This window comes from Aquilutibacter rugosus, from assembly GCF_036541335.1.
In the GTDB taxonomy this organism is placed as follows: Bacteria; Pseudomonadota; Gammaproteobacteria; order Xanthomonadales; family Xanthomonadaceae; genus Aquilutibacter; species Aquilutibacter rugosus.
In genome coordinates this window covers 530,172-586,014 of the sequence record NZ_JAZHBO010000001.1, presented here as the reverse complement: position 1 = coordinate 586,014, position 55,843 = coordinate 530,172, and the positions used below count along the sequence as shown (strand labels likewise).

Here is a 55,843-nt window from a genome sequence, read left to right as displayed (position 1 = left end):
GCCCGTATTGCCATGCGGGCGCTTTTTGCCGTAGCGTGTAGGGCATCTGTCTGTACTGAAATTCGGAGTCACGTCCCCATGAACCTCAACAAGTCCACCGGCGCCCTGCTCGCCCTGGCTATTGCTGCTGCCATCGGCGGCACCGCCCTACTCGCTGCGCCTGCACTTGCTGCCAAGCAGGAAGCAGCCGCCAAACTCTATCCCGCCGCTACACGCGCGGAACCCAATACCAAGACCATGGCGGTGACCGCGGGTAACGCCAAAAAGATCAACGAGATCATCAAGATCTACGCCGATCCGAGTAAAAACGCCGAGGTTCTGGCGCTGACCGACAGCGTGCTGAACGATTCCAAATCCAATGCCTTTGACAAGGCCTATGCGGCGCAAATCGCCGGCGTGGTCGCAACCAATGCCAAAAACTACGCCAAGGCGATCTCGTACTATCAGACCGCACTGACGGCCAATGCACTGAGCAACGACAATCACTACGCGGCCATGTTCAATCTGGCCGTTGCGCAATCCAACGCCAAGGATTTCGCGGGCGCTGCAGCAACGGCGCGCAAGTTCCTGACCGAGACCAACAGCAAGGATCCGAACGCGCTGTACATCCTCGGTACGTCTTTGTACGAGCAAGGCCAATACGCCGAGGCTGCGACGCAAGTGAAGTCCGCCATCGACTCGAGCACGACGCCGAACGAAAGCTGGAAACAGCTGTATATGCTGGCGATGAGCAAGTCGGGCAATCTGACCGGTGCACTGGCCGAAGCCAAGGCTCTGGCCGACAGGAACCCGACCAACAAAGTCGCACAGACCAACTACATCGCCCTGCTCCAGCAGAACAAGCAAGATGCCGAAGCGCTGGCTGTCATGAACCGCATGCGTGCCGCCAACCTGCTCACCACGGATGCCGACTACCGCAACCTGTTCCTTGCCATGGCCCCGGTTGAAGGCGCCGAGCAACAAGTCATCGACATCATCACCGAAGGCTTAAAAAAGAACATTCTGACTGCGGATTACAACGTTTACGCGGCACTGGCGCAGTCGTACTACTTCCTCGGTCAGGAGGGCAAAGCCATCGAAAACTTCGAGAAGGCCGGTCCGCTGTCGAGCAAGGGCACCACCTATCTCAACCTTGCGCGTCTGTACTGGAATCAGGGTCGTAATGTCGACGCGAAGGCTGCTGCTGCCAAGGCCGAAGCCAAGGGCGGCTTGAGCGCTGCCGACATGAAGACGCTCAAAGAAATCAAAGCGCTGCCCGACAAGGGCGGCAAGACCGTCATCATCAAAAAGAAGTAATACCCAGATACCACAAAAAAAAATAACTTCAAGTATTGGAAGTCACTATTTTTTGCGGTATATATTGAAGGTTCCCGCTGGTCATTCAGGTGGCCAGCGGGTTTATTCCCCTGACAGTCCGTATTTTTTCCAAAGTGCGGGCCTAGACCATAGACCCACGGCGCCTTATGCAAGAGCTTGAAATCCGTAACTACAAACGCCTGGACGAGAAGGACGACAACGCCATCAGTTGGCCGCGCGTCGCCGGCATCACTGCCGCGATCGCTGTGCACGCTGCCGCGTTGCTGTTCATGCTCGCGCCCATGGCGCCGCCGCCGGTGGCCCAGGCTGACGAAGATGTCACCGTAGTGAACATCATCAAGCCACCACCGCCGCCGCCGCCACCGCCGCCGCCGGAACCGATCAAGGAAGTGATCAAGCTCAAAGAGCAACCCAAGATCACTCCCAAGCCGCAACCGACGCCGCCGCCACCGCAGCCGCCGGTCGTGTTTGACGATCCGTCGCCGATGTCGACTCCGGCCCCGCCGCCGGCACCGCCGTCTGCTCCGGTCGCTCCGCAACCTCCGCGTGCACCGGCAACCCCGCCCAAGCCGTCCGAAAAGCCGCGTCAGGCAGGTATTGACCCGTCGTCGTATGGCCTGAACCAACCGGAATATCCACGTGCCGAGTTGAACTCCGGTATCGGCGGTACGGTCACCATTCTGGTTACGATCGATGCTAACGGTAACGTGGTTAGTGCTCGCGTCGGCAAGTCCTCGGGCAACCGTAATCTCGACCGCGCCGCACTCGATGCCGCCAAGCGTTCCAAGTACAACGCCGGCGTCAACGGAGACGGTCAGCGTGTCGGTGCGACGGTCTCCGTCGACTATGAATTCGCTCCGGAGTAAATCGGACTTCGGAGCCGGATAGGCGGGTTCGCCCGCCACGGCAACACCCTTAATCAGCAACACCCCAGTTTTTCATTTTCAACGACATTTAAAAGGTAAGCGTTATGCTGCAGGAAACCACCGCCGCTGCAACCGGAGGCACCAACAATGCCGAAGCTTTTCAACAAATGGGTTTTTCCCACTTGCTGCAAAACTTTGACACCGTAGGTTGGATCGTCTTCATCACCCTGGCACTCATGTCCATCATGTCTATCTACTCGATCGCCATGAACTTCATGCGCAACATGCGCCTGTCGTCGGTTTCGGACAAGGTTGTCAACACCTTCTGGGAAACCCCTAACCTTCAAGATTCCATGCGCTACATGGAAGAACAACCGGCTTCGGAACCGTTCTCCAAGATCGCTCTCGATGCTGCCCAAGCTGCTTCGCACCACACCACCACCGGTGAAGGCAGCAACGCACTGGCCGGCTCGCTGTCGCGTTCGGAATTTGTTGACCGCGCTCTGCGTCAAGCCGTTACCCGCGAATCCTCCAAGCTCGAAAACGGCATGACCGTTCTGGCAACCACCGGTGCAACCGCTCCGTTCGTGGGTCTGCTGGGTACGGTGTGGGGTATTTACCACGCCCTGATCCGCATCGGTAGCTCGGGTAACGCCGGTATCGAAGCCGTCGCCGGCCCGGTAGGTGAAGCACTGATCATGACCGCTATCGGTCTGTTCGTCGCCATCCCGGCCGTTCTGGCCTACAACTTCTTCAACCGTCGTAACAAGATCACGAACGCCAAGTTCGATACCTTTGCACACGACCTGCACGACTTCTTCGCTACCGGCGCTCGCGTCCGCTAAGCCCTAAGCAGTCCTGCAGCCGCTCCCGGCGGGCCCTTCCTGGTGGTGGGGCCCTGCCTTCGGAGCCAAAGCAACCAATACGTCAGTATACGATTTCGGAGCAACACAACATGGCAATGAGTTCAGGTGGAGATAGCGGCGGCGCAATGGCCGACATCAACGTCACGCCGCTGGTCGACGTGATGTTGGTACTGCTGATCATCTTCATGATCACCACGCCGCTCATGCAGCATAAAGTCCAGGTCAAGTTGCCTGAAGCCAATTTGGATAAGAAAGACACCAATATGGCTGTGCCTCCGATCACGATTGCTGTAACAGACAACGGTGGCATCTTCCTGAATGATGCACCGACTACCCGTGATCAGCTCGAAACGTTCCTTGCTACTGAGGCGCAAAAGACGCCGCAGCCGCAAATCAACGTCCGCGGCGACAAGACCACCAAGTACCGCGCTATCCAGGAAGTCGTGCAACTGGCACAGACTCAGGGTATGCGTAAGGTGGGCTTCGTAGCCATCGCTGACCGTGGCCGCTAATAGGAGCATTTTGAACCATGGCTTTTGCAAGTAACTCCGGCGGCGGCGAAATGGCGGAAATCAACGTGACGCCGCTCGTCGACGTCATGCTGGTCCTGCTGATCATCTTCATGGTGACGGCACCGATCACGTCGTACCCGATCGATATCAACCTGCCGCAACCGACCAACAATCCGCCACCGGAAACCAAGACGCCGCCGCCGCCGATTACGCTGCGCGTCGATGCGACCGGTCAGGTGTTCTGGAATGACGCCCCTACGGCTGTCAACCAGTTGAGCAATCTGATGAAGGCCGAGATTGCCAAGGATCCGACCAACCAGCCGCTGCTCGAAATTGACGTCAGCCCTGACGCACAATACGACACACTGGCCAAGATCCTGGCAATTGCCAAGAACGCCAACATGGAAAAGATCGGGTTCGTCCAACCGATCCAGTGATTGCGTTCGCGGTCTCGCAGCACCATTTGCAGTACCGCATTACCTGTCGAGAAACGCCGCCCAGTTGGGCGGCGTTTTTTATGGTTGGAGCGCAGGTTTTGGCTTAAGTCAGGGCTGTGAGGTAGGACGCAATAGTGGACTCCAGCCCCGCATAGAGACTCTCGGCAACTAGTGCGTGGCCGATCGAGACCTCGGCGACTTGCGGCACATTGCGCAGGAACAGAACTAGGTTAGCCGCTGACAGATCGTGACCGGCATTGACGCCCAGACCGGCCGCTTGAGCGCGTGCCGCCGCCGCTGCAAAGTGATCCAGACTGGCGGATAGGCCAGCATCGTCGGCCATCTTGCAGTCATTGTCAGAGAACTGGACCTGATGGTACGCCTCGGCATAGGGGCCGGTGTAGAGCTCGATCCGATCGGCGCCGACGGCTGCAGCCAGCGAGAAGTCGGTGGTCTCGGCATCGGCGAAGCAACTGATCCTGCTGCCAACGTCTTTGAACGAGGGAATAACAGCACGCAACGTGTCGGCATCTGCGGCGAAATCAAAGCCATGGTCTGAGGTGATCTGGCCATCGCCATCGGGCACAAAGGTGACTTGTGCCGGGCGGGTCTGCTGGCACAGGGCGAGCAGGCCAGGGTATCCGGGTCGGGGTGGGGCGAAGGGGTTGCCTTCGATATTGAACTCGACCCCGACTTGGGCGCAGAGCTCGGCCAGACGGTACACGTCGTCGGCGCGGATGTGGCGGGCGTCAGGGCGGGGGTGAACCGTAATGCCGTGGGCGCCGTATTGCAGGCAGCGTCGGGCAAACTCTACCGGATCGGGCAGAGAGCCACCGCGGGAGTTGCGCAGAACGGCGATTTTGTTGACGTTGACGCTCAGAACGGTCATAGCAGGGGAGACATCAGACGGGCCACGGCTTCGGGCAGTTTGGCGGAGAAGAAGCCGCGATGCCGATCGTCGCGGACTAGGGGGGCCGATTTCATCTCGTATTCGAACAACTCGGCGAACTCATCGCCGATGGCTCGGTCCTGGATGAGCACCATGGCCTCAAAGTTCAGGCGGAAACTGCGCTGATCGAAGTTGGCACTGCCGACCATAAAGGTCTCGTCATCGCAGAGGATGGCCTTGCTGTGAAGCATGCGGGGGCCGTATTCGTGGATTTTGACGCCGGCCTCAAGCAGCTCATCAAAATAGGAACGGGCGGCATGGGTGACCAGCTTGCTGTCGGAGACCTTTGGCAACATCACACGGACATCGAGCCCGCTATAGGCGGCCGAAGTCAGGGCCATGCGCGCCGCCTCGCCGGGAACAAAGTAGGGCGTCATCAGCCACACGCGCGACTTGGCATTGTTGATCATAGTGACGAACGTGCGGTGGATGGCCTCGACATTGGAGTCCGGACCCGAGGCGACGATCTGCGCCAGTACCGGGCCGGTGACCGGCGTCGGATGCGCAATCGGCAGGGGCTTGGTGTCCGTTGCGTAGGCCCAGTCCTCCATAAACAGCAGCTGCAGTGAGCGGACGATATTGCCTTCGAGACGGACGTGCAGATCGCGAAAGGCCCTGTCGCTCAGACGCTCGTCCTCGTCATCGGTGACATTGATGCCCCCGCAAAAGCCGATGGTGTCGTCGATCACTACGATCTTGCGGTGAGTCCGCAGATTCATCCACGACTTTTGCCAGAACCGGAACCAGCGCGTGGGATGGAACCACGCCACCTCGCCGCCCGCCTCAATCAGCGGTACCAGCACCTTGCGTTTCAGCTTGGAAGACCCGACCGCATCGATCAGCAACCGCACCTTGACCCCCTCGCGCGCCTTGGTGATGAGTGCCTGCAAGATCGAATTACCGGTCTTGTCGCCGAGAAAAATGTAGTACTCGATATGGATGTGATCGCGGGCCCCGGCAATCGCTTCGAGCAGAGCAGGGTACTTATTGCCGCCATCTACCAGCAACTTGACCGAGCGAGCCGTGGTCGGGGCTAGGCCTGTCGAGGCTTGGATCATGCGCGAGAGTTCAACCGCATCGCGATCCTTGTCCTTGAATGCATCAATCTTGCGGAAGTTGGCACTGGAGCGCAAACGTCGCAGACGTTGCCGATGCACCCGCATGGGACCGATCAGGTAGTAGATGAGAAAGCCGACATACGGCAGCAGCGACAGCGAAATGATCCAGCTCAAGGTGGCGGCCGGGTCGCGCTTTTGCAGCACAATCCACGCACCGAGGATCAGCACATAGGCCAACCAAAAGCCAATCAGAAGCAGCTTGAGATACGGCAGCCCGGTCAGGAATTCAATCATGCCTAATCATAAAACATCGGCGGCAGACGTGAATTGCGCATTCACGCATTGACCTAATCTTCACACTGCAGAATTTAGAATGCAAAGTTGATCAAGTACATGAAGTAAAACGCTACCTATCTCATGTTTGCCCAAGACCAAACCAACGGTGATGTGTCCGCCGGAGCCATCGTAATGATCGATGACTCGCGCGATGACGCCGACCTTGCTCGCATGGCCTTTGAACAGGCGGGCTTGGAGCAGCAATTTCTGGTCATGACCGATCCGGTCGAAGCGGTGCAAGTGCTGGGTCAGGATTCCGATTTGCGCAGCGCCTTGCGGTTGATTCTGCTGGATTTCAACATGCCGCGCATGAACGGTCTCGATGTACTCCGCGCCCTGCGTGCCGACTCCCACTTCGCCAATCTGCCGGTCGTGATTATGTCCACCAGCGATGAGCCGCTCGAACGCGTCGCCTCCGATGCCCTAAAAGTCAGCGCGCATTTCCAGAAGCCGGCCGTGTTTACCGATTTTGTGCGCCTAGCCGGCGACATCCGCAGCCGCTATCTGGCCGTCGCGTAAGCCCAAGGCCACAGCACCACAAGCGAGTCCATAAAGAAGGCGGCTGATCGTAATGATCGCCGCCTTTTCAGTGCATGCAAGCTACACGAGCAGAGTTAGTCGCGATGATATTTCTCGGCGGCCTCGACCTCGTTGCGCGAACCCAGGAACACCGGCACGCGCTGGTGCAGGTTGGCCGGAGTGACGTCGAGCATGCGTTGACGACCCGTGCTGGCGGCACCGCCGGCTTGTTCGACCAGTAGTGCCATCGGGTTGGCCTCGTACATCAGACGCAATTTGCCGCCCTTGTCGGCGCACTTTTCATCGAGCGGATACGAGAAGATGCCGCCGCGAGTCAGAATACGATGCACATCGGCCACCATCGAGGCGACCCAACGCATGTTGAAGTCCTTTTCGCGCGGACCGGTCTTGCCCTTGAGCAGATCGCCGACGTAGTTCTGCATCTGCGGTTCCCAGAAGCGCTGATTGGACATGTTCACTGCGAACTCGCGCGTGTCCTCAGGGATGGTGACATTCGGCGTGGTCAGCACAAACGAACCGACTTCGCGATCGAGAGTAAACGCATGCGTGCCGTGCCCAACGGTCAGTACCAGCATGGTGCTGGGTCCGTAGGTGCAATAGCCGGCGGCGACTTGCGCAGTGCCCGGTTGCAGAAAGTCCTCGTCACGCAGTTCGCCGCTGCCCTGATACGGCAACACGCTGAAAATCGTGCCGACCGAAATGTTTACGTCAATGTTCGAAGAGCCGTCGAGCGGATCGAACAGCAGCAGGTATTTGGCATCGTCATCGCGATCGTGCTTGGGCACGGGCACTGCATGATCCATTTCCTCGGAGGCCATGCCGGCCAAGTGACCGCCCCAGGCATTGGCATCCATCAGGATCTCGTTGGAGATCACGTCGAGCTTCTTTTGCGCCTCGCCCTGGATGTTGCCGGTACCGGCATCGCCCAACACGCCGCCCAACGCGCCCTTGCCGACCGCAATGCTGATGGCCTTACAGGCCTGCGCGACCACCGTGATGCACAGACGCAGTTCGGCATCGATCTGGCCCTGATGCTGCGCCTCGAGCAGAAAGCGGGTGAGTGACACATGGGACGAACGCGGGGAATAGTCGGTCACGGCGGGCACTTCCGTTAGTCAGAAAACGCTATTGTCTCAAATTGCCGAATAATTGGCAGTGTGAAGTTCAACTACGGCCAGCGAAAAATTATCCACGTTGACATGGACGCGTTCTATGCGTCGGTCGAACAGCGTGACGATGAGACCCTGCGCGATCGGCCGGTCGTCGTGGCTTGGCGTGGTGCGCGCTCGGTGGTTTGCGCTGCTTCGTACGAGGCCAGACGGTTCGGCGTGCGGTCGGCCATGCCCGCCATCACCGCCGAGCGCCTCTGTCCGCAGGCGGTGTTTGTTCCGCCGGATTTCCACCGATATAAAGCAGCCTCACAACGCATCCACGAGATCTTTGCGCAATTCACCGATCGCATCGAACCCCTGTCATTAGACGAAGCGTATCTCGACGTCACCGAATCCGCGCCCACCTTAGACGCCGTCGCAGAGCTCGCCGCGCAAATCCGCGGCCTCATCTTTGAAGATCAGTTCCTGACGGCATCCGCAGGCATCGCGCCGAACAAGTTGCTGGCCAAGATCGGCAGCGACTGGAACAAACCCAACGGTCAGTTCGTGATGCCGCCCGAGCAGGTGCTCGACTTGCTGGCACCTTTGCCGGTCGGACGCCTGCCGGGTGTGGGCAAAGTGATGGAAGGCCGGCTCGTCACCGTAGGCCTGCGAACGGCGGCGGACTTGCGCGCCTTCGGTCAGGAACTGCTGCTGGCACAGTTCGGCGACTGGGGTCGGCGGTTGTGGCAATTGGCGCATGGCCTTGATGACCGACCCGTCAATACCGATCGCAGCCATGTGCAAGTCAGCGCCGAGGACACCTTCGCGACTGATTTGCCGCTCGATTCTACGGAGCCGCACATTCGTCGCCTGGCCGAACGGGTTTGGCGTGCCTATGAGCGCGAGTGTCTGCGCTCGGTGCCGCGCCGTCATGCTCGCACGGTGGTACTCAAACTGAAGACGGCCGAGTTTCGTACGCTCACCCGATCCATCACGCCGCCGCAGATGCCGCGCGATGCCATTGAACTGGCCGAGCTCGCGCTCGATCTGCGCGATCGGGTAGAGGCGCCAGGTGAGTTGTACCGCTTAGTCGGCGTGGGCCTGGCCGGCCTGCGTTAGCCCGAAGGCCTCGTAAGGGACTTAGACGTCGCCGTCGTGGAGCCAGCCTTCGCCGGTGCCTTGCTGATACACCTTATCCGTGTCGAGCACGTTGCCGGCCGGAATCGAATCCAACTGCGACAGGTTCTGATAGATCGGCGTAAAGTCGGGGCGGGTCGCTTCCATCAGTTGCTCGTACGAGTCGATCACAAAGTACGTCTTCTGGTAGGTATCAATGCGATAGCGGGTCCGCATGATGCGTTCCAGATCAAAGCCGATGCGATTGGGCGCCGCACTCTCCAGCGAGTAAATCGACTCGCCCTTGGAGGAGACGATGCCGCTGCCGTAAATACGCAGACCATCGGGCTGACGGATCAGGCCGAATTCAACGGTGTACCAGTACAGACGCGTCAGATTGCTGAGTGCATCCGATCCCAGCGATAGCGCCCTGGCCTCATCCACATGGGCCACGCCGTCAATCACGGTAGTGGCGGCCTCGCGGGCGCGCTCGGCAATGCCATGCGCCTTGACGCCACCACGGCCGTAAGCCGCCATGTAATCGGCAAACACGGGATTCATCAGTAGGGGAACGTGCCCAAACAGATCGTGGAAGAGATCGGGCTCGCTCAGATAATCCAGCTGGTCCGGACGACGAATCCACCACGTCACGGGGAAGCGGCGATTGGCGAGGTGCTCGAAAAAGGTGAGTTCGGGCAACAGGCCTTCGACACCGATCAGCTCCCAGCCCGTGGCCGAGCGCAAGGACTTGTTGATCTCCTCGAACTTGGGAATCGCCTGCGACGACATGCCCATTTCGCGTTGATTGCGTTGGAACTCATCGCTGGCACGACCGACGAGCAGCTCCTGCTGACGCGCAAACAGGGTGCGCCACACCTCGTGATCGGTCGCGGAATAGGTGTCCCACGGCTGCTCAATCACGTTGGTGGTGTACACCGGCACGTAGCCTTTGTCGGTCAGTTGCGACTCGACTCGGGTCGGGGTTTGGATGTTCATACGAGTTCCTCGGCGCCGAGAGGACGCCCACACTCTTACTGTAGCGCGAAGGCCACGCCATGATTGTGCAATATTCGGCCCGTCATGCGCTCTAGGCGCACGTGGGGAGCGTATGATTAGGCATTAGCGCACATTCTCACCAATTAACTTGGGTTTAACGCAATGTCGATCACATCGCTAGACCGCCTGGACCTGCAGCTGCTGGCCCTACTGCAGCAGGATGCCAAGCGCACCAATGCCGAACTGGCTGAGCAGGTGCACCTGAGTCCGTCGGCCACCTTGCGGCGCATCCAGCGTCTGGAGCGGGATGGCATCATCGAGGGCTATCGCGCCCATATCAATCGGCAGGGCATGGGGCTGGGGCTGATGTCATTTGTCCGCGTGCAGCTCAGACAACACGACAGCGGCGCCATCGAGCAGTTCATTGCCTTTGTCAGTCAATGGCCCGAGGTGATCAGCGCCTACGCTCTGACCGGCGACATGGACTACTTGCTGCAGATTGCCGTGCGCGATCTCGATCACTTCAGCGCCTTTCTGCTCGACCGGCTGCTCAACAATGCGGCCGTGGCGGACGTGAACACCAGTTTTGTCCTGCGCACGGTCAAGCGCTTCAGCGGCTTTGCACTACCTGCAGGCTAGCGTCCGAGCGGTTTTCGCGTCGAGATCGTTTACTAGGTGAATCGGCGAAAAATCACCGTTTCGAAGCGGCCTCGATCGCTTTGCGGATAGCGGGCAGGGCAGCCTGTGCCGCCTTCTCACCGGCCATGATGGCCTTGCCGCGGGACTCGAAATCGGCCGCGCCAATCGTGCCGACAGCCGGACGAATCACCACATTGGCCCGCGCCAGCTCCTGCTGACCAAGCTTACGGCCCATGATCGTGATCGACTGATTGACCACACCCACCAGGCTGCTGGGCGTCTGACCCTTGATCGGGGCCGATCCGATATCCACGGCGATTACCACATCGGCACCCAGGGAACGCGCCGCATCGACGGGTACGGGCGAGACCACCCCGCCATCGACATAGGACACGCCTTTGATTTTGACCGGCTCGAACACGCCCGGAATACTGCACGAAGCGCGCACCGCCTGCCCCAGATTGCCCCGTGAGAACGAGACGCGCTCGCCATTGTCCAGGCGCGTAGCCACGGCGATAAAAGGCTTGGGCAACTGCTGGAACGTGCGGTTGCGAACCTGCGCATTGACGTAATTCTGCAGCGCCTGACCCTTGATCAGACCGCCCGAGAACAGGCTGATATCGCGGATGCTCGACTCATTGAGCTCCACCGCGGCGGCTTGCAGCTGATACGGCGACATGCCGCTGGCGTACAGCGCGCCGACGAGCGAACCCGCCGAAGTGCCTGCCACGAACACCGGCCTGATTCCATTGGCCTCCAGGATTTTGAGCACGCCAATGTGCGCAAAGCCGCGCGCCGCCCCACCGCCCAGAGCAATACCAACCTTGACCGGCTTGCGAAACGGGGCCGGAGGTGTGGGTTTGACTTGCTCCTCGCAGGAGGCCAACAGCGCTGCGCAGCACAGAGCAATCAGTGCCTGCGGAAATCGAAAACGGACCATCAGCCCATTATCTCGGATCGGATCCCGGGAATCGAATCGGGGCCTGCGGATCGTCGGGCTCGGATTCATCTTCGAAGGCATAACGGCGACGTGGCGGCCGCGGATCGCTATTGCGCAACAGCACGCCGGCCAGCACACCGCCGATGGCGCCGCCTAAGTGCGACTGCCAGGACACGCCGGCTTCCTGCGGCAACACCGTCAGCAACATCCCGCCGTAGAACAGGAAGGCAATCAGGGCCGCCGCAATGGACGGGCGATCGCGCCGGATCAGGCCGATCGTCATCACCAGGAACAGAAGGCCGTGCGCCACCCCCGAGGCGCCTAGGTGATGCGTCCCCGGTGTACCCAGCAGCCATGCGCCCAGCCCGCTGCCCAGCCACATCAGCGGCAGACCGCGCAGTGTGGCCCGCGGATAGACCATCAGCGTCAGCGGCAGCAGAATGCACAGCGCAATGCAGTTCGCCATCACGTGCTCCACCGAGCCGTGCAGCAAGGGCGCCGTCAGCAGGCCGAGCAGACTTTGAGTCGAATGCGGCGCCACGGTCCACGCCGCCAGGTTCAAATGCGGCTGCACACCGAAGTAGATCGCCAGTAACAGCAGCACTGTGGCGAGCGTGACATTGATGGCACGGCGGAACTTGCGGCGGTCGGCAGCACGTTGCGTGGGGGTGTCGGCGAAGGGGCCGGGTTCGTGAACTTGCATCATTGCTATGGCTATGGGGGCAGGGAACAGCCGTGACAAGGGTAAAATGATGGGTTCGACCCGCTCCGAGCCGCGCCATGACCGACGCCATCCCTACCGTTCGCCTTAAGAATGCCTATAAATCCACCCATCCGTGGATTTTCCAGCGTCTGGTCGAGAAACCCGCCGAGCGCATTCGCCCCGGCACCATCGTCGATGTGTTGAACGTAGATGGCGGCTGGCTGGGCCGCGGCTTCTACAACGGCCATTCGCGCATCGCGATTCGCATTCTCGAATCCGATCGTCACGTGCCCGTGGACGAGGCCTGGTTCCGCGCCAAGATTGCGGGTGCTATCAGTCTGCGTCGTGATGTGTTGCGTCTCGACGACGTCACCGATGCGTGGCGCGTCGTCCATAGCGAAGGCGATGGTATCAGCGGCCTGGTCGTCGATCGCTACGGCGATCTCGTCGTCGTGGAATTCTTCAGTGCCGGCGCCTGGCGTCACCGCGACTGGATCTTTGCTGCGCTCAGCGAGCACTTCCCCGGTTGCCGTTTCTACAGCTTTGCCGAAGAACACGTGCAGAAGCAGGAGTCGTTCGACTACCGCACCTCCGATCCGGTGCCGCCGGCGATCATCACGGAGTACGGCGTCAAGTTCCGTGCCGACCCTGCCGGCGCGCATAAGACCGGCTTCTTTGCCGATCAGCGCGAGAACCGCGAGTGGCTGTCACGCCATGTCGAAGGCAAGCGCGTCCTCGATCTGTGCTGTAACACCGGTGGGTTTGCCGTGTACGCAGCCACCAAGGGTGGCGCTGCCGATGTCCATGGTGTGGATATTGATCAGGATGTGATTCGCATCGCCAAGGGCAACGCCAAGCTCAACGGCGCGCAAGTGCGCTTTACGCAGGCGGATATTTTCCCGTTCCTGCGCGAGGCGGCGGACCGTGGTGATTTCTACGATGTGGTCATTCTCGACCCGGCCAAGATGACGCGTGATCGCGATCAGGTCATTCCGGCGCTGAAAAAGTATCTGGACATGAACAAACTTGCGCTGTCGGTGCTCAAGCCCGGCGGTCTGTTTGCAACGTTTTCGTGCACCGGCCTCGTCTCCGAAGATCAGTTCCTCGACATGCTGCGCCGCGCTGCCTTCTACTCGGGTCGTACGGTGCAGATTCTCAAGGTGACAGGCGCAGGTCCCGATCACCCGTGGCTCGCACAAGTCAACGAATCGCGTTACCTCAAAGCGGTCTTTGCGCGCGTTCTCGATTAATTAGTAATCGCATTGAGTGAGACACCGCCGCGTTAAAGTGGCGGGATGAACCTTCAACTCCTTGTCGTTGCGTTACTCGTCGTCTCCGTCCTGGTGCTGATTGCCCAGGTCGTACTGCTGTTGCGTAAACCGTCGCTGGCGCCGTTTGCCGAGCTCAGTGAGCGTCTGCAGGCGCAGCTGCGCAATGACCAACGTGATGGCCGCACCGAACTCAACGATCAGTTGATCCGCTTCGGTACGCAGCAGGTCGAGAGCATTGAATTACTGCGGCGTAGCTTGAGTGATGTGCGGACCGAGCTGCAGAATTCGCAGCAACATCTGCAGCAGAACCTCAATGCCACGCTAACCCAACTGCGCGACACCAACGTGCAGTCCTTGAACGAGGTGCGCAACGGACTGACCCAGTCGCTGACCAGTCTGCAAAAGGACAATGCCGAAAAGCTTGATCGCATGCGCGAAACGGTCGATGAAAAACTGACCGGCACACTCAACGAACGCCTTGATGCTTCGTTCAAGCAGGTGTCCGAGAAACTCGAGAGTGTGCATCGCGGCTTAGGCGAGATGCAGGAGCTGGCTAGCGGTGTGGGCGATCTCAAGCGCGTGCTGACTAATGTCAAAACGCGCGGCATGTTCGGCGAGACCCAGTTGTCCATGTTGCTGGAACAGGTCTTTACGCCCGAGCAATATGGGGTGGATATCGCAACCGTCCCGGGCAGTGCGGCACGCGTCGAGTTCGCCATCAAGTTTCCCGGCCGCGGTGACGATGGCGGCACGGTGTGGTTACCGATCGATTCCAAGTTTCCGACCGAGGACTACGAGCGGTTAATGGCGGCGCAGGAGGCGGCCGACAAAGTCGCGGTCGAAGCCGCAGGTGCAGCGCTGGAACTCAAGATCCGAGCCGAGGCGAAAAAGATCGCAGACAAATATGTGCAGCCTCCGCACACCACGGATTTCGCCATTCTGTTCTTGCCGACAGAAAACCTCTATGCCGAGGTTCTGCGACGTCCCGGCCTGTTCGAGCGCTTGCAGCGCGAACTAAAGGTCACGGTCGCCGGCCCCACGACGCTGTTGGCTCTGCTCAATGCACTGCAAATGGGCTTTCGCTCTATCGCCATCGAGAAGCGCTCGGGCGATGTTTGGAACGTGCTGAGCAAGGTCAAAGTCGAGTTCGGCAAGTATGCCGGCATGGTCGAAAAGGCCAACGGGCAACTCGCCACAGTGCAACGGACACTGGGCGACAACGCGGTGCGAGTCCGCGCGCTGGAGCGGTCTCTACGCGATGTTCAAGTGCTCGATGTGCACAAGCAGGACCCGGCGGCGCTTGATCTGCAGCCGCAGGATGACGAATACGCGCCTTAGGTGCGCGGAATCACCGGAATCGCATCGGCAGGTGCCTGCGGGTTGCGGTCGTCATCCAGGTAGTCGGGCAGTTGCGGCTCGTCCTTGGCACGACGGCGATCGCTATTGATCTGGTACATGCGGCGGCGCGACCAGGTATCGCGCAACAGCAGGTAGTCATCTTCAATGCCTTCGGTCAGGCCGTCGAGCGTCAGCAGTTCGGCGCGCACATCGACAAGGCTCAGTCCCTGCAGTCCAAGGCGCACATTCTGATCGGCGACATGCCGAACAGGAGAGATCGGTGCATCGACAAACATGCCCACGGTATCGCGCAGGGTGCGCGGTCCAAAGAACGGCAGTTCGATGTAGCGCGAACGTTGCCAGCCCCAAGTGCCCATGGTCTGGCCAAAATCCTCGGCGCGCTCATTGAGATTGGCGTCGGCGGCGGCATCGACTACACCGCCTAGACCCAGGGTCGAGTTCACCGCAAAACGCGCCAGATTGCGGGCGGCGTTATTGGGCTTGCCCTGCAGCAGTGAGTTCACTGCGCTGACCGGCAGGCGGAGATTATTAAAAAAGTTATTGACACCTAAGCGCACCAGGCGCGGCACGTGCTCCACATAACCACGTGCCAGGGGTTTGGCGAGCTTGTCATCCACCGCTTTATTGAACTTGTGCACTTGCCGGTTGTACCGCTCCCACGGATCCCAGATCTCGCCGACTTGAGCAGCGTTGGGCAATGTGGGGTCGCCGATGGGGTTGTAACTGCCATCTTGTGCAGCAGCGGCGCCATCGCCATACAGCAGTGCGAAGTCCGCATCGGCAGCATCCTGTTCGGGCTCGGCGCCGGAACTGGATTCGGCGGCGTCAGCGACCGGCTCGGTGACAACGCTTTGTTCTTCGGCGTTGGTGCTTGGTGCGGGTTGTTGGTCTGGCGCAACCGTCGCAGGCGGCGTGGCCGTGGCGACATCTGCCGTTGCGGTCTGTTGGAGATCGCTCTCCTGGGCAAAGCTCAACGCAGGCATTAGCAATGCGATCAGCAAGGCACGATGGAGTGGAGGGCGATTCATGGCAGTGGCAGTGGCAGTGAGTTAAAGCGAGGCGGAGTGCACGGGCTGCAATTGCCCGTTGAGGCGATAGGCGGTTCGCAATTCGGCAAGTACAGACGACTCGCTGAGAATGACGGGACGATCCATCGCGGAGTACGGTTCGAGCCAACGAACCAGTGTGGCCAGGCCGGCACTATCGAGTGATTGCAGGCCTTCGAGATGCAGGTAGCGGACTCCGTGCAGCGAACGCAGTGTTTGCAGCGCGGCCGTAGCCGTTGCCACGTTCAACTCACCCGACAAGCTGAGCTGCTGTCCCTGCAGTTGATGACGGAGTCCGTTACTCATGGTGGGCAATCAGTTGGCTTCGGCCGAGATCTTGCCGGCGCGCAGGTCCGAGGTCACTTGCGCAATGCTCTTGCGCGACAGCGGACCGGCGAACTGGTCACGGAAAGTCTGAACCATGCTGACGCCTTCGAACATGACGTCGAACGCCTTCCACTGCGAACCGCTCTTGCGGAACAGGTAGATCACGTTCAGCGGTTGGCCGCGCGGGGCGGTGTAGACGGCGTTAACGGCGACGATCTCACCGTTCTTGACGGCGCGCTCGCTGGCGACGCGAACGGTCAGCTTGGTGTTGAAATCGAGTAGAGCCGAACCGTAACGGCGCATCAGGCTGCCTTGCAGGGCCTGACCAAAACCGGCGATGTCGGACTCCGATGCACCGCGGGCATACTTACCCAGCACCATACGGGCGGCATAGTTGCGATCGAACAGCACGCCGAACTGCGAGTCGACGAACGATTGCAGCGAGGCCCGGTTGCGCGAGAAATCGGCGCGCTTGGCTTCGAGCGTGTTGAGAATCGAGGTCGAGCTATTCAGCACGATGGCGCTAGGCGAACCTGCGGCCACCTTGCCGGTCGCGACGGCGGCTTGGGCATTGGCTTGCAGGGGAGCGATGGTGCCGATCAGGGCAGCCGAAAGAATCAGGGAAAGGGTCGTACGCTTCATAGTCACAAAAGACTCCAAAATCGGAATTTAATCTTGCAGGTAGTCCGGCAGGGCGGGCTCGGCGGCCGGGTCCGGGGTGTTCTCGACAGGTGCCGAGTCGGATTCCGTAGCTTTGTCCTTGACCGGCGGGGGGGCCGAATCGTTCCCGCTATTTTGCGGTTCCTTTTCCGCACCGCCGCTGAACATGAATTTGCCGACCAGCGACATCAGATCCACAGCGCCTTGCGTAATAAAGAGTTCGTCGCCATTGCGCAGATCTTTTGCATCGCCGCCCGGTTGCAGGTTGACGTAGCTCTCGCCCAGCAGGCCGCTAGTCAGAATGCTGGCCGAAGTGTCTGCGGACAACTTGTACTCATCCTTGATCGCCAGCGTGGCGACTGCATCGTAGTTCTTGTCCAGAGCAATGTCGCTGACCGCACCGATGGCCACGCCGCCGACTTTGACCGGCGCATTGACGCGCAGAGCGCCGGTGTTGGGGAACTTGGCCCTGATGGCGTAGGTGCCGCCGCCCAGTGACCACTTGCCATTGGTCGAAGCGAAGGCCAGCACCATCAGTGCCGCCAGGGCCAAAGCCAGAAACGCGCCTACGGCAAATTCAATCTTGTTTTTCATAATCCGGAATCCTGTTACTGGAACAGCAGGGCTGACATGATGAAGTTCAGCATCAGAGTCAGCAGCGAGGCATTCACCACGGCCTTGGTAGTGGCCAGGCTGGTGCCTTCGATGGTGGGTTCGGCGTGGAAGCCGACGTAGGCCGCAATCAGCGACGCGACGCCGCCGAACACGGCCGATTTAAGTAGAGCGACCAGGAAGTCATCGACGAAATCGACGTTGTCGCGCAGCGCAGGCCAGAAGTAGCCGGCATCGAGTCCGATGGCATGAACCGCTTCGAGATAGGACGCGACGATGGCAAACAGGCAGAAAAAGCCCGTCAGCAACGGCACGGCGATTACGGCGGCCCAGAAGCGCGGCACCACGGCCTTGCGGATCGGGTCGATGGCCATCAGGTTCAGCGCGGTGATCTGGTCGGTTGCGCGCATCAGCCCCAGCTCAGCTGCGATGGATGAGCCCGCGCGGCCGATGAACAGCAGCGCGGTTAGAACCGGTCCCAGCTCGCGGTACAGCGACAGACCCAGCAGGGTGGACAGGGAGTTCGATGCACCGAACACACTAAGGGTCCGATAGCCCTGCAAAGTGAGCACAAGCCCGACGAACGCGCCGCCAACGGCGATGATTGGCAGCGAACGTGCACCGATCTTATATATCTCGCGGACTAGCTCGCGGAGCAGGTCACGGTCCGGTTTCGAGGCCCGCAACACGGCGCCCAGGAACAGGCCGATGCGGCCGAGTTGGCGTAGGGAGGATTCAAAAATCATCAGACAGTCTCCCCGCGCGGTTCCGCGTCGAAGCGGATCGGGCCTTCGGGTTCGCCGGCCAGGAACTGACGAACCAGCGGGTCCGTACTGGACTCGAGCTCACTCGGGGTGCCCTGAAAGATCACCTGACCATTGGCAATGACGACGGCCAGATCACAGATCGGCAAGGTCTCGCGTACGTGGTGGGTGACGATGATGGAGGTCAGATGCAGCGACTGATTCAGACCTTGCACTAGGCTCATCACGACTCCGCTGGCAATAGGGTCCAGACCGGTCAGGGGCTCATCGTAAATCATCAACGGCGGATCCAACGCCAGGGCGCGGGCCAGGGCGACGCGGCGGGCCATACCCCCCGACAGCTCGCGCGGGTAGGCATTGCCGACCTTGCCAAGCCCGACGGCGTGCAGTTTCAGGGACACCAGGGTGTCAATAATCTGCGGGTCGAGATCCGTGTGGGTGCGCAGGGGCAGGGCGACGTTGTCGGCTACGGTCAGATCGGTGAGCAAGCCGTTGCCTTGCAGCAGCACGCCCATGCGGCGCCTGAAGTTCAGCAAATCCCGACTGGACCGGGGGATGGGCTGGCCGAGCACGCGAATTTCACCGGCGGCGACCGGCAATTCACCGGTCAGAGCAGCCAATAAGGTGGATTTGCCGCTGCCTGAAGGCCCCAGGATGGCGACCACGGAACCATTCGGGATCCGTAGGTCAATGTCATCCACAATGGTGCGGCCGTCGCGGTCCAGGCGCACATGGCGCAGCTCGACCGCCGAATCGGCGGAATGGGGAAAGGGGGTCATGGCGAGTATTGTCGCACCCGGCCGGCCTGTTCACCTGAACAAGACTTCAATCCGACTTGCGCGTTGCAAATATCCCCGCTATAATCGACGGTCTTTCCCTTTCGTATTAGCGCGAGTCCATCTCGCGGAGAGCCCTAACATGGCCACCAAGCGTACTTACCAACCTTCAAATCTCAAGCGCAAGCGCGACCACGGTTTCCGTGCCCGTATGGCAACTGCCGACGGCCGCAAGGTCCTGGCACGTCGTCGTGCCAAGGGTCGCAAGGTGCTCTGCGCCTAATCGGCGCAAGCACTGCTGACTCTCGGTCTAACCGGCCATGAAGTATCCGCCTACAGCGCGGGTGCGGGCCAAGACCGATTTTGACCGCATATTCCAGCATGGGCAACGTAAAGCGTTGCCCGTGCTGGCTTTGCATTGTCTAAAGACCGGCAATGAGGCCCGTCTCGGCTTAGCCATCAGCCGCAAGGTCGATAAGCGAGCGGTGGGCCGCAATCGCATCAAACGCATCCTACGTGATCATTTTCGTCTGCAACGCACTGCGTTGTCGGGCTACGATTTAGTGGTCGTCGCCCGTCCCGGTGCAGCGGCCTTGTCGCCATCGCAACTGCGACGGACATTTGACCAGCTTGCAAAACGTTGCGGCGCCTTCGCAGCCCTTGAATCTAAGGGCGGTTTGCCGCATCTTTCCCCTAGTCCAAACGACGGTAGTTCAACCGACTCATGAATCAGACCCGCACCTTTCTCATTTTTGCTTGGCTCATGGTGGCGGCATTGCTGTTCATGAACTGGAATTCGGATCAGCGCGCCAAACAGGTGGCGGCTGCCAATCCGCAAGCCACTGCCGCGACTGCGGTCAAAGGCAACAGTGCCGTGCCGGGTGCAGCTGCTGCCAACAACGGCGCAGTGCCGACAGCTGCAGTCCCGGGAGCCGCCACCACGCCCGGTATGAGTGCGGCGCCTGCTGCGCCTTCGAGTATTGAAGTGACGACCGACGTGCTCAAGGTGCGCCTCAACGGTGCGGCCGTGACCTACGCGCAACTGCTGCAATATCCGATTGTGAAAGACGGCAAGGACAATGTAGTCCTGATGTCCGATGCGCCGGAAACCTACTATGCCGCGCAAACCGGCTGGGTCGGTGCCAACGGTGCGGCAGCGCCGACGCACGAGGCGACGTTTGTTCCGGCCTCTGCAGGTCCGTATGTGCTGGCTGCCGGTCAGAACGAACTGAAGGTGCCGTTTGTCTGGCGCGGCGAAAACGGTGTCACCGTGACGCGGACCTACACCTTTAAGCGTGGCCAATATGCAGTCGACGTGCAGGATGTTGTGAGCAACGCCGGCACCACGCCGTGGTCTGCCTTTAACTATCGTCAGCTCTCGCGCGTGCCGATGCATTTGGCCAGCAAGGGCCCGATGCATCCGGAGTCGTATAGCTTCAACGGCGCTGCCTGGTATTCCGATGCTGAAAAGTACGACAAGCGTGCCTTTGACAAGTTCGCCAAGGAAGACGCGCTGAACCAGCCTTCGACCGGCGGTTGGATCGGCATGCTGCAGCATCACTTCTTCAGCGCCTGGATCCCGGATACCAAAGAGCCGGTCCGTTTCAACACGGCCACGGTCAACACGAACACCGGAACGCAATATGTATTGCGTGAAGTCGGCAATGCGCACACTGTGGCCCCGGGCCAGCAGCTGGTGAACAGCGCCCGTCTGTGGATGGGTCCCAAGCGCATTGATCTGATCGGCGCACAGAATGTGCAGGGTCTCGATCGCGCCGTCGATTACTCGAGCTTTTCGATCTTTGCCTGGATTGCCAACATTCTGTTCTGGGTGCTGTCGCACATCCATGACTTGGTCGGGAACTGGGGCTGGGCCATTGTGGGCCTGACCATTGTGATTCGCGCCGTGCTGTATCCGCTGACCGCAGCGCAATACAAGTCCGCCGCCAAGATGCGTCAGTTCTCACCGCGTATCAAGCAACTGCAGGAGCGCTACGGCGACGACAAGCAGAAGCTGCAGATGGCCACCATGGAGCTGTATCGCAAAGAGAAGTTCAACCCGATGGCGGGCTGTCTGCCGGCCTTTTTGCAGATTCCGATCTTCATGTCCATGTACTGGATGCTGGCCGAGTCGGTTGAACTGCGTCACGCGCCGTGGATTGGCTGGATCCAGGATCTGACCGCTCGCGACCCGTTCTTCATTCTGCCGATTCTCAACGTGGCCATCATGATGCTGACGCAGCATTTCACGCCGATCGCTCCGGGCATGGATCCAATGCAGGTCAAGATCATGAAGTACATGCCGCTGGCGTTTGGTTTGCTGATGCTGTTCATGCCTGCCGGTCTGGTGCTGTACTGGGTGGTCAGCGGTCTGATCGGTCTGGGCATCATGCTGTTTATCAATAAGCGTGTTGATGCGCAGAACACAGGTGGCAATGTCGTCGTCAGCTGACCGCGATACCATCGTTGCCGTCGCCACCGGTTCGGTGGCGGCAGGGGTTGGCATCGTCCGACTCTCCGGCCCGTTGGCTCACGACATCGCCGCACGTGTGTGCGGCGTTGTCGCATTCAAGCCACGCGTTGCAACGTACCGCGCCTTTCGTGACGAGCTGGGCACCATCCTGGATGATGGCCTGGGTCTGTATTTTCCGGGGCCCAACAGTTTCACCGGCGAAGACGTGGCCGAACTGCAGGCGCACGGGGCTCCGGCGGTACTGCAGGAACTGGTCGCGTTGTGTGTGCGACTGGGTGCACGTCGGGCGCGGGCAGGTGAGTTCTCCGAGCGCGCCTTTCTCGAAGGCCGCATGGACTTGCTGCAAGCCGAAGCCATTGCCGATCTGATTAACGCAACCGATGCGCGCGCCGCCCGCGCGGCACGCCGTTCGATGCAGGGCGATTTCTCGCGCCGCGTCGATGAAGTGTCGCAACTGCTGCTCAACACGCGCATCCACGTCGAAGCCGCGATCGACTTTGTCGATGAGTCACTGGAAACGCTGGGACTGCGCCAGCTTGAATCCAATCTCAGACGCGTCGATGCGGCTCTCGAGGAACTGCTAGCCGCCGCCGAACGCGGCCGTCGCCTCAACGAGGGCGCGCATGTCGTGCTGCTCGGTGCGCCGAACGCCGGCAAGAGCTCCTTGCTCAATGCGCTGGCCGGTTACGATCGGGCCATTGTCACGGACATTGCCGGCACCACGCGCGATCTGCTGCACGAGATCGTACGCGTCGATGGCGTCTCGCTCGAGCTGGTGGACACCGCAGGTCTGCGCGAATCCGCCGATGCCATCGAACAGGAGGGCATTCGCCGTGCCCGTGCCCAGGCCATGCACGCCGACTTGGCGCTGATCGTTCTGGATGCGCGTCACCCCGACATCGCCGCCGTGGCCGGCGATGCACGCGATGTCGCCAAGCGCCTGTGGATCTACAACAAGTCCGACTTGCTCGACTCCGCGCCCTTGCACACGCATCGCGAAGAGTTTCCCGACGACCCGTTTGTCATCATCTCCGCCAAGCATGGCGCCGGTTTGAGCCAACTGCGCGAGGCAATTACCCGTAGCGTCGGCGTGGAACAACTGGCCGAGTCCGAGGGTGAGTTCTCTGCACGTGCGCGTCACACCGAAGCGCTGCAACGCACGCAGGAGTGGGTTGGCACCTCGCGGATGCATCTGGCCCACGAGGATCTGGAGTTATGCGCCGAAGCACTGCGCATCGCGCACGACACGCTAGGCGAACTGACCGGTCGCATCTCGCCCGACGAACTGCTGGGACACATTTTCAGTTCGTTCTGTATCGGCAAATAAGCGCGGCTCCACGTAGAATTCATGATGTAGTGCGGCATTCGGTCTCGAGTTGCCGTGACCTTCCGTTTTGCAATTCAGGCTACAGGGGCCCCGTCTGCGATGAACGAAATTATCTGTCCGCATTGCCATAAGGCTTTTAAGGTCGATGAGTCCGGTTACGCCGACTTGCTCAAGCAGGTGCGTGACAAGGAGTTCAATAAGCAGCTGCATGATCGCCTCGAAGCGGCCGAACGGGACAAAGCCAATGCAATCGAGCTTGAGCGCGCCCGCCAGGCGACCCTGCAGCAGCAATCGGTGTCTGCCCTGCAGCAGGAAATTCAGCAGCTCAAAGGCCAACTGGGTGCGTTCGATACCCAACGGCAGCTGGCCGTTATCCAGGCCGTCAATGCCATTGAAAAAGAGCGCGATGAGTTACGCGGCAAGCTCGAAACCACAGAGCTGCAGAAATCGGTCTCGGAACAGGAACTCAGGACCCAGTTTGAGCTGCGCCTGAAAGATCGCGAAGAAGAGATCATCCGACTGCGCGACATGAAGGCCAAGCTCTCCACCAAAATGGTCGGCGAAACGCTGGAGCAGCACTGCGAGACTGAGTTCAACCGCCTCCGCGCCACGGCGTTTCCGCGTGCCTATTTTGAGAAGGACAACGACGCGCGTACCGGCAGCAAGGGCGACTATATCTTTCGCGACTATGACGAAGCGGGTACCGAGTACGTCTCGATCATGTTCGACATGAAGAACGAGGACGACCGCACCGCGACGAAGAAGAAAAACGAGGACTTCTTAAAGGAACTTGATCGCGACCGCAACGAGAAGGGTTGCGAGTACGCGGTGCTGGTCTCCATGCTGGAGCCGGACAGTGATCTGTTCAACACCGGCATTGTCGACATGCTGCATCGCTATCCCAAAATGTACGTGGTGCGACCGCAGTTCTTTATCCCCATGATCACGCTACTGCGCAATGCCGCGCAGAACTCGGCGCAGTACAAGTCCGAGCTGGCACTGGTGCGGGCGCAGAACATTGACATCACCAACTTCGAAGACAAACTCGAAAAGTTTAAGGATGCCTTCGGCCGCAATTACGACCTGGCGTCGCGGCAGTTCCAGAAGGCCATTGATGAGATCGACAAATCCATCGGCAATCTGCAGAAGACGAAAGACGCGCTACTGAGCGCCGGCAACAATCTGCGTCTGGCCAACGAAAAGGCGCAGGATGTGACCATCAAGCGCCTGACGCACAAGAACCCGACGATGAAGCAGAAGTTTGCCGATGCCCGTACATCCGGCCGACAGTCGGCGGACGAGGACGACGCGGACTAATCGAACTAGGCCGTCGGCTTTTTAAACGCAAGCATGCGTGCCTTGCCGCGCTGCACGACCTCGTCGTTCTGATTCAGCGTTTCCATTTGCACGACCACATAGCCGCGGTCGGGCTTGGATAGCGAGCCACGCACGTTCTGCACAGTTACCACCAGACGCAGCACATCGCCGGGCCGAACGGCCAAAGGCCAGGCCAGTTCGCTGCCCGCACCGATCAGTCCACCCTGCACGGGAACGGATTGCACCAGCAGCCGCATCGAAATCGCGGCAGTGTGCCACCCGCTGGCTGCGAGGCCTTCGAAGAATGTATCGCGGGCGGCAATCGGATCAAGATGGAACGGCTGCGGGTCGAACTCCGAGGCAAATTCGACGATCTGCGTGGCCGTGAGCGGGGGATAGGTGCCGCTGAAAAACGTCATGCCGACTTCAAAGTCTTCGAGATACAGGCCCATAGGTGTCGTGTTGATGGATTCAATCTGCATTGTAAGCCTGTCCTCACTTCGGATCAGGCACAATAGTTCCATGACTCGACTTCTCCTTATGACCGCAGCACTCGCCGTCATCATTCTGATGCGCTTTATCAGCGATATGGCAGCCATCAAGCGGCTGTCTCAGCGCTCCGGCCTAAGCCGTCTGCAGGCCAGGGCCATGTTCCGCGCAGAAATCTACAACACCATGGCCGCCAACAAGATTACGGCGCTCGCGTTTCTGGCAGCGCTGGGCTATGGCATCTGGCTGTTCCTGCACACCACCGGACCGGACCGCGTGCTGATGCCGATCCTTACGATCATCCTGGCGATGGAGTTTGGCCGCTACCTCACCCGTAAAGAGGCCGACGCGCACATCGAGCAACGTCTGGCTCAACGCCAATCCGCCCCAACCGAGTCCATGCCGAATGAATGACCTGACGATTTCAGAATCCAATCGCCCGCATTGGGGCGTGCTTGGCACGACCTTGTGGGGCATCGTCCTGTTCGGTGTGTTCTCCATTGCGCAGACTGTGGGTGCGCTTGGCGCCGGCATTGATACTTCGCAGGGCATGCCGACTGCACAGGAGCTGGAGCAAATGCTGCCTCAGCTGGTCAGCAACGGCAATGTGCTGATAATGGCCACACTGTTGGCTTTTGTCGTCACCGTGCCGCTTATGTTGCTGGTGATCCGGCTCAAGCGCGGCAGCAGCATTCGCGATTATCTGGCGCTGCATGCGGCCAGCCTCCGCGATTACGTCAAATGGATTGCGATCATGGCGATTGCCGTGGTGGTGCTGGGTCTGATCGGCGAGTCCATGAACGAAAAGTCCGCCGATGCCTTTACTCAAGGTGTCTTTGACAGCGCTAACAACAAAGTGATGCTGTTTCTCGCCGTTGCCGTACTCGCCCCGGTATTCGAAGAGCTGTTTTTCCGCGGATTTCTTTACAAAGGGCTGGCGAACAGTCGCCTAGGGGTCAACGGCGCCATCGTGTTGACCTCGCTGCTGTGGGCCGTTATCCATCTGCAGTACGACTGGTATCCCATTTTCATGATCTTTGTAATGGGTGTCTTGCTGGGTCTTGCGCGCCATCGCACCGGCTCCATTGGCGTGCCGATTGCCATGCATGCATTCAATAATTTCAGCTCGTTGATGCTAATCAGCCTTGGCGTCGGCTAAGACCTAGATTAGACGCGAGCACAAAAAAAACCGCCGGTCCATTTGGAGCGGCGGTTTCTCTTTGGCGGTTATTCGCCCTTGGCGCAGCCGGTCATGGTGCGGCCATCGACCTTGGCGCTGACCCAATAATTAAACGGGCGGCCCGACATGCTGTCCAGGCACTTGCGCTCAATAAAGGTAAACGAGAACGGCTTGCCGGCATTGTCGCCGGAGTAGATCACCTTGTTGCCCTCACCGCTGCGCTTGGCGGTCAGCATGACGCCATCCTGATTCTCGAGTGTGGCAAACAGCACCATGCCGTCGTCTACCTGCGCATTCCAGAACGGCTCGTTGCCGTAGGCTTTGAAATTGGTGGACTTGACCTTGGAGTTGTCGGGCGCATCGGCAGCCGGAGCTGCCGGTTCGGCGGCAGTACTCGTACCGGTCGAAGGCGTTGCAGGCGCTGCAGTGGTGGCGTCGGGCGCAGTAGCGGTGCCATCGGACGGATTCTGGACGATAGCCTCCTCGCCTAGAGGGGCATCCTGGACGGCAAAGGGCTCTTCAACCGGTGGCGGCTCGACGGCAGCAGCAGCTTCTGCATCGGCTTGCGACGGCGTCCGCGAACAACCAAGCAGCGAGACGGCAAGACCCGCAGTAGCGAGCATTACGATGACCGACGAACGATTACGCATGGAACAACCCCGAAACGATGAGTGAAAGACTAGAGCTCTAGACTACCAAACTTGCCGAGGGGACTCTTAAACGTTGCGTAACGCGCGAATGGCCGGCCGCCGGTGAGATTGCACCGACAAAAAAACGGCCCCGGACGAATCCGAGGCCGCTTGCTTATCACCAACTTACACGATTAGAACGTGTAGCGCGGGCCGACAAAGAAGCCGGTGGCGCCGTCAGCGATCTTGACATCGCCTGCGACCGACCAGTTCGGGGTGAACTTCATTTCAGCACCCAGGCGGCCGTAGACGTCGCCGTCCACGTTGTCGCCGTCTTCATAGCCCAGCGAAGCCGAGCCGATGAAGTTCGGGGCCAGACGGCTCTTCACGCCGCCCTCAACGCTGTAACCGTCTTGCTTGTAACCGGTGGCCTTGTAGTTTTCATAGGCAACCTTGGTCACGAAGTCGGTCGAAGTCGTGATGGCGCGGTTGTAGCCGACACCGGCTTGTGCGTGCTTGATCTTCACGTCGGTGTTGTCGATCTTTTGCTGATCGTAACCGCCGAACAGATGGAAGTTCGGAGCAATTGCACCCGAGCCCTTCAGGGCCCAGCCGTCTGCATCGGCGCCGCCGTCGGCGTTGGTGCGGGCGTAGCCGCCTTCGATGTAGTTGTAGCTGATGCCGTCAGCAGCCATCGCCGAGAACGGCAGAGCGGCGGCCAAGGTCAGTGCAATCAAAGAACGCTTCATGATGTAAAACCTCACATTTCAAAAGTTAGCCGGATCGTCGAGTGATCCGACAATCGACAAAGACATACTTCGTCGACAGGTCCCAGTATCCAGTTGTGGATTTAATGAACTCTGAATTCCACAAATGTGAATTCAGCTGCCATGCAGGCCTTATTTCAAGGGGTTTTTAACAATTGATTGCGGCGCTAACCGGCCGCAAACCATCAAGCCGCAAATGCAGAGACTCAAACGCCGCCGGTGTAGCCGTGCTGACGCCACGCCTCGTACACCATCACCGCCACGGTGTTGGACAGATTCAATGAGCGATTATCGGGACGCATCGGAAGGCGCAGCCGTTGCTCGACAGGAATCGACTCCAGAACCTCTGCGGGCAGGCCGCGCGTCTCAGGTCCGAACAGAAACACATCACCCTCTGCAAACGCAATCTGATCGGGTCGCCCCGAACCTTTGGTAGACAAGGCAAACACACGCGGTGCATGACCCACTTCCCGTGCAATGGATGCAAGCGCTACATCGAGCGAAGGATGGACCTGCATCCGAGCAAACTCGTGATAGTCGAGGCCCGCACGTCGCATCTGCTTGTGATCAATGGGAAAGCCCAGAGGTTCGACCAAGTGCAGTTGGGCACCGGTGTTGGCACACAGACGGATCACATTGCCGGTGTTGGGTGGGATCTCGGGCTCGAACAGGACGACATGAAACATTCTCCTATTATGAAGCGCCAACCGTGACTTTAGGCCCATAGCCCGCTCAAAGCCCCTCACTTATAGTGAGGTCTGCGTGTCGGCCAATAGGCAGGCACCCGCTCGCATTTTCCAAATTTAGGGTTGAACTGTAATGAATCATGCTCCCCGTTTGAGTGGCCTCGCCTTGGCGGTGATCGCCGGTCTGGGTGTCGCCACCCTGGCCCCGTCCGTTGCCGATGCCGCGCCGAAGGCCGCGACCAAGGCCGTCGCCAAGTCCTCCGTCGAGATTCCGTATGAGCAGTTCACCTTGCCCAATGGCCTGCGGGTCGTTGTGCACACCGACCGCAAGGCACCGATTGTTGCCGTCAACGTGTGGTACCACGTAGGTTCCAAGGATGAGCCGGCGGGCCGCAGTGGCTTCGCCCACTTGTTTGAACACCTGATGTTCAATGGTTCCGAGAACAATAAGGGCGAGTATTTTGAGCCCTTCGAACAGGTCGGCGCCACCGATATGAACGGTACGACCAACAGCGACCGTACCAACTACTTCCAGAATGTGCCGACCACCGCACTGGATATGGCTCTGTGGATGGAATCCGATCGCATGGGCCATCTGTTGGGCGCCATCGATCAGAAGACGCTCGATGAGCAACGCGGCGTCGTCCAGAACGAAAAGCGCCAGGGCGAGAACCAGCCTTACGGCCAGCTGCGTTACCTGCTATCGGAGAACGTGTACCCCAAGGGTCACCCGTATCACCACACCACCATCGGCTCGATGAACGACCTCAACGCGGCCTCGCTGGACGACGTCAAGAACTGGTTCCGTTCCTGGTACGGCCCGAATAACGCCGTGCTGGTGCTGGCCGGCGACATTGATGTCGCCCGCGCCAAGCAACTGACCATGAAGTACTTCGGTGACATTCCGGCCACGCCGACACTAAAGCAACCGGCCGTCAACGTACCCAAGCGCGGCAACACCCGCCAAGTCATCGAGGACAACGTCCCGCAAGTGCGCATCTTCCGCGCCTGGCCGGTCGCTGCAGTGACCAGCCGCGATTCCGATCGCCTGGATCTGCTGTCCTCGGTGCTCGGCGGTTCCAAGAGCTCGCGCCTGGACAAGCGTCTGGTGCACGAAGAAAAGCTGGTGGATAGCATCGGCACCAGCGTGCAGGGCGCCCAGCTGTCCTCGATCTTCATGATCAATGCCGCCCTGAAGGAAGGCGTGGATCCGGCCCGCGTCGAGAAAATCATCGACGAAGAACTGAGTCGCCTGATCAAGGAAGGCCCGACCGCCGAAGAACTTGAACGGGCTCGCGGTTCGGCTCGCGCCGGCTTTGTGCGTGGTGTCGAACGCATCGGTGGCTTCGGCGGCAAGGCCGACGTGCTGGCCGCTTGCGCCATCTACGAAAACAATCCGGGCTGCTACAAGGATTCGATCAAGGCTTACGACACGGCAACCAAGGCCGATCTGCAGTCTGTCGGCCGCAAGTACCTGCAAGGTAACGGCAGCCATACGATTGTCGTCAATAAGGGCAAGCGCACACCGCTGCTCGAAGAGCCCGCCGTCGCCGCCAAGCCGATCACGCTGCCGCCGGTGTCGGCTCAGTACAAGGTCACCCCTTCGGATGTGGATCGCAGCAAGGGCGTTACGGTTCCGACCGAATTCCCCCAACTGACCCTGCCCAAGCTGGAACGCGCGACCTTGGCCAACGGCACGAACGTGATCTTGGCCCAGCGCCACGAGATTCCGGTCATCAATTTCAACTGGATGTTCAACGGTGGCTTCGCCTCCGATCCCAAGGACAAGCTGGGCGTTGCCAACATGGCCCTCGGTTTGCTCGATGAGGGTGCGGGCAATCTCGACTCGCTGGCGTTTGCCTCCAAGGCCGAGGCACTGGGCGCGGTGATGGGTGCCGGCGCCTCGCTCGACGGTTCCGCTGCTTCGATGTCGGCCATGAAGGATCAGCTCGATCCGTCGCTGGCCCTGTTTGCTGACATGCTGCAACGCCCGCGCTTTGACCAGAAGGAAGTGGATCGCGTCCAGGCCACCTGGCTGTCGAACATCCGTTCCGAAAAGGCCAGCCCGGGTAGCGCCGCATCGCGCGTACTGCCGGTGCTGCTGTTCGGCAAGGACAACGCCTACGGCATTCCGTTCTCGGGTACCGGTTACGAAAGCACGGCCGGCAAGCTGACTCGCGCCGACTTGCTGCAGTATGTCGCCAACTATGTCCGTCCCGAAGGCTCGACCCTCGTCGTCGTGGGTGACACCACGCTCGCCGAAATCGTGCCCAAGTTGAACAAGCACTTCGGCTCCTGGAAGGGCACGGGTACCGCGCCGCAAGCCGCCAACACGGTGGCCGTGGAACGCCCGGTCTCGACTAAGGTGTACCTGATTGACCAGCCCGGCGCGGTGCAGGCCAATATCTTTGGCGGCCAGCTGCAAGTCCCGCCGAGCGGTGACGAAAAGGAAGTCCTGCTCGACATGGCCAACGAAGTGATCGGTGGTTCGTTCACCTCGCGTCTGAACATGAACCTGCGTGAGGACAAGCATTGGTCCTACGGTGCCCGTACCGGCCTTCGCAGTGCACTGGGTCAACGTCCGTGGGTGGTCAGCGCACCGGTCCAGATTGATAAGACCGCTGAGGCACTGGTCGAAGCCAACAAGGAGGTCCAGGCTCTGGCCAGCGCCGAAAAGGCTGTCACTCAGGCCGAAGTGGACAAGATCCGTGCCAATGAGCTGCGCTCGCTGCCGGGTCAGTTCGAAGTGGCCAACGCCGTCTCGGGCATGATCATGGGCAACGTCCGTTATGGCCGTCCCGATGACTACATTGCTCGCCGCAGCGCCGTGATTGCCTCCATGCAGCCGGCGCAGATCGAAGCGGCCGCCAAAGCCTTCGACCCGAACCGTATGGTGTGGGTGGTGGTGGGTGACCTGTCCAAGATCGAAAAGCCGGTCCGTGACCTGAATCTGGGCCCGGTCGAAATCCTGGACGCGGACGGCAATCCTAGCAAATAAGCATTGCGCTCAGGGCGGGACGGATGGCCGTCTCGCCTTGATTTTCTCGGAAAGTGACCGCATATCCGATAAAATAGCCGTCTACTTACTGAGATCTGCCCATGCTGTTTCAACACGTTGCCATCGCCGGCCTGGCCCATATTGATGCGCCCAAGAGCCTGAGTTCCGACGAGATCAATGAGCGCCTGCGTCCCACCATGGATCGCCTGGGCATCAAGGTCGACGTGCTGGGTGACATTGCCGGAATCAAGGCCCGTCGCCTCTGGGATGGCCCCATGCAAGCCTCCGATGCCGCCACTCTGGCCGGCATCAAGGCACTGGCCGATGCCGGTGTCGATCCGTCGCGCATCGGTGTGCTGATCAACACCTCGGTGTCGCGTGACTATCTGGAGCCGTCCACGGCCTCCATTGTCAGCGGCAACCTGGGTCTGAGCGATACCTGTCAGAACTTTGACGTCGCCAATGCCTGTCTGGCCTTCATCAATGGCATGGACATTGCGGCGCGCATGATTGAGCGCGGTGAGATCGAGTACGCACTGATTGTCGATGGCGAGACCGCCGACCTGGCCTACGAGAACACCATCAACCGTCTCAACGCCGAGGGCACGACAGAAGAAGACTTCCGCAACGAACTCGCGACGCTGACTTTGGGTTCGGGTGCCGCCGCGATGGTGATGGCGCGCGCCGAACTGGTGCCGGGTGCGCCGCGCTACCGTGGTGGTGTGACGCGTGCCGCGACCGAATGGAACAAGCTGTGCCGCGGTAATCTGGATCGCATGGTCACCGACACCCGCATGTTGCTGATCGAAGGCATCAAACTCGCTGAAAAGACCTTTGCCGCTGCACGTCAGGCCATGGGTTGGGTGGCAGAAGAGCTCGATCAGTTTGTTGTGCACCAGGTCTCGCAGGTCCACACCAAGTCGTTTACGGCGGCACTGGGTGTCGATCCGCGCAAAGTCATGACGATTTTCCATGAGCACGGCAATATCGGTCCCGCCTCGGTGCCAATCGTGCTGAGCAAACTGCGCGAAGCCGGCAAGCTCAAAAAGGGCGATCGCGTGGCCCTGATGGGCATCGGCTCCGGCCTCAATTGCTCGATGGCCGAAGTCGTCTGGTAAATATCGAATTCGTCTCACTCCTTGCGAACGGCCTGCCCTAATCTATTAGGGTCAGGTCGTTTTTCCTTAGGGGTTGCATGTCATCGGTGCCAGGTGCGGGTCTATATGAGTTTCGTGACAGTCGCGTAGAGCGGCTGGTTGCAGATCTCGACCGCTCGATTAAATTCAACCCGGCACATGAAACGGCCTTGCTCGTGCCAAGCATTGTTGTGGTGGCCAATGCAGGTCTGCGGCGCTGGTTGCCGTTGGAGCTCGCTCGCGCCCGCCAACGTCATGGCCAGCGCGGCGTCGTTGCAGATCTTCAGACCCTGTTGCCGTCCGCATACTTCAAGAAACTGGGCCGCCGCGTCCTGGGCGCTGCCACGCAGGGCATGGACGCTTATGAGTCTGCCGCGCTGCCGTTTCGCATTTATTCGGAGCTGGGTCGCATCAAAGATCCGCAGCTCGATGCGTACCTCGGCGGCGATTCCTCTAATGAGGCCGGTCGTGCGGTTCGGCGCTGGGGCATGGCGCAGCGGCTAGCTCAGCTCTACGCCGAGTACATGATCTATCGGCCGGACTGGCTGAGTGACTGGCAACGCAATTCCTCGCCGCAGATTGCCGGCGTGCCCGTATCGCCGTCGTTCGTGCCGGAATTGTGGCGGCGGTTAGCGGCAGCAGACGGTTTGCATCGCGGTGCCTTCCTGCAGAAACTGGCAGAGGAGATCGACCGCAAGGGCGTGCCTGCCTTGGTCGATGAATCCGATTCGGCGCCGGTGCATGTCTTTGGTTTCACACACATGCCGCAGGTAGAGCTCGCAGTGTGGTCTGCCATCGCCAAGCATCGCCCCGTGTTTATGTACTTGCCCGACCCGGCCGATGTCCATTGGACCGGCATCGCGCATTTGTATCACGATCGGCGCGATGCCCTGCAGGCCGATGACTACGAGCAAGTGAAATTGCTCGAGAACGATCTGCAGGCCAACGTGCATCCGCTGCTGCGGTCGTGGAGCCGCCTCGGTCAGCACTTCTTTATGCAACTTGAGAATCTCGAATTGCATTCGCTTGCTGCTTATCAGGATAAGGATCAGGATCGGCAACTCGAGTCCAATAGCCGACTGCATGCGGTCCAGCACAGCATCCGTGCCAACGATATCGAGGCGTTGCATGTAGACACTGACAGCGCGGATTTCTCCTTGCGTGTTCACAGTGCGGTCACTGCCATGCGCGAGCTCGAGGTGTTGCGCGATGCGCTCTGGTCTGCCTTCGCCCGCAATCCAACGCTGAAACCGTCCGATGTGCTGATCCTGGCACCGCGCATGGCCACTTATGCGCCGTACTTGCCCGCCATTTTTGGGCCTGCTGCCACCATCGGGCCACGGCAGTTGCCGTATCAGGTCGCCGATGTCGCGTTGGCCTCCACGCATCCGTTCTTTATCGCCGTCGGGCGCTTGTTGGACTTGCTGAGCTCGCCGTTTGGCTTGTCGCAGTTCCTGCAGTTGCTCGAGTCCGAATCCGTGCAGGCCAATTTCGGCCTCATCGGACAACACGTCCAGGACATTGCTGATACCCTGACGACTTTGGGTGTGGCATGGGGTCTCGATGAAAACGATGCAGGCTCACCAACCCACCATCTGCAGTGGGGCATTGACCGACTCATCGCGCAGTACCTGATTGGTGAGACGCACTATGAACCTCATCAGCGGCCGTGCTGGGAGTTCGGCGAGCAGACCTTTGTGCCGATCGCTGACTCGCGTGCAGATCCTTCCGAGTGGTTAGGTGCGTTACAGCAGATTGTCGATGAATTGCGAAAAGTTCGCGATGAGTCCCAACGTGATCGGCCTTTGGTCGAATGGATTGATCTGCTCGACACTCTGATCCAAAAGATCGTCTCGGTGCCTGCGGCGGTGGATTCCTATGATCCGGTGTTGCGCTGGGCGCCGCTGTTAGGACAGATGCATACCGCCGCTGCACACTTGCCCGAGCCGGTGCCGTTTGCACTGGCTCGCGTCTGGATGCAACAGCATCTCGACGGCGTCGATGAACAACTGCAGCCACTGTTTGGCGGTATGACCTTTGCCGATCTCGCCAGCCGTCGCGGATTGCCGCACGCGTTTATCGCGGTGTTGGGGCTCAACGACAAAGACTTCCCACGGCAGGCCAGCGACCAGGGCCTCGATCTGATGCGACGCTATCCGCGCATCGGTGATCGGCCGTACGCAGTCGATGATCGCTATGCATTTCTCGAGGCCGTGATGTCGGCGCGCAAGCAATTGCACCTGAGCTATCAGGGCCGCAGCGAGCGCGACGGTTCGGTGCGGAATGCAGCCTTGCCGTTGCAGGATCTGATCAATGCCATGGGCGGAACTAAAGTGGCACCGTGGTTCTTTGAACATCCGGTGCATGCGCGTGCACCCGCTAATCAGCCTTTGGATCCTGCGCCCGCGATTCAAGACAACGCCGAGCAGGGTGCATATTCGTCGGAACGCGGCGACGGGTATGCAGCTGCCGGCGTTGAGACGTTTGAGCAAGTCGTGGCACGCGGTCTCGCAGCACCGCATCGCATCATCCGACCCGATGACGTCCGTCGCTACTACCGGTCGCCGTTCGAGACGGTGGCGAGGTTCGGTGCCGATGCGCTCGCCGATAAGATGCCGAGCGATGCCGAAACCGATGTGGAACCCTTGGACGCCGAGTTCGGCCCTATTGAGCGCATCCCGCAGTTTCTGGTGCGCGCCCTGCTAATGGGACAGCGCTTAGAGCAAGATGAACCGGCACCCTGGCTGAAAGGTTCCGGCAAGTTGCCGCCCGGTAAGGCAGGCCTACTTGCGTGGCAGGCGGCGCTGCAACAGGCCAATGACGCCGTTGCAGAGATGGCAACCGCGCATGCCGACTTTAACAAACCACTGCATGCGCTTCCCGCATTGGCCATCGAGTTTGAGAGCCCACCGTTTACGGTGCGCGGCCGACTCAACGGCTTGCTTCGCGGTGAGCAGTCGCATTGGCTGGTTGTCTGCGCGTTTCGATCCAACAAGGACGGCAAGCTAGAGAAGATGGGGATGCATTTCGGCGAGCTGATCCCGGCGCTTATTGAGTGGGCACTGGCCAGGTTGACGATCTCTGCAAACCAAGAGGTTCGACCAATGCTCGTCGCGGAAACCTCTCAGCATGAACTGAGTACAAGGTGGAATCGTTGGTGTGATCGCTTTGCGCAGGCCGATGAGACGGAGCGCGAGCAGATGCTTGAGGCGTTGCGCAAAAGGCTCGGCAAACTGCTCGCGTTCTGTCATGCCAATATCCAGACGCCAAGGTTTTATGCACCCAAGACCTCGCTGTCCTCTCTCTTCAGCAGTGCGGCTGAAACCTGGAACGGCGGCTTCAATCGGAACGGAGAGTCCGCATACACCATTTATAGCCAGATGGCTGATGCCGACGGATTGTTTGGCGAGTCCGATGATGACAGCAAGGAGCTGGTCGAACAGGTGCAGGACGATGCCCGGGCACTGCGGGATTTACTCATGCTAGATGAGGCTGTCGCATGAGTGCAGTTCGTGGTTGGCAGGATATCAATCTCAGCGCACCGCGTCGCGTACTGATCGAAGCCAGTGCCGGCACCGGTAAGACCTTCACGATTGCGGTGCTGTATCTGCGGCTGTTGTTAGGCGATGCACCGATTGGAGACGCAGGCGGTGAGCCGTTGCGCCATCGGCCGGGAGAGCTGCTGCTCTCCACGTTTACCGTCGCCGCCGCCGAGGAATTGCGGCAGCGTGTTCGTCAGCGGATTGATGATGCCTTGCAATATGCAGATCACCAGCCCCCTACAAACAGGGACTCTCTGCATGAGTGGTTGGATGCTCGCTGGACGGAGCGTTCGGAACTGCGCAGCGCTGACATCAACCATCTGCGGCGCTGCTGGCTCGAGATGGACGCGGCACCCATTACCACTTTACATGCCTTGTGTGCCGATATTCTCAGCGAGGAGCCCTTGTTAACCGGTCAGGATTATCTGCCGCGGCAGATGATCGAATCGGGTGATCTGCAAGATCGCGCCATGAATGCGCTCTGGCGTGAGTTGCAGAAAGACCGCGACTACACGCAAAGGCTGCAGGAGCAGGAGATTCTTACGCGTGAAAAGCTGATGAATCGGCTGAAGCCGTTTCTGCAACCCAAGCGCGAATACTGCGTGCCCGAGGATTACGCCAAGGCACTGGCACAGCATGGTAGAGACTCGATCCTGGCCCTGGCGGAGACCGCTAGCAAGCTTCTGAGAGATAAGAATTTGAGGTTTATCGCTTCGGCTATCGAGATCCGCGACAGCATTGACGCGAGCCTCGAGAGATTTCGGTCAGGAGCGCCGTGGGTGTTCTCTGAGTCCAGGAATGCGGCAACGATCAGCGGCCCGCATGCACTTCTCCATAAGGGGAGTCATAAGGTAGACCAAACGGTTCCAGGAGCCGAGCGTTTCGATGCGGTGGTTATCCTCGGTAAGATTGCCGAGGCCAACGCCGCCAAGCCGGTTGTCGAACTGGTTCAGAAGCTGCGTGTACAGATAGAGAATCTCAAGGAGTCGCTACGCGTTCGAACCTTCGATGATCTATTGCTCGGTGTTCACAAGGCGTTGCAAGCTGACAATGCAGGTGCTGCCGATCTTGCGGATCGACTGTTCGCGCGCTGGCCCGTTGCACTGATCGACGAGTTTCAGGACACCGATGCGGTGCAGTACGAGATTCTCGATCGCATCTATCGTGATGAGGACGGTAAGGAACGCGGTGTCCTTGGAATGGTCGGCGATCCGAAACAGTCTATTTATCGGTTCCGTGGCAGCGACATCGAGGTGTATTCCGATGCGGTCTCCAAGGCCAAAGACAATCGTCTGCTGCTGACTGACAACTACCGTTCTGTCCCCGAGTACATTGGGGCGCTGAATTGGTTTCACGCCGGCGACAACGCGAGCTTTGGTAGCCGGTCCGAATTTGTATTTGAACCCATCGACGATCCGGAGCGGCATCAGCCGATTGGTCGTCCTGCGTTGCATATCCACGATATCAGCGGCGTCGCCGAGACGCGGGTCGGGCCGATCCGCGCAAAAGTCGCGGCGGCTTGTGCAGGTCTGGTAGTGGATCTGCTCCACTCCCGCAGCGACACAGACGGAAAGCCGATCACACCCGATGATCTCGCCATTCTGGTCAACAAACATGCAGAGGCGATCCGCCTGCAGAAGGCGCTGAGAAAGGTCGGCGTATCCAGTGTTGTCGGTCGCGGCGTATCGGTATTCGAATCACCATGGGCTACCGAGTTGCAGCTGCTTCTCGCTTCTGCCATCTATCCGTCGAATCCGCAGCGCTTGCGTGCGCTTCTGTTGTCGCGACTCTTCGGCTACACCGCTGCCACGGTGCACCAGCTGACCGACGCCGATCAGGATGCATTCCTGCTGCAGGCGTCGCAGTGGAATCGACTGCTGCATGAGCGCGGGGTGCTCGGTATGGTCGAGGCGTTTCTGACCGCCAATCACGCGAAGTTGTCGCAGCGCGGTGACTTTGATCGGCTGCATACGGACCTGTTGCATCTGGCCGAGTTGCTGCAAGTGCAGTTGGCGCAGGGCGCCGCGATGGAATCGCTAATCGGATGGATGCGTCGGCAGCGGTTTGAGAACGACAGCCCGGATGACAGAAGTCGAAGCCGCAGAATGGAGTCCGAGGGCGGCAAGGTGCGGATCATGACCGTGCATGCCAGTAAGGGTCTGGAGTTCCCATATGTGCTTTTGCCTTCGGCATGGGATACCAATCCGGCAAGGGCCAATGCCAATGAGACGCCCTTAGTTCGGATCCCCGGCACGTTCACCTACCGTCCCGTCTTTAGTGATTCGGAAAAGGACGAGTTCACGCAGTCCAAGTTTGATGAGGACTATCGGTTGCTCTACGTCGCCATGACGCGTGCGTCGATCGAATGTCATCTGTTCGGATATGTTCCCTCAGAGGATGTGTCCGAGGAAGAGCCGCCTTCGAAAAAGAAGAAGGCTACTCCGAAGAAGGAGCCGAAAGGCGGAGCCTTGGCTCGGCGCTTGCAGAATCTCAAGATTGTGTCCAGCTCCGAGGTTGCTGTACACAAAGAGTTGCAGGCGCAAATGAATCGTCGCCATGTGCCACTGCAGGTTAAAGGGAGCAATTCTGTGTCCGTCGTCGGTGATCGTGTTGTCGAGCATCCCGAGATTGCGGATCGCCTGATTCGGGCGCATAGCTTTAGCGCGTTGAACAAGCATGCAAAGCGTCGCACCGAGTCGCTGGATATCGAACTGGAGAATCGTCCCGCCGCGGATGAGGCTGCAACCGATATGTTGGAGTCCGGTTCTGCGATTGAGCTGGAGACCGCGGCGGATCGTCGCGATGGCCTGTGGGCGATCCGTGGCGAACAGATCGGCAATCTGCTGCACAAGACGCTGGAGTTGGCTCTGCCCCAGCCCGATGAGGATCGAATGGTACGTTCGCTGGATTCGGCGATGGAGTTCGAGTCGTTCCGATTGACGCCGCGTCAGCTCGAAGCCATGACGGAATCCCAGTTCAAGGACGCGATGCTGGTGTGGCTGTGGCAGATCGCCGATGTCCCCCTGCTCGAGGGCTCATCGGTGACGCTTGGCAATCTGTCGGGTAGGGCAATTCGGCGCGAGTTGGATTTTCATTTGAGTATTCGCACGGATGCGGGTGCACGTGGAGTCATCAGGAATCGCATCGATGCGCTACGCAATGCCGGAGAGTTCGGTCACGCCGAGGATTGGCAGCGCGTTCTGGACTTTATCGGCGCGGTGCACATGCAGGGATTCCTTAAGGGCTCCGCCGACTTGGTGTTTGAACACGAGGGGCAGTACTTCGTGCTCGACTACAAGAGCAACGTACTCGACGGAGATCCCGCTAACTTTAGTCACCAGCGCATCGACACGCTGGCGATGCGCAATCCCGGCGGCTACTGGATGCAGGCCTTCCTTTACACCTTGGTGCTGCATCGATTGCTGCGCGACCGATTGGGTGCGGACTATGATCCGCAAGCTCACTTGGGTGGTGCGATCTATGTGTTTGCGCGCGGCATCGGCGAAGCAGATGCAGGCCCACGCGGTGGCATCTGGCACGAGCGTTTCGACCTGGAACTGATTGAAGCGGCCGACGCGTTGTTGTCGGGCATGGAGGGCGAGGCATGAGCGCTGAGTTGATTAAAGCCGCGGCGGAGCCGATCGCGCGTGATGCCTTGGATCTGGCCGTGGCCTCGTGGTTCCGCCGACTGGGCGCGCCGGCGGCGGTGGCAGAGTTGGCTTCGTGGGCAAACTACGCCGATCGGCAGGCTAATGCCGCCGTCAGTTTGCAGCAGGTTGCACAGTGGAGTCAGGTTACCGCGTTGCCTTCGGTTCCGGAGTCCGAGTGGATTCTGCCGGCCGACGAGTTTGATAACTCGCCGGTACGACCTTTAGTTGTTGATGATCAGCAGCGCGTGTTTCTGTATCGCAACTATGCCGGCGAGCGTGAGGTCGCGGCACATCTGGTTGCGCGCTTGCGGGGCACGCAAGCGAGGCCAGTGAAAGAAGAGATGATCACTCAGCTGTTCGGGCCGGCTAAGGGTAGCGAGGATGCGTTGCAACGCGAAGCCGTGCGTCGCGCGGCGCGACATCGTCTGTTTGTTCTTGCGGGCGGACCAGGTACCGGTAAGACCACCACGGTGTTTCGAATGCTGTTGGCTGCGCAGGCGCAAGCCGTCGAGGTGGCGTTGGCGGCTCCGACCGGTAAAGCCGCGCAACGACTGACCGAGGCGCTGCGTTCGGAAGCCGGTCGCAGTGCCATCGAATCCGATCTCGAGACGCTACGCGCAACAACGGTTCACCGCTGGCTGATTGAAATGGATCGCGGGCAAATCCGTTCGCCCAAGATTCTGGTCATTGACGAAGCCTCGATGCTCGATCTCGAGTTGCTGCGCCAGGTGCTGCAGGCCTTGGATCCCGATGCGCGACTGATTCTGGTCGGTGATCCGAATCAGCTGATGTCGGTCGGTACCGGCACGGTGTTGGGTGATCTCGTTGAGAGCCTGCGCGGGATGCCGCAGTTGGTCGAGCTCCGGCACAACTTTCGGGTTGCGCAGAGTCCGCAGCTGGTCGTATTGAATCAGCACGCATTGGCGGGTGATGCCGGGGCGCTGATCGAAGCACTCGATGGCCTTCGCGATGTGAGTACCAGGGATGCATTGGCAACGCGTGTGGATGCCTGGGCCGATGCGCTGGCCGAGTCCATGCAGACCGTAGCGAATCATTCCGATCCGGCCGTTCGTGCGCAAGGCTATCTGGAGTTGGCGCAGCACCAGCAGATGCTGGCGGCCAATCGCGAAGGCCCATGGGGCGTTGGCGGTTTGAACCGCGCTATTGAGTCGCGTCTGCAAAAGGTGTTGCAGCCCGAAGTCTCTGCCGCCGGCCACTTTGAAGGACGTCGGATTCTCGTGACGCAGAATCATTCGCCATTGAATCTGTTTAACGGTGACATCGGTGTGGTCACACGTGACGATAGCGGCGAGTATCAGGTGTGGTTCGAGATTCTCGACACGGATGGTGTGGCGCAGCTGCGTCCAATTCCTGCATCGGCGCTGCCTGCGCACATGGCGGCGTGGGCCATGACGATTCACAAGAGTCAGGGTTCCGAGTTCACCAATCTGGATATCGTGTTGCCGAATGAGACGACGTCGCGCGTGCTGTCGCGCCAGCTGATCTACACCGCGGTGTCCCGAGTGAAAGGAACCGGCGAGTTTGAACATGCGCATCAGTCGATTCGCATCTGGGGCACGACACCGGTGCTCGCTGCCGGGTTGGCGGAGATCGCGACGCGAACGGGTGGCCTTCGTGACATGCTGCAAAGCGGGCTGAGTGAGCTGCGCGCTGCGGTGCCGGCTGCGACTTGATTAAAATAGTGGTGATGAGCAATTCCAATACCGCAGTCCCACCAAGTGCCAGGCCCTCAAAGCTCAACGCATACTGGCGATTGATGCGGGCCGACCGTCCGATCGGCTGGCTGTTGCTGTTGTGGCCGACGTTATGGGCCCTGTGGCTTGCCGTCGACGGTCTGCCTTCGTGGCATGTGTTGCTGGTGTTTGTGGCAGGCGTGTGGCTGACACGTGCGGCCGGCTGTGTGATCAACGACTATGCTGACCGATGGCTGGACCCGCATGTGGCGCGCACTCGCAACCGTCCGCTTGCAACCGGTGAAGTGTCGGGCCGTGAGGCACTCACTTTGTTTGCAGTGCTGATGTTGGTGGCATTCGCGCTGGTGCTGACCTTGAACCGACTGACGATTCTGCTCAGCTTGGTCGCTGCGGTTCTCGCTGCCACGTATCCCTACATGAAACGCCACATTCCCGCGCCGCAGATGTATCTGGGCTTGGCATTCGGTTTTGGCATTCCGATGGCATTCGCCGCAGTTCAAGGCTCGGTGCCGTTGATCGCCTGGGTACTGTTCGCGGCAAACGTGGCGTGGTCCACGTACTACGACACCTGGTACGGCATGGTGGATATCCGGGACGATCTGCGCATGGGTTCCAAATCCACCGCGATCTGGTTCGGCGACAGGCTATGGCCGATTCAGGCGCTGCTGGCGGCGGCCTTCTACGGATTGCTGGTCCTTGTCGGCGTAATGTCCGGCATGAAGGCATGGCAACTGGCGGCATCGCTCGTCATCGCATTGGCCTTAGTCCGGAATTACCGACTGGCGCGCCGTGATTTCTTTGCGGCATTCCTGCGCAACAACGTGATCGGACTGATGGTGTTGCTGTGGCTCACGCTGAAAGCGTTGGCCTGATATTGAATCGAGTTGTGGCCTGATACTTGGTAACGGCCGTTACTTTTGAATTAGTTGGAGTATTCGCTCTTGCGCTCGCGTGACATCAGGCGGCGCAGCCCTTCGGCGGGCGTGATCTCACCATGCAGCGTTTCCTGCACGGCTTGCGAGATTGGCAGTTCAATGCCGTAACGGTTGGCCAGACGCATGACTTCGTCGGCGGTTTGTACGGATTCGACCACTTGGCCGATTTCGCGCACGGCATCGTCGATGGATTTGCCATGACCCAAGGCCAGACCGAGTCGACGATTACGCGACAGATCACCGGTACAGGTCAGGACCAGATCGCCCAGGCCGGCCAGGCCCATCAGCGTTTCGGCACGGCCCCCAATCGCCTGGTTGAGGCGCATCATTTCGTTGAGGCCGCGAGTAATCAGACCGGCCCGAGCATTGAGGCCGAGTTCCATGCCATCGGCCACACCGGTGGCGACAGCCAGAACGTTTTTCATGGCCCCGCCGAGCTCGGCGCCGAGCATGTCATCGCCCGTGTAGGCACGGAAGTTCGGCGAATGCATGGCTTCGGCCACCATCTCGCAGAACTGCTCATCGGCACCGTGGACGGTCAGCGCGGTGGGCAGGCCCTGCGTGACTTCCTTGGCGAAGGACGGACCGGTGACCACAGCGAGCTGCGCATCGGCACTCAGAAATTCCTGTGCCACTTCATGCAGGAAGCGACCACTGCCGGGCTCAAAGCCCTTGGTTGCCCAAGCGACACCGGCACCGGGGCGCTTTAGCGGCGCGATGGCCTGTACCGTCTCGGCGAACGCGTGCGAAGGCACGACGACCAGGATCCAGTCGGCGGTGCTGACACACTCGGCCAGATTGTCCGAGGCGCGCAGCGATTCCGGCAAGGGAATGCCGGGCAGGTAACGCGGGTTTTCGTGGCGCGTGTTGACCGCGTCAATCACGACGCGGTCACGGCCCCACAACACGGTGTCGTGACCATTGCGGGCAATCAGAGTCGCCAAGGCCGTACCCCACGAGCCCGCGCCGAGAACCGCCACGCGTTGGAGCGGAGCGGAGTCGGTGGAGTCAGTGGTAGCGGCGGCGCTTGTGGCGCTTTGATTGGCAGCCATGGTCACGATCGCGCTGTGGCTTAGCTGTCCAGGTGACGCGGTTCGCCGGCCGCATCTTCAAGGTTGACGCCTTCGGCACCTTCTTCAGCGCGCTGACGCATGGCGTCCATGTACAGGCCTTCGAAATTGATCGGTTGCAGCAGGAACGGCGGGAAGCCACCGGCTTGGATCAGATCGGACAGCACTTGGCGTGCATACGGATACAGGATGGCTGGTGCTTGCGTGCTCAGCAGGAACTCAACGCCTTGCGGGTCGAAACCGGCCAGAGTGAACACGCCGGCTTGCTTGACTTCGGCCAGGTAGATGGTCGACTCGCCCTGTTGGCAGTTCAGCGTCAGGTGCAGGACCACTTCGAAGGCATTGTCGGAGACCGGCGTGATCTGGTGCTGCATGTTCATGCCGAGGTTGTTCTCGCCATCCATGTTGAACACGGCCGGAGCGTTCGGCACTTCGAACGACAGATCCTTGACGTAGATCTTTTCGACCATGAATTGGGAGGCTTGTTGGTCTTCGGCTTGCGGCGCGGCGGCGCCGTTGGTCAGTTCATCGGTCATGATGCAGCTCTCTTAAAAAATGTGGGAATAGGAATTTGGGGTTCTGTTTGAATCTTGGGGCAGGGCAGCTGAACTCAAGCCTTGCCCTTCTTGCCCACGACCAGCAGGCCGTCGGCCGACCACTTGTCAACGCCGCCATCAAGCACGCTGACGTCGGAAAAGCCCGCTTTCTTGAGTAACGAAGCGGCCCCACCGGCGGTCAGGCCGCGGCGGCAGATCAGCACAACCGGCTTGTCTTTGGCGCCCTGCAGCACCTTGTGGTCGGGTTTGAAATCGGCCATCGGAATATTCTGCGAGCCGTTGATGTGGGCCTTGTCAAAATCGACTTTAGGCGAGACATCGATCACGACGCCGTTGTCGGCGTTGAGCAGGCGCGTCAGACCGGCACTGCTGACCGACTTGTAGCCGCGGGTCAGGTGCTTGATTTCGTTGATGACGATGGCAACGGTCAAACCAATGAAAATGCCGACCAGCAGCATGTTGCGCTCGGCGAAATCCAGGAGTTGGGCAGTATCCAAGGGGTGAATCCGGAGTAGGGCGGTGAACCCCCTATTCTCTCATAATCGAGTGGCCGAAGCCGTTTACGCCTGTGTTTCTTGGTGTGTTTGGGCGGTTCCGGGCTCGGCGAGTTGGTGTGGTGAGGCGTTTATTGGCGCACGAAGGCCGCGTATTTCCCGCTCAGCGTGGCGGCCACGGTGCCATCTTGCAGGACTACCTTGGCTTGCAGCCACAGTTTGGCCTTCCCTTTGGCTTTGAGTTGCTCGGTGCAGGCGGCGATGTCGCTGTCGTCCGTGAACGTGGCGGTGGCAATCAGCTCTTCGCGCACGGGCTTGAGGTATTTGACGGTCGATTCGGCGACATACACATCGCAGTCCAGGCCGTTGTCGCGCAGGACGGCGGTGACCAGGCCCCAGCAGGCCAGGGTCATCAGCGAGGTCAGGGAGCCGCCGAACGCGGTGCCTTTGTCGTTGATGTTGGCGTCCAGCGGGGCGGTGAGGGTCAGGTGCTCCGCGGTCAGCTCGGCGATCGCGAGCCGCATTGGCACCAGCGGCGGCATTGAGGCAAACTCGTGGATTAGCGGTGCGCGCTGCTGCTCAATCGGCATATTCGACTTATAGATGATGGAAATTCGGGACACTCCATATTACGTGATCAGCCTGCGGGGGCCGTTGCAATCGGCATCTGCCGCGGCCTTGCGTGGCGAAGGCGGTGTCGGCAGCCCATATTCCGTGCTGGATCTGACGCCATGGGACATTGTCCCGGAGGAAAATTGGGTCTGGCCTGAATTTGATCTGGGTGTTATTACCAGTCCTGCCGCGGCTTCGTTGGTTGTTGGTCGGTTCGAGTCGTTATTGCACGGGTATAAATGGTTTGCGCCCGGGCAGGGGACGGCTGCCGTGTTACGTCCGTTGGTTTCGGTCGCGGCACCGGTGGTCTCGCAGGATTCGGAAGGCCTGTTGGCGTTGCCGGCCTTGCAATCCGAGGCGGTACAGGGGCGCCGGGTCGCCGTGTTCACGGCGCCGGGCGGTCGAGGTCTCATCCCATGGGTGTTGCGGGAGCGGGGTGCGGAAGTGGCCGAGGTGTTCGTGTATCGGCGGGTCAAGGTGGCGCCGGACCCTGCGGTGCGTGAGCGGTGGGCGTCTTTGCGTGCGCGCTCCGGTGCGCGCGGGTGGGTGTGGGTCACGTCGGCGGCGGCGTATCGGGCGTTGCGTGCGCAGTTGTCCGAGCCGGAACGTTTGGCGCTGAGCGGGTTGGGGCATGTGGTGTCGTCCGAGCGGATTGGCGCCGTGGTGGGGTCGCTGGGCGCTGCGGAGATTGTGGTGGCGGCAGGGCCTTCGGAATCGGACCTATGGGATGCGCTTGCCAACGCCGGCATGAACGGCGGCTGCGTTGGGCGTTGAGGCTTAACGTTCGGCTCACGCCGGATTTGTTAAGAAGAATTAATTACCTCCGTCCCCATTAAAGAATTTATGAAAGCGATTAAGTGGTTTCTGGTTGGCGTCGTGGTGTTGCTGTTGGCCAAGCTGGCGTCGTTCTATCTGTTCCCGAACAATGCCGGCAACGTGCTGGTGCAGTGGGGCGGGTATGACTACCGCTCGACTGTAATCGATGCGTTCCTGATCGGCGTGGGGATCCTCCTGGCGTGGACGACGATCTGGTCACTGCTGACCGCACCGGTGCACGCCTACCGTCAGCGCAAGGTGGTCAACGATCGCTTGGCCGCCGAGCGGGCCGCCCACGAGAAGGCTCTGGCCGAAAGGGCCGCCGCGACTGAAGCCGACAAGGCCGCCAAGGCCGGAGCCGTTGAAGCGGCTGTCGACCAGCGGCCGGTAAACGGTAATTAGGAAATGGAAAATGGGAGTTGGTAAATGGTGGCGGACCACCACTTTCCAACTCCCATTTACTAGTTTCCAGCTTTACCTGCGCTCCAGGATCGCGACAACGCCCATCCCGCCGGCGGTGCAGATCGAGATCAGGCAACGACCGGAGCCGCGCTGGGCCAGCTCCTTGGCAGCGGTGGCGACGATACGCGCGCCGGTAGCGGCGAACGGGTGACCGGCGGCCAGTGACGAACCGTTCGGGTTGATCTTGTCGCGATCGATCGAGCCCAAGGGCGCATCGAGGCCGAGACGGTCGCGGCAGTAGTCCGGGTCTTCCCAGGCCTTGAGCGTGCACAGAACCTGAGCGGCAAAGGCTTCGTGGATTTCGTAGAAGTCGAAATCCTGCAGCGTCAGGCCGTTGCGCTTGAGCATCTCCGGCACGGCGATGGTGGGGGCCATCAGCAGGCCTTCGCCATGGACGAAATCGACGGCGGCGACTTGCACATCAACCAGATGGCACAGGATCTCGTGGCCGTTGGCGGCTGCCCATTCGTCGGTGCTAAGCAGACAGGCGGCAGCGCCGTCGGTCAACGGTGTCGAGTTGGCGGCGGTCAGCGTGCCACGGCCCGAGGTGCGGTCAAAGGCTGGCTTCAGCGTGGAGAGCTTTTCGATCGAGGAGTCGGGACGCAGGTTGTTGTCACGTTCGAGACCGCGGAACGGCACGACCAGATCGTCAAAGAAGCCACGATCGTAGGCGGCGGCCAGCTTCTGATGTGAGGTGAGGGCCCAGGCGTCTTGCGCCTCGCGGCTGATGTTCCACTGCTTGGCCATGTCTTCGCAGTGTTGGCCCATGGACTTGCCGGTGCGCGGCTCGGCGACACCCGGGAAATCCGGCTTGAGTTCCGAGAACCCGAAACCCTTGAACTGCATCAGCTTTTCTTTGGGCGTCTTGGCGGCATTGGCTGCCAGCAAGCGGCGACGCAGCGCCTGACCGTAGACAATTGGCACGTCAGACGTGGAGTCCGAACCGCCACCGATCCCGACTTCGATCTGGCCGGTCGCGATCTTGGTCGCAATCAGATTGATCGTGTCGAGGGACGTGCCGCAAGCCCGTTGCACCGTGATGCCCGGCGTCAGCGGCGACAGGCCCGACGACAGGGCGGCTTCGCGACCCAGGTTCCAGTCGGAGGAGTGTTTGATCACCGCGCCCATGGCCACTTCGCCCAGTTGCTTGCCCTGCAGACCGAACTGTTCGACCAGCGCGCCGAGCGTCCGCACGGACATGCCCAGGTTGCCCACATCGTTATAGCCCGTGTTCTGCCGGGCGAAGGGAATACGGACGCCACCGAGTACGGCGACAGGACGAATGGTGCGCATCAGGAAGTTCTCCGATCGGTGGGCCCGAGGGCCGACAATACGTAGCAGTATAATTAGCGATCCAGTGTAACCCTGCATCCCATGTCGAGCCAACCGCAACGCGCACTTCCAAGCCGACTTCAGCTGTGTCTGGCGATCGAAGTCCGTCCCGACGCCCTGAGCCCCGATCGCACCACGCCGCTGGCTGCCATGCTGTCGCCGGATCTGGCGGGCGCCCTGGCCGCCAAAGTGGCCGCTGATCTAGCCACATTCGATGCGCGTGCCGCCGAGCTGGAGCTGATCACCTGCGGTGCGTTGTACGACCCGGTCGAGGTGCTGCGTCCCACCTGGCGTCTGCACACCGAGCTCGAGAACCTCGCCGCCCGTGCCCCGCGCAAGCCTGCCGTCGCACCCGCGGGTGAGACGCTGGCCGGCCAGGGTCGCGTAATCGCGTTCGGCGCCGCCGAGGGCAAGATGCCCGGCATCCTGCAGCCCGAGAGCCAGTACGGCGCCAGCGCCTTGTTGCTGCTTCCAATCAACCTGCAGGGCGAGCCCGCCATCGCCGAGCCCCTGGCCGCCGAGTTCGAGCGGATCCTGCTGGAGCGCGGGATGGCCTCGGCCGAAACCGCCTTGTTTGTGCAGGAAGCGTTTGAAGTCCCCATCGAGCACGCCCGTTATCTGACCGCCTGGGATCTGGCCGCGATGATGCAGCTGCAGTACCGCCACGCCGGTCTGGAATCGCTGTGGCCCCTGATCGAGGCCTGCGCACTGACCGATCCGCCGCGCACTGCCGAACTGTCCGGCGACAACGAGCCCCCCGCTCAAGCGGCCGAAGGCATCGTCACGTTTGCCGAATTACCCGACGACGTGTCGCCCGCAGTAAAAGCCCGCCAGCGTCAGCTGCAGCACGTGCTCGCTGCCCACGGCATCCCGACCGCGCAAGCCTAAGCCTTATTTTGTCGGCTTGCTGAGCCGCTCCGCCATCCGGGTTTGCCAGCCGGGACCGGTTGCCTTCCACGCGGCCAACACATCGGCCGGAAGACGGATCGTCACCTGCAGACGCGGGTTCGTTGCGATCGGACGGCCGGCCTTTTTGAACGTACCGCGGGCCAACATCTCATCCGTAAGCTCCGGGAGCTCTTCGTACTCGCTCGCGCTGATCTGATGCGCGTCGACACGCTTAAGGTCAGTTTTGGATTTGCGGGCCGATGCGGATTTGCTCGCGTTCATTGGCTTTTCTCATGCTAAAAATGTGGCGGACCTCGCCTCTTGGCGTATAGCCGATCACCACGAGGCGACCGGCGAGATAGCCGAAGCACAAAAGGCGAGTCTCACCATAATCCTGACGGTTGTCCTCAACCTCAAAAGTGCAGCCGGCGAAGACAGTTGGGGCATCTTCAAAGTCCAAGCCACGCTCGTCCAGAGTCCTCTGCCGTTTGGCAGGGTCATAGCTGATTCGCATATTTATTGTACCTACAAAAATAGGCCAATACAAAGCATGTTGCGACAAGCCTCTTGATCGCCAAATTGCGAGGCTAGCTCTAACGGCACAGCGAGCTACGGCAAGAGGGCAATCTTGCTGCTCAGCGGTGCCAATTTGCGGACAGTTGGGCGGTGCGAGCGCCGGGGCTTATAGCGCGAGGTCGACCCAAGCGGGGGCGTGGTCGGAGGGGCGTTCCCAGTCACGGGGTTCGCGGTCGATGCCGGCGTCGGTGACCACATCGCGTAACGCATCGCTGACCAGGTTCAGGTCGATCCGCAGGCCCAGGTTGCGACGGTAGGCCGCCGCGCGGTAGTCCCACCAGCTAAAGACACCGGCGTCGTCGTGCTTGAGCCGGAACGCATCGTGGAACCCGAGATCCAGCAGGCGCTGCAGCGCCCCGCGCTCCGCCGCCGAGGTCAGGATGTGCGAGTCGTTCCAGGTCTCCGGATCGTGCACGTCGCGATCATCCGGCGCGATGTTGAAGTCGCCATTGACCACCACCTTGCCGTGCTTGGCCTTCTCATCGGCAATCCAGCGGGTCACGGCCTCGAGCCAGCGCAGTTTGTACTCGTACTTGTCGGTGCCGACATCCTGCCCGTTGACCACGTACAGATTGATGATGCGCACGCCGTTGACGGTGGCTGCAATCACGCGCCGTTGCTCATCGGCAAAGTCCGGCACGTCGGTCAGCACATCGTCGATCTTGTGGCGGGCCAGAATCGCCACGCCGTTATAGGTCTTTTGCCCCACGAAAGCACTGCGGTAGCCGAGTTCCAGCAGGGCGTCGTCAGGGAACTTGTGGTCCTCGAGCTTGGTTTCCTGCAGGCACACCACATCGGGCTGGCGCATCTTGAGCCATTCCTCCAGATGCGGCTGGCGGACATTGAGCGAGTTGACGTTCCAGCTGGCGATTTTCATATAAAGCTTAAGTTATTGATTTGAAAGGAGTGACGATTTTGGGGCGACCAAGGATATTCCCACCGTTATTCCCAAAATCATTTGTTGGGGTTGTCGGTCTCGTCGCGACATCCCACGACAGGTCGTCGGAGGACGCCATCAACTTGCAGGTCGAATGACTGATTGATTCTCCCACATGCGCCATGCGCGCTTGCATTGAATCTCGAATGACGCGAGTGCCGCGCGAATGATCGAATTGAGGTCAAAAACGGCGCAATTCGAACAGTTATGGAGTGTTGCTGCTGCCTACGATGAATCACGCAGCACAATCACTTCAAGGACGAACTTATGCACCCGATTGACCCGGTACTCAAACTTAAAGATGTGTGTCCCATGATCAAGCGATCCGCAAGCGCGATCAACCGGGATCGCCGTTTGGGAACCTTTCCCGCGCCACTGCGCTTGGGCGCAAGAAGCGTTGGATGGCGTACCAGTGATATCCAACAGTGGATTGCAGATCGTGAGCGCGTCACCAACGCGCGCGGCAGGAGCTAAGTCATGAGGCCTCTGCCATGGGTTGTTGCCGGATTGGGCCACGTCTATTGCATCCACTGTCTCCTGGCGATCAGCAGCAAATACCCCTTTTCTGGCAGGTCGGAGCAACGAGCTGTCATTTCGGATCACAATCTCAAACATTTGCGAATGATCATTCAGTCGAGGGGATCGGCATGTAGCGGACGCACGGTGGCAAGCGACTCTCCAAGTCCCATCGGGTTTCAATCCAATGCCGAGCGACTGCAGGCCAGCCCGCTTCAGCGGGCCAGATCTATCGGGCAAGCAATGCCCTCATGCGAGCGATCTCTTCTTCCTGTGCCTTGACTATGCCCTCGCACAGGGCCCTCACGTCAGGCTTGGTGAGCGACGCTTGTTCGCACATGAGAATGGCGCCGGCGTGGTGAGGGATCATCGATTTGAGGAACTGACGGTCTCCGACCCCAGCTTGGGCACGAATGCCAAACCAGCAAACTGCCAGAACGACTGCACCCAACAAAACTATCGTGATGTTCTTGCGCTTATCTGGGTACATACGCCCCATCAGCGCAATCTCGAGTATGGCCATTGGTGCTGTCATCAGCCCAGCCATGTAGAACTGGTTGATGTTTGGAACCGCGTTGCCGAGTCGGTCGACCATGGCGTACATCAGCACGTACATCGCGACGAACGACAGCGCCAGCATCCATGCGAAGCGGCTGTAGTGACCATCGCCAGAGCCATGCGCCATCGGCGTGGCAGCGGCGCCATGGTCGACGTGCCCTGCATTCTTAGACGTTTGCTTTTCCATGAAGCCTCCTGATGTGAGGCGGGCGGTGCCGGGCACCGCCCGCTATGTGTGCAGACGTTACAGACCGTGGGCGGCTGCTTCCGTGGGGCTCAGGAAGCCGTTCTTGTCGGTATCCATCATGGGGAAATGGGCAGCCATTGGATGCTTGGCCATTTCCGCCTTGGAGAGCTTGCCGTCCTTGTTGCCATCCAGCTTGGCGAAGGTGACGCCCGACGATGGTGCGTGCGCTGCGTGATCCAAGGCGTGATGGTTCGCCCCCTGATGCTTCTTTCCATCCTTGTCATGGTGGTTCATGTGCATCCCACCATGCTCCATCGACATGGTCCGGTGGTGCTCGACAAATTCAGCGCGGCTGAGGCTGCCGTTCTTGTTCGCATCGATCTTGTCGAACATGGTGTTCGCCATCTTCGCCCGTGCTTCGGGCGTCGTGGGCATCTTCATGTCGGCGTGGTCCATCTTCATCTTGCTGTGATCCATCGGCTTGGTCGCGTCCTGAGGACCAGCGTGCACGTTGGATGCCAGCAACAGGGTGACCGCAAGGGCGAATGTGGTTTTGGTACTCATGTTGGAACTCCTGTGGAACGAGCCTGTGGGGGTACGGCGCTGGTCCCGGACTCTCGGGGGGAGGCGTCTTCTGGAAGTCGGGTCTTGGCAAGCCGCAGCGCGTTGCCGACGACCGATACCGAGCTCAGGCTCATCGCCAGGGCGGCGATCATTGGGCTGAGCAACAGGCCGAACACCGGGTATAGCACTCCGGCTGCGATGGGCACGCCAATGGCGTTGTAGAGAAAGGCGAAGGCCAGGTTCTGGCGCATGTTGCGGACCGTGGCATCGGACAGCGCGCGGGCGCGGAGGATGCCGCGCAGATCGCCCTTGACCAGGGTGACCTGGGCGCTGGACATGGCGACGTCGGTGCCGGTGCCCATGGCGATGCCCACATCGGCGCTGGCCAGCGCAGGAGCATCGTTGATGCCGTCGCCAGCCATCGCGACCTTGCGTCCCTGGGCCTGCAGCCGCTTGACCAACGCGGCCTTGTCTTCCGGACGCACCTCGCCGTGGGCCTCATCAATGCCGAGCGTGCGCGCCACGGCCTGCGCGGTCGTCGCGCCATCACCCGTCGCCATCACCACTCGAAGGCCGCTGGCCTGCAATGCGGCGATCGTGGGTTTGGCGGAGGACTTGATTGGATCAGCTACCGCCAGCAGCCCCAACAAGCGGCCGTCGCCCGCAAGGAACATGACGCTGGCACCATCGGCGCGCAGGCCCTCGGACTCTGTGGCGAGGGAAGCCACGTCGATGTTATTGGCGTCCATCAAGGCCCGGTTGCCAAGCACCAGCGCGCGTCCCTCGACCGTGCCGCGCACGCCCGAGCCGGTCACCGAATCGAAGTCCTGCACGGACGACAGGTCCATGGCGCGTCCGCGGGCTTCGGCAACGATGGATTCGGCCAGCGGATGTTCGCTGCCTTTGTCCAGGCTCGCCGCCAGGCGCAGCACGTCGGCAGCGGTGGTTCCGCCTGCACCGATGACTGTGCGGAAGCTCGGTTTGCCCTCGGTGAGTGTGCCGGTCTTGTCCACTACCAGGGTATCGAGGGTGCGGAAGCGTTCGATCGCCTCCGCATCGCGGAACAACACACCGGCCTGCGCGGCGCGGCCGGTGGCGACCATGATCGACATCGGTGTGGCCAGGCCCAATGCGCAGGGGCAGGCGATGATCAGCACCGACACGGCGTTGAGCACGGCCCACGTCCAAGAAGGTTGCGGCCCCCATAGGCCCCACGCGAAGAAGGTCGCCACCGTCGTCGCCAGCACCGCCAGCACGAACCAATACGCAACCTTGTCGGCCATGCGCTGCATCGGCGCCCGCGAGCGCTGCGCCTGCGCCACCAGTTGCACGATGCGCGCAAGCACTGTTGCCGAGCCCACCTGCTCGGCCCTGATCAGCAGGGCGCCGGTGCCGTTCTGGGTGGCACCGATGACCGCGTCTCCCTCGCCCTTGCCGACGGGCATCGCTTCGCCGGTGAGCATCGACTCATCGACGCTGGAACGGCCCTCGACCACGATGCCGTCGACCGGCACCTTTTCGCCCGGGCGGACGCGCAGGAGGTGGCCGACATGGACGTGGTCCAGCGGGATGTCCTCCTCGCTGCCATCGTCCCTGACCCGGCGCGCGGTCTTCGGTGCCAACCCCAGCAGCGCCTTGATCGCGGCGCTGGTCTTGGATCGGGCGCGGAGCTCCAGCAACTGGCCGAGCAGGGTGAGCGAGACGATCACCGCGGCGGCCTCGAAATAGACCCCGACCCGGCCGTGGTCGCGGAATGAATCGGGAAACAGGCCCGGGGCGACCGTCGCGACCACGCTGTAGCCGAACGCCGCCGCCACGCCGATGCCGATCAGCGTCCACATGTTCGGGCTGCGGTTGCGGATGGACTGCACGCAGCGCACGAAGAACGGCCAGCCGGCCCACAGCACCACAGGCGTGGTCAGCACCAGTTCGATCCAGGTGCGGGTGGTGGTCGGCAGCGCGGGCAGGGAGTGCCCGAACATCGCAAGCAGCAGGACGACCAAGCTTAGCGGCAAGGTCCACCAGAAGCGACGGCTGAAATCGCGTAGTTCCGGGTTCTCCTCCTCGTCCAGGCTGGGCATCTCCGGCTCTAGCGCCATCCCGCAGAGTGGGCAGGTGCCGGGGCCCTGCTGGCGGATCTCAGGGTGCATTGGGCAGGTGTAGATTGCGCCGGCTGGGGCAGCAGTCGCGTGCATGGATAGCGCCGCTGGGGCGGTTTGTTGCGCTGAGACCTGCTCAAGGTAGTGCTGGGGGTTGGCAACGAACTTTTCGCGGCAACCGTTGCTGCAGAAGTGATATGAAAGGCCGGCATGGGTTGCCGAGCCACCCTTGGCAGTGGACGGGTCGACGGTCATGCCGCAGACCGGATCGCGCGCCGTGGTCTCAGCGAGTGACGGCTTGCCGCCTGCGCTGCAGCAGCCGCTACCAGCGTGGTCATGGGTGCTCATGCGTGGTCCTCCGACAGCGCAGCCAGGATCGGGCAGCGATTCAGTGCGCCGTGCCCCGGACATGCTGTTACAAGGCCCTGCAGCGCATCGCGCACGCGGATGAGGGACTGGATCTTGCCTTCCATGTCTTGCAGCTTGGCCTGAGCGCGTGCATTGAGCGCAGACATGTCGTCTTCGGCCAGTGCGGTCAGGCTCAGCAGGTCGCGGATCTCCTGCAGGGTGAATCCAAGCCCCTTGGCACGTCGCATGAATCGCAAGCGGTCCACGTCCGCATCCAGGTAATCGCGGTATCCAGAAGCCCGCCGCACGGGCGGCGGAATCAAGCCTTCGCGTTCGTAGTAGCGCACCGTATCGATGGGCACCTCGGCCCGCTTTGCCAATTCGCCGATCTTCATGGATTCACCTGTGGAATGGTTCGGTTAGCGGGACTCTGCACCCTGCACCATGGTCAAGAGTCAAGCGATTTGTTTGCGGCCCAGTCAACGGCGTCAGGTGCAAAGGATTCACACATCGCGCATGCGCGGCGTGCGATGACGCGTTACCGCTCAGCGCCCCGCAGGCGGATCCATACGGAGCCCCACGATGAAGATCAAGAACCCCGTTGCTTTTGCGTTGCCGATGTTTCTTGGCGCAGGTCTGGCCCTCGCTGTTAGCGCGTGCGCAGAAGAAGCCAAGACCGCGCAAACAGCAGACAGCACGATGACGCAACCGGCGCCCATGCCAGGGGACCATGCGATGCCTGGACACAGCGCGGGCTCGATGGAACTGCATCGCATCATGACCGACGGCCAGAAGAAGCCCATGCCGATGTCCGGCGACGTCGACAAGGACTTCGCGGCCATGATGTCCATCCATCACCAGATGGCAATCGACATGGCCGATGTCTTGCTTGAGTCCGGCAGCAACGCCGAGCTCAAGGCAATGGCAGTCAAGATGAAGGCGGCGCAGCAAGAAGAAATCAAGCAATTGGAGCAGTACACAAAATGACTGCTGCGTAGCCGCGACGGACACTCGGCCCGAAGGGGCCGGGTGGCTCCCTCCGGTTGTCGAGGAGTCTCGCCCGTTGTGTAGCCCGGCCACTGGCTTATTGAACGCCCGCATGCTCGGCAAAAGTGGAGACAGTGCCGTCGCGCGCGACCAGTTCTACGGTATATGGCTGGATACGCCCATCCGGACTTTCCATTCCGGGCGAGCCCATCGGCATGCCCGGCAATACCAGGCCCTTGGCATCGGGCTTTTCCGCGATCAATCGCTTGACGTCCGCGGCCGGCACATGGCCCTCGACGAAATAGCCATTCACCTCGGCGGTGTGGCAGGAGCCTTTGCCGTAGGGCACTCCAACCCGTTCCTTGAGCGGATTGAGGTCGTCCGTATTGCGCACTTCCACCGCGAACCCGGCGGCGCGCATGTGATCCACCCACAGGCCGCAACACCCGCAACTCGCGCTCTTGTGGACGACCATGCGTGGCGCGTCCGTGTCGGCTTGTTGTAACTCAGGCGCGGCTGCCGGGGAGCGCGCGATTGCAGGCGGTTCTTGGGCGGTGGGGCGGGCGACGTTGTCTGTATTGCTGCCGGCAGCTTCGGGCGCGCGGGCGCACGCCGTCATGGTCGTGAGGGAGCACATCGCGGTCGCAGCAAACAGCAGGATTTTGACGTTCATCAGTTATGCCTCACTTGGCTTTCTTGGGTCGCGACGACCAGTGGATGTGGACGATGCGCCAGTCGGCGCCGGTCTTCCTGAGCACCATCGTCTCGGTGCTGAGCAGGGTCACCGGCTTGCCGTCCTTGCTGGCGTGGAG

At 60.5% G+C, this 55,843-nt stretch carries 58 protein-coding genes (1 of these 58 running past the window's edge); 27 read left to right on the top strand and 31 right to left on the bottom strand.

Features of this window, described 5'->3' with window-relative positions:
- The first annotated feature begins 78 nt into the window (after positions 1-78).
- The 5 genes from V3390_RS02780 to V3390_RS02760 all read left to right on the top strand — a co-directional run bounded on the left by V3390_RS02780 (position 79) and on the right by V3390_RS02760 (position 3,998).
- Positions 79-1,296 carry a tetratricopeptide repeat protein gene (locus tag V3390_RS02780; RefSeq protein WP_331703262.1) on the top strand — a complete coding sequence of 406 codons (1,218 nt, stop codon included), beginning with the start codon at positions 79-81 and terminating at the stop codon, positions 1,294-1,296.
- Between the two features lie 167 nt (positions 1,297-1,463).
- Positions 1,464-2,183: an energy transducer TonB gene (locus tag V3390_RS02775; RefSeq protein ID WP_331689310.1), complete on the top strand. Its 720-nt coding sequence runs from the start codon at positions 1,464-1,466 to the stop codon at positions 2,181-2,183.
- Positions 2,184-2,287: 104 nt separating this feature from the next.
- Positions 2,288-3,028, top strand: a complete 741-nt coding sequence (locus V3390_RS02770; protein ID WP_331689309.1) for a MotA/TolQ/ExbB proton channel family protein — start codon at positions 2,288-2,290, stop codon at positions 3,026-3,028.
- Between the two features lie 110 nt (positions 3,029-3,138).
- Positions 3,139-3,561, top strand: coding sequence for an ExbD/TolR family protein (locus V3390_RS02765; protein WP_331689308.1), 423 nt, complete (start codon positions 3,139-3,141; stop codon positions 3,559-3,561).
- 17 nt (positions 3,562-3,578) lie between these two features.
- Complete coding sequence (locus tag V3390_RS02760) at positions 3,579-3,998, top strand: ExbD/TolR family protein (protein WP_331689307.1); 420 nt, start codon at positions 3,579-3,581, stop codon at positions 3,996-3,998.
- Positions 3,999-4,101: 103 nt separating this feature from the next.
- Here the strand turns inward: V3390_RS02760 and V3390_RS02755 are convergent, their stop codons facing one another.
- Entirely contained in the window at positions 4,102-4,887 is a 786-nt protein-coding gene (locus tag V3390_RS02755; protein WP_331703261.1) for a pyridoxine 5'-phosphate synthase, read from the bottom strand.
- Positions 4,884-6,299 carry a cardiolipin synthase gene (gene cls, locus V3390_RS02750; protein ID WP_331703260.1) on the bottom strand — a complete coding sequence of 472 codons (1,416 nt, stop codon included), beginning with the start codon at positions 6,297-6,299 and terminating at the stop codon, positions 4,884-4,886. Before cls ends, V3390_RS02755 begins: the two co-directional genes overlap by 4 nt.
- 123 nt (positions 6,300-6,422) lie before the next feature.
- Between cls and V3390_RS02745 the strand changes: the two genes are divergently transcribed.
- Positions 6,423-6,860: a response regulator gene (locus V3390_RS02745; protein WP_331703259.1), complete on the top strand. Its 438-nt coding sequence runs from the start codon at positions 6,423-6,425 to the stop codon at positions 6,858-6,860.
- Between the two features lie 95 nt (positions 6,861-6,955).
- Here V3390_RS02745 and V3390_RS02740 read toward each other — a convergent pair whose 3' ends face one another.
- Positions 6,956-7,978, bottom strand: coding sequence for a class 1 fructose-bisphosphatase (locus V3390_RS02740; protein WP_425492985.1), 1,023 nt, complete (start codon positions 7,976-7,978; stop codon positions 6,956-6,958).
- Positions 7,979-8,038: 60 nt separating this feature from the next.
- Here V3390_RS02740 and dinB point away from each other — a divergent pair, with 60 nt between their 5' ends.
- Positions 8,039-9,094 (top strand): DNA polymerase IV, encoded by a 1,056-nt coding sequence (gene dinB / locus V3390_RS02735; RefSeq protein ID WP_331703258.1) that lies wholly within the window; start codon positions 8,039-8,041, stop codon positions 9,092-9,094.
- A gap of 21 nt (positions 9,095-9,115) precedes the next feature.
- Here dinB and V3390_RS02730 read toward each other — a convergent pair whose 3' ends face one another.
- The gene (locus V3390_RS02730; protein ID WP_331703257.1) at positions 9,116-10,087 is read right to left on the bottom strand and encodes a phenylalanine 4-monooxygenase; all 972 of its coding nucleotides are present in this window, start codon (positions 10,085-10,087) and stop codon (positions 9,116-9,118) included.
- 162 nt (positions 10,088-10,249) lie between these two features.
- Here V3390_RS02730 and V3390_RS02725 point away from each other — a divergent pair, with 162 nt between their 5' ends.
- On the top strand, positions 10,250-10,726 hold the full coding sequence (locus V3390_RS02725) for an Lrp/AsnC family transcriptional regulator (protein WP_331690208.1): 477 nt from the start codon (positions 10,250-10,252) through the stop codon (positions 10,724-10,726).
- 52 nt (positions 10,727-10,778) lie between these two features.
- Here V3390_RS02725 and V3390_RS02720 read toward each other — a convergent pair whose 3' ends face one another.
- Together V3390_RS02720 and V3390_RS02715 are read right to left on the bottom strand one after the other, a co-directional pair.
- On the bottom strand, positions 10,779-11,666 hold the full coding sequence (locus tag V3390_RS02720; RefSeq protein WP_331690207.1) for a patatin-like phospholipase family protein: 888 nt from the start codon (positions 11,664-11,666) through the stop codon (positions 10,779-10,781).
- 7 nt (positions 11,667-11,673) lie between these two features.
- Positions 11,674-12,369 carry a rhomboid family intramembrane serine protease gene (locus V3390_RS02715; RefSeq protein ID WP_425493009.1) on the bottom strand — a complete coding sequence of 232 codons (696 nt, stop codon included), beginning with the start codon at positions 12,367-12,369 and terminating at the stop codon, positions 11,674-11,676.
- A gap of 77 nt (positions 12,370-12,446) precedes the next feature.
- Between V3390_RS02715 and V3390_RS02710 the strand changes: the two genes are divergently transcribed.
- Entirely contained in the window at positions 12,447-13,619 is a 1,173-nt protein-coding gene (locus V3390_RS02710; RefSeq protein ID WP_331690206.1) for a class I SAM-dependent rRNA methyltransferase, read from the top strand.
- Positions 13,620-13,664: 45 nt separating this feature from the next.
- Positions 13,665-14,978: a DNA recombination protein RmuC gene (locus V3390_RS02705; RefSeq protein ID WP_331703256.1), complete on the top strand. Its 1,314-nt coding sequence runs from the start codon at positions 13,665-13,667 to the stop codon at positions 14,976-14,978.
- Here V3390_RS02705 and V3390_RS02700 read toward each other — a convergent pair.
- The 6 genes from V3390_RS02700 to V3390_RS02675 are packed head-to-tail and all read right to left on the bottom strand — an operon-like array spanning position 14,975 to position 19,187.
- On the bottom strand, positions 14,975-16,027 hold the full coding sequence (locus V3390_RS02700) for an MlaA family lipoprotein (RefSeq protein ID WP_331703255.1): 1,053 nt from the start codon (positions 16,025-16,027) through the stop codon (positions 14,975-14,977). The genes V3390_RS02705 and V3390_RS02700 overlap by 4 nt on opposite strands.
- A 21-nt stretch (positions 16,028-16,048) precedes the next feature.
- The gene (locus tag V3390_RS02695; RefSeq protein WP_331703254.1) at positions 16,049-16,351 is read right to left on the bottom strand and encodes an STAS domain-containing protein; all 303 of its coding nucleotides are present in this window, start codon (positions 16,349-16,351) and stop codon (positions 16,049-16,051) included.
- 9 nt (positions 16,352-16,360) lie between these two features.
- Complete coding sequence (locus V3390_RS02690; RefSeq protein ID WP_331703253.1) at positions 16,361-17,014, bottom strand: MlaC/ttg2D family ABC transporter substrate-binding protein; 654 nt, start codon at positions 17,012-17,014, stop codon at positions 16,361-16,363.
- 27 nt (positions 17,015-17,041) lie between these two features.
- Positions 17,042-17,626, bottom strand: a complete 585-nt coding sequence (gene mlaD / locus V3390_RS02685; protein ID WP_331703252.1) for an outer membrane lipid asymmetry maintenance protein MlaD — start codon at positions 17,624-17,626, stop codon at positions 17,042-17,044.
- 14 nt (positions 17,627-17,640) lie between these two features.
- Positions 17,641-18,390: an MlaE family lipid ABC transporter permease subunit gene (locus tag V3390_RS02680; protein ID WP_331703251.1), complete on the bottom strand. Its 750-nt coding sequence runs from the start codon at positions 18,388-18,390 to the stop codon at positions 17,641-17,643.
- Positions 18,390-19,187, bottom strand: a complete 798-nt coding sequence (locus tag V3390_RS02675; protein WP_331690199.1) for an ABC transporter ATP-binding protein — start codon at positions 19,185-19,187, stop codon at positions 18,390-18,392. The genes V3390_RS02680 and V3390_RS02675 overlap by 1 nt, the downstream gene beginning before the upstream one ends.
- Positions 19,188-19,326: 139 nt before the next feature.
- Between V3390_RS02675 and rpmH the strand changes: the two genes are divergently transcribed.
- From rpmH to V3390_RS02650, 5 genes are all read left to right on the top strand, one after another.
- A complete protein-coding gene (gene rpmH, locus V3390_RS02670; protein WP_331690198.1) occupies positions 19,327-19,467 on the top strand; it encodes a 50S ribosomal protein L34 in 141 nt (46 codons plus the stop codon).
- A gap of 37 nt (positions 19,468-19,504) precedes the next feature.
- A complete protein-coding gene (rnpA, locus tag V3390_RS02665; RefSeq protein ID WP_331703250.1) occupies positions 19,505-19,912 on the top strand; it encodes a ribonuclease P protein component in 408 nt (135 codons plus the stop codon).
- Positions 19,909-21,636 (top strand): membrane protein insertase YidC, encoded by a 1,728-nt coding sequence (gene yidC, locus V3390_RS02660; protein ID WP_331703249.1) that lies wholly within the window; start codon positions 19,909-19,911, stop codon positions 21,634-21,636. Before rnpA ends, yidC begins: the two co-directional genes overlap by 4 nt.
- A complete protein-coding gene (gene mnmE / locus V3390_RS02655; RefSeq protein ID WP_331703248.1) occupies positions 21,620-22,984 on the top strand; it encodes a tRNA uridine-5-carboxymethylaminomethyl(34) synthesis GTPase MnmE in 1,365 nt (454 codons plus the stop codon). The genes yidC and mnmE overlap by 17 nt, the downstream gene beginning before the upstream one ends.
- 99 nt (positions 22,985-23,083) lie before the next feature.
- Positions 23,084-24,301 carry a DUF2130 domain-containing protein gene (locus V3390_RS02650; protein ID WP_331703247.1) on the top strand — a complete coding sequence of 406 codons (1,218 nt, stop codon included), beginning with the start codon at positions 23,084-23,086 and terminating at the stop codon, positions 24,299-24,301.
- Positions 24,302-24,306: 5 nt separating this feature from the next.
- Here V3390_RS02650 and V3390_RS02645 read toward each other — a convergent pair whose 3' ends face one another.
- The gene (locus V3390_RS02645) at positions 24,307-24,783 is read right to left on the bottom strand and encodes a MaoC family dehydratase (RefSeq protein ID WP_331690184.1); all 477 of its coding nucleotides are present in this window, start codon (positions 24,781-24,783) and stop codon (positions 24,307-24,309) included.
- 58 nt (positions 24,784-24,841) lie between these two features.
- Here V3390_RS02645 and V3390_RS02640 point away from each other — a divergent pair, with 58 nt between their 5' ends.
- Positions 24,842-25,204 carry a hypothetical protein gene (locus V3390_RS02640; protein ID WP_331703246.1) on the top strand — a complete coding sequence of 121 codons (363 nt, stop codon included), beginning with the start codon at positions 24,842-24,844 and terminating at the stop codon, positions 25,202-25,204.
- The gene (locus V3390_RS02635; protein ID WP_331703245.1) at positions 25,197-25,949 is read left to right on the top strand and encodes a CPBP family intramembrane glutamic endopeptidase; all 753 of its coding nucleotides are present in this window, start codon (positions 25,197-25,199) and stop codon (positions 25,947-25,949) included. The genes V3390_RS02640 and V3390_RS02635 overlap by 8 nt, the downstream gene beginning before the upstream one ends.
- A gap of 68 nt (positions 25,950-26,017) precedes the next feature.
- Here V3390_RS02635 and V3390_RS02630 read toward each other — a convergent pair whose 3' ends face one another.
- From V3390_RS02630 to V3390_RS02620, 3 genes are all read right to left on the bottom strand, one after another.
- Positions 26,018-26,620 (bottom strand): hypothetical protein, encoded by a 603-nt coding sequence (locus tag V3390_RS02630; protein WP_331703244.1) that lies wholly within the window; start codon positions 26,618-26,620, stop codon positions 26,018-26,020.
- Between the two features lie 173 nt (positions 26,621-26,793).
- Positions 26,794-27,348, bottom strand: coding sequence for a diffusible signal factor-reguated Ax21 faimly protein (locus V3390_RS02625; RefSeq protein WP_331703243.1), 555 nt, complete (start codon positions 27,346-27,348; stop codon positions 26,794-26,796).
- Positions 27,349-27,572: 224 nt separating this feature from the next.
- The gene (locus V3390_RS02620) at positions 27,573-28,052 is read right to left on the bottom strand and encodes a tRNA (cytidine(34)-2'-O)-methyltransferase (RefSeq protein WP_331703242.1); all 480 of its coding nucleotides are present in this window, start codon (positions 28,050-28,052) and stop codon (positions 27,573-27,575) included.
- A gap of 133 nt (positions 28,053-28,185) precedes the next feature.
- Here V3390_RS02620 and V3390_RS02615 point away from each other — a divergent pair, with 133 nt between their 5' ends.
- From V3390_RS02615 to ubiA, 6 genes are all read left to right on the top strand, one after another.
- Positions 28,186-31,050, top strand: a complete 2,865-nt coding sequence (locus V3390_RS02615; RefSeq protein ID WP_331703241.1) for a M16 family metallopeptidase — start codon at positions 28,186-28,188, stop codon at positions 31,048-31,050.
- A 101-nt stretch (positions 31,051-31,151) separates the two neighbouring features.
- Entirely contained in the window at positions 31,152-32,168 is a 1,017-nt protein-coding gene (locus V3390_RS02610) for a 3-oxoacyl-ACP synthase III (RefSeq protein WP_331703240.1), read from the top strand.
- A gap of 77 nt (positions 32,169-32,245) precedes the next feature.
- Positions 32,246-35,689, top strand: a complete 3,444-nt coding sequence (locus tag V3390_RS02605; protein WP_331703239.1) for an exodeoxyribonuclease V subunit gamma — start codon at positions 32,246-32,248, stop codon at positions 35,687-35,689.
- A complete protein-coding gene (locus V3390_RS02600; protein ID WP_331703238.1) occupies positions 35,686-39,336 on the top strand; it encodes a UvrD-helicase domain-containing protein in 3,651 nt (1,216 codons plus the stop codon). The genes V3390_RS02605 and V3390_RS02600 overlap by 4 nt, the downstream gene beginning before the upstream one ends.
- Entirely contained in the window at positions 39,333-41,072 is a 1,740-nt protein-coding gene (recD, locus tag V3390_RS02595) for an exodeoxyribonuclease V subunit alpha (protein WP_331703237.1), read from the top strand. Before V3390_RS02600 ends, recD begins: the two co-directional genes overlap by 4 nt.
- A 14-nt stretch (positions 41,073-41,086) precedes the next feature.
- Positions 41,087-41,965 (top strand): 4-hydroxybenzoate octaprenyltransferase, encoded by an 879-nt coding sequence (gene ubiA, locus V3390_RS02590; protein WP_331690173.1) that lies wholly within the window; start codon positions 41,087-41,089, stop codon positions 41,963-41,965.
- 50 nt (positions 41,966-42,015) lie between these two features.
- Here the strand turns inward: ubiA and V3390_RS02585 are convergent, their stop codons facing one another.
- The 4 genes from V3390_RS02585 to V3390_RS02570 all read right to left on the bottom strand — a co-directional run bounded on the left by V3390_RS02585 (position 42,016) and on the right by V3390_RS02570 (position 44,772).
- Positions 42,016-43,080 (bottom strand): NAD(P)H-dependent glycerol-3-phosphate dehydrogenase, encoded by a 1,065-nt coding sequence (locus V3390_RS02585; RefSeq protein ID WP_331703236.1) that lies wholly within the window; start codon positions 43,078-43,080, stop codon positions 42,016-42,018.
- 20 nt (positions 43,081-43,100) lie between these two features.
- A complete protein-coding gene (gene secB / locus V3390_RS02580) occupies positions 43,101-43,634 on the bottom strand; it encodes a protein-export chaperone SecB (protein ID WP_331690171.1) in 534 nt (177 codons plus the stop codon).
- A 74-nt stretch (positions 43,635-43,708) separates the two neighbouring features.
- Complete coding sequence (locus V3390_RS02575) at positions 43,709-44,152, bottom strand: rhodanese-like domain-containing protein (RefSeq protein WP_425492983.1); 444 nt, start codon at positions 44,150-44,152, stop codon at positions 43,709-43,711.
- A 128-nt stretch (positions 44,153-44,280) separates the two neighbouring features.
- The gene (locus V3390_RS02570) at positions 44,281-44,772 is read right to left on the bottom strand and encodes a YiiD C-terminal domain-containing protein (protein ID WP_331703235.1); all 492 of its coding nucleotides are present in this window, start codon (positions 44,770-44,772) and stop codon (positions 44,281-44,283) included.
- A gap of 31 nt (positions 44,773-44,803) precedes the next feature.
- Here V3390_RS02570 and V3390_RS02565 point away from each other — a divergent pair, with 31 nt between their 5' ends.
- A complete protein-coding gene (locus tag V3390_RS02565; RefSeq protein ID WP_331690169.1) occupies positions 44,804-45,535 on the top strand; it encodes a uroporphyrinogen-III synthase in 732 nt (243 codons plus the stop codon).
- 69 nt (positions 45,536-45,604) lie between these two features.
- Entirely contained in the window at positions 45,605-45,979 is a 375-nt protein-coding gene (locus V3390_RS02560) for a hypothetical protein (RefSeq protein WP_331703234.1), read from the top strand.
- Positions 45,980-46,051: 72 nt separating this feature from the next.
- On the opposite strand, the gene V3390_RS02555 is transcribed toward V3390_RS02560, so the two are convergent.
- Entirely contained in the window at positions 46,052-47,332 is a 1,281-nt protein-coding gene (locus tag V3390_RS02555) for an acetyl-CoA C-acetyltransferase (RefSeq protein ID WP_331703233.1), read from the bottom strand.
- 81 nt (positions 47,333-47,413) lie between these two features.
- Between V3390_RS02555 and V3390_RS02550 the strand changes: the two genes are divergently transcribed.
- Positions 47,414-48,259: a hypothetical protein gene (locus V3390_RS02550; protein ID WP_331690166.1), complete on the top strand. Its 846-nt coding sequence runs from the start codon at positions 47,414-47,416 to the stop codon at positions 48,257-48,259.
- Positions 48,260-48,262: 3 nt separating this feature from the next.
- Here V3390_RS02550 and V3390_RS02545 read toward each other — a convergent pair whose 3' ends face one another.
- The 8 genes from V3390_RS02545 to V3390_RS02510 form a co-directional block, all read right to left on the bottom strand.
- Positions 48,263-48,541, bottom strand: coding sequence for a BrnA antitoxin family protein (locus V3390_RS02545; RefSeq protein ID WP_331690165.1), 279 nt, complete (start codon positions 48,539-48,541; stop codon positions 48,263-48,265).
- Entirely contained in the window at positions 48,498-48,719 is a 222-nt protein-coding gene (locus V3390_RS02540; protein WP_331690164.1) for a BrnT family toxin, read from the bottom strand. Before V3390_RS02540 ends, V3390_RS02545 begins: the two co-directional genes overlap by 44 nt.
- 222 nt (positions 48,720-48,941) lie before the next feature.
- Positions 48,942-49,712, bottom strand: coding sequence for an exodeoxyribonuclease III (xth, locus tag V3390_RS02535; protein ID WP_331703232.1), 771 nt, complete (start codon positions 49,710-49,712; stop codon positions 48,942-48,944).
- Positions 49,713-49,997: 285 nt separating this feature from the next.
- Positions 49,998-50,387 carry a hypothetical protein gene (locus V3390_RS10215; RefSeq protein WP_425492981.1) on the bottom strand — a complete coding sequence of 130 codons (390 nt, stop codon included), beginning with the start codon at positions 50,385-50,387 and terminating at the stop codon, positions 49,998-50,000.
- Positions 50,388-50,517: 130 nt separating this feature from the next.
- Entirely contained in the window at positions 50,518-51,033 is a 516-nt protein-coding gene (locus V3390_RS02525; RefSeq protein WP_331690161.1) for a DUF305 domain-containing protein, read from the bottom strand.
- 57 nt (positions 51,034-51,090) lie between these two features.
- The gene (locus V3390_RS02520) at positions 51,091-51,597 is read right to left on the bottom strand and encodes an EF-hand domain-containing protein (RefSeq protein WP_112927454.1); all 507 of its coding nucleotides are present in this window, start codon (positions 51,595-51,597) and stop codon (positions 51,091-51,093) included.
- A complete protein-coding gene (locus V3390_RS02515; RefSeq protein ID WP_331703231.1) occupies positions 51,594-54,044 on the bottom strand; it encodes a heavy metal translocating P-type ATPase in 2,451 nt (816 codons plus the stop codon). The genes V3390_RS02520 and V3390_RS02515 overlap by 4 nt, the downstream gene beginning before the upstream one ends.
- Complete coding sequence (locus V3390_RS02510; RefSeq protein ID WP_331690158.1) at positions 54,041-54,439, bottom strand: heavy metal-responsive transcriptional regulator; 399 nt, start codon at positions 54,437-54,439, stop codon at positions 54,041-54,043. Before V3390_RS02510 ends, V3390_RS02515 begins: the two co-directional genes overlap by 4 nt.
- A 187-nt stretch (positions 54,440-54,626) precedes the next feature.
- On the opposite strand from V3390_RS02510, the gene V3390_RS02505 reads away from it, so the two are divergent.
- Entirely contained in the window at positions 54,627-55,031 is a 405-nt protein-coding gene (locus V3390_RS02505) for a DUF305 domain-containing protein (protein ID WP_331703230.1), read from the top strand.
- Positions 55,032-55,128: 97 nt separating this feature from the next.
- Here V3390_RS02505 and V3390_RS02500 read toward each other — a convergent pair whose 3' ends face one another.
- A complete protein-coding gene (locus V3390_RS02500; protein ID WP_425492980.1) occupies positions 55,129-55,704 on the bottom strand; it encodes a DUF411 domain-containing protein in 576 nt (191 codons plus the stop codon).
- 10 nt (positions 55,705-55,714) lie between these two features.
- A protein-coding gene (locus tag V3390_RS02495) for a YybH family protein (RefSeq protein ID WP_331703229.1) crosses the window boundary here: on the bottom strand, positions 55,715-55,843 show its end. Its footprint extends 399 nt past the window's final position; only the last 129 of its 528 coding nucleotides appear in the window; its start codon lies beyond the right edge, outside the window; its stop codon occupies positions 55,715-55,717.

Excerpts from the sequence above, each read along its gene's own strand:
- V3390_RS02500 (WP_425492980.1), bottom strand. The coding sequence starts at position 55,704 with ATGAACGTCAAAATCCTGCTGTTTGCTGCGACCGCGATGTGCTCCCTC.
- V3390_RS02715 (WP_425493009.1), bottom strand. The coding sequence starts at position 12,369 with ATGCAAGTTCACGAACCCGGCCCCTTCGCCGACACCCCCACGCAACGT.
- V3390_RS02585 (WP_331703236.1), bottom strand. The coding sequence starts at position 43,080 with ATGGCTGCCAATCAAAGCGCCACAAGCGCCGCCGCTACCACTGACTCC.
- xth (WP_331703232.1), bottom strand. The coding sequence starts at position 49,712 with ATGAAAATCGCCAGCTGGAACGTCAACTCGCTCAATGTCCGCCAGCCG.
- V3390_RS02610 (WP_331703240.1), top strand. The coding sequence starts at position 31,152 with ATGCTGTTTCAACACGTTGCCATCGCCGGCCTGGCCCATATTGATGCG.
- rnpA (WP_331703250.1), top strand. The coding sequence starts at position 19,505 with ATGAAGTATCCGCCTACAGCGCGGGTGCGGGCCAAGACCGATTTTGAC.
- recD (WP_331703237.1), top strand. The coding sequence starts at position 39,333 with ATGAGCGCTGAGTTGATTAAAGCCGCGGCGGAGCCGATCGCGCGTGAT.
- V3390_RS02725 (WP_331690208.1), top strand. The coding sequence starts at position 10,250 with ATGTCGATCACATCGCTAGACCGCCTGGACCTGCAGCTGCTGGCCCTA.
- V3390_RS02620 (WP_331703242.1), bottom strand. The coding sequence starts at position 28,052 with ATGTTTCATGTCGTCCTGTTCGAGCCCGAGATCCCACCCAACACCGGC.
- V3390_RS02780 (WP_331703262.1), top strand. The coding sequence starts at position 79 with ATGAACCTCAACAAGTCCACCGGCGCCCTGCTCGCCCTGGCTATTGCT.
- mlaD (WP_331703252.1), bottom strand. The coding sequence starts at position 17,626 with ATGAAAAACAAGATTGAATTTGCCGTAGGCGCGTTTCTGGCTTTGGCC.
- V3390_RS02645 (WP_331690184.1), bottom strand. The coding sequence starts at position 24,783 with ATGCAGATTGAATCCATCAACACGACACCTATGGGCCTGTATCTCGAA.
- V3390_RS02640 (WP_331703246.1), top strand. The coding sequence starts at position 24,842 with ATGACCGCAGCACTCGCCGTCATCATTCTGATGCGCTTTATCAGCGAT.
- V3390_RS02745 (WP_331703259.1), top strand. The coding sequence starts at position 6,423 with ATGTTTGCCCAAGACCAAACCAACGGTGATGTGTCCGCCGGAGCCATC.
- V3390_RS02555 (WP_331703233.1), bottom strand. The coding sequence starts at position 47,332 with ATGCGCACCATTCGTCCTGTCGCCGTACTCGGTGGCGTCCGTATTCCC.
- mnmE (WP_331703248.1), top strand. The coding sequence starts at position 21,620 with ATGTCGTCGTCAGCTGACCGCGATACCATCGTTGCCGTCGCCACCGGT.
- V3390_RS02525 (WP_331690161.1), bottom strand. The coding sequence starts at position 51,033 with ATGGAAAAGCAAACGTCTAAGAATGCAGGGCACGTCGACCATGGCGCC.
- V3390_RS02720 (WP_331690207.1), bottom strand. The coding sequence starts at position 11,666 with ATGGTCCGTTTTCGATTTCCGCAGGCACTGATTGCTCTGTGCTGCGCA.
- V3390_RS02730 (WP_331703257.1), bottom strand. The coding sequence starts at position 10,087 with ATGAACATCCAAACCCCGACCCGAGTCGAGTCGCAACTGACCGACAAA.
- V3390_RS02775 (WP_331689310.1), top strand. The coding sequence starts at position 1,464 with ATGCAAGAGCTTGAAATCCGTAACTACAAACGCCTGGACGAGAAGGAC.
- V3390_RS02680 (WP_331703251.1), bottom strand. The coding sequence starts at position 18,390 with ATGATTTTTGAATCCTCCCTACGCCAACTCGGCCGCATCGGCCTGTTC.
- V3390_RS02550 (WP_331690166.1), top strand. The coding sequence starts at position 47,414 with ATGTCGAGCCAACCGCAACGCGCACTTCCAAGCCGACTTCAGCTGTGT.
- yidC (WP_331703249.1), top strand. The coding sequence starts at position 19,909 with ATGAATCAGACCCGCACCTTTCTCATTTTTGCTTGGCTCATGGTGGCG.
- V3390_RS02755 (WP_331703261.1), bottom strand. The coding sequence starts at position 4,887 with ATGACCGTTCTGAGCGTCAACGTCAACAAAATCGCCGTTCTGCGCAAC.
- V3390_RS02615 (WP_331703241.1), top strand. The coding sequence starts at position 28,186 with ATGAATCATGCTCCCCGTTTGAGTGGCCTCGCCTTGGCGGTGATCGCC.
- V3390_RS02765 (WP_331689308.1), top strand. The coding sequence starts at position 3,139 with ATGGCAATGAGTTCAGGTGGAGATAGCGGCGGCGCAATGGCCGACATC.
- V3390_RS02600 (WP_331703238.1), top strand. The coding sequence starts at position 35,686 with ATGAGTGCAGTTCGTGGTTGGCAGGATATCAATCTCAGCGCACCGCGT.
- V3390_RS02510 (WP_331690158.1), bottom strand. The coding sequence starts at position 54,439 with ATGAAGATCGGCGAATTGGCAAAGCGGGCCGAGGTGCCCATCGATACG.
- V3390_RS02635 (WP_331703245.1), top strand. The coding sequence starts at position 25,197 with ATGAATGACCTGACGATTTCAGAATCCAATCGCCCGCATTGGGGCGTG.
- V3390_RS02675 (WP_331690199.1), bottom strand. The coding sequence starts at position 19,187 with ATGACCCCCTTTCCCCATTCCGCCGATTCGGCGGTCGAGCTGCGCCAT.
- V3390_RS02690 (WP_331703253.1), bottom strand. The coding sequence starts at position 17,014 with ATGAAGCGTACGACCCTTTCCCTGATTCTTTCGGCTGCCCTGATCGGC.
- V3390_RS02710 (WP_331690206.1), top strand. The coding sequence starts at position 12,447 with ATGACCGACGCCATCCCTACCGTTCGCCTTAAGAATGCCTATAAATCC.
- V3390_RS02625 (WP_331703243.1), bottom strand. The coding sequence starts at position 27,348 with ATGAAGCGTTCTTTGATTGCACTGACCTTGGCCGCCGCTCTGCCGTTC.
- V3390_RS02650 (WP_331703247.1), top strand. The coding sequence starts at position 23,084 with ATGAACGAAATTATCTGTCCGCATTGCCATAAGGCTTTTAAGGTCGAT.
- V3390_RS02705 (WP_331703256.1), top strand. The coding sequence starts at position 13,665 with ATGAACCTTCAACTCCTTGTCGTTGCGTTACTCGTCGTCTCCGTCCTG.
- V3390_RS10215 (WP_425492981.1), bottom strand. The coding sequence starts at position 50,387 with ATGTTTGAGATTGTGATCCGAAATGACAGCTCGTTGCTCCGACCTGCC.
- secB (WP_331690171.1), bottom strand. The coding sequence starts at position 43,634 with ATGACCGATGAACTGACCAACGGCGCCGCCGCGCCGCAAGCCGAAGAC.
- V3390_RS02770 (WP_331689309.1), top strand. The coding sequence starts at position 2,288 with ATGCTGCAGGAAACCACCGCCGCTGCAACCGGAGGCACCAACAATGCC.
- V3390_RS02605 (WP_331703239.1), top strand. The coding sequence starts at position 32,246 with ATGTCATCGGTGCCAGGTGCGGGTCTATATGAGTTTCGTGACAGTCGC.
- V3390_RS02760 (WP_331689307.1), top strand. The coding sequence starts at position 3,579 with ATGGCTTTTGCAAGTAACTCCGGCGGCGGCGAAATGGCGGAAATCAAC.
- V3390_RS02630 (WP_331703244.1), bottom strand. The coding sequence starts at position 26,620 with ATGCGTAATCGTTCGTCGGTCATCGTAATGCTCGCTACTGCGGGTCTT.
- V3390_RS02560 (WP_331703234.1), top strand. The coding sequence starts at position 45,605 with ATGAAAGCGATTAAGTGGTTTCTGGTTGGCGTCGTGGTGTTGCTGTTG.
- ubiA (WP_331690173.1), top strand. The coding sequence starts at position 41,087 with ATGAGCAATTCCAATACCGCAGTCCCACCAAGTGCCAGGCCCTCAAAG.
- rpmH (WP_331690198.1), top strand. The coding sequence starts at position 19,327 with ATGGCCACCAAGCGTACTTACCAACCTTCAAATCTCAAGCGCAAGCGC.
- V3390_RS02695 (WP_331703254.1), bottom strand. The coding sequence starts at position 16,351 with ATGAGTAACGGACTCCGTCATCAACTGCAGGGACAGCAGCTCAGCTTG.
- cls (WP_331703260.1), bottom strand. The coding sequence starts at position 6,299 with ATGATTGAATTCCTGACCGGGCTGCCGTATCTCAAGCTGCTTCTGATT.
- V3390_RS02515 (WP_331703231.1), bottom strand. The coding sequence starts at position 54,044 with ATGAGCACCCATGACCACGCTGGTAGCGGCTGCTGCAGCGCAGGCGGC.
- V3390_RS02700 (WP_331703255.1), bottom strand. The coding sequence starts at position 16,027 with ATGAATCGCCCTCCACTCCATCGTGCCTTGCTGATCGCATTGCTAATG.
- V3390_RS02505 (WP_331703230.1), top strand. The coding sequence starts at position 54,627 with ATGAAGATCAAGAACCCCGTTGCTTTTGCGTTGCCGATGTTTCTTGGC.
- V3390_RS02520 (WP_112927454.1), bottom strand. The coding sequence starts at position 51,597 with ATGAGTACCAAAACCACATTCGCCCTTGCGGTCACCCTGTTGCTGGCA.
- V3390_RS02545 (WP_331690165.1), bottom strand. The coding sequence starts at position 48,541 with ATGAACGCGAGCAAATCCGCATCGGCCCGCAAATCCAAAACTGACCTT.